Genomic DNA, 57113 nt, shown 5'->3' on the forward strand with positions numbered 1-57113 from the left:
GCCGCGCAGCCGGTGCGGGAACAGCCGGTGGAACTCCAGGGCGATCTGCCCGCCCATGGACAGTCCACTCAGGACGACCTCGGCCACGCCGAGCTGGTCGAGCAGGGCGGCGATGTCCGCGGCGAACGTCGCCAGCGGGGTCGTGCCTGGCACCACCGTGGTCTCGCCGTAGCCGCGCAGGTCCGGGGCGATGACCCGCCAGCCCGCCTGGCTGAAGTGCTCGACCTGGGGGCGCCACATGGTGCGGTCGAACGGGTGGCCGTGGATCAGGACCAGGGCCGGGCCCGCGCCCCGGTCGTCGTAGCCGACGCGGATGTCGTTCAGGGACAGTGTGCTCACGCTGCTCGGTCCTTTCCGTGCTTGACGGCTCGATGCTATGCGGAGCAATATTTCGGTGCAATAAAAACAATGCACTCGGAGCAATCCTCGATGGACGACTACCGGCTGATCGCCGACCGCCTCGCCGCTGACATCGCCGCCGGGCGCCTGCGCGCGGGGGACCGGCTGCCGCCGCAGCGGCGGTTCGCCCGACAGCACGGCATCGCCGCGTCCACCGCCGCGCGCGTGTACGGGGAACTGGTCCGCCGCGGGCTGGCCGTGGGCGAGGTGGGGCGGGGCACGTTCGTGCGCGCGGCCCGGCCACCGGCCGAACCCGCGCTCGCCGAACCCACCACCGCCCGCATCGACCTGGAGCTGAACTTCCCGGTGCTGCCCGACCAGCCGGCGCTGCTGGCCCGGAGCCTGGCCGGGCTGCTCACGCCCGAGGTGCTGGCCGAGGCCCTGCCACCGGTGGGCGTGGCCGGCACGGCCGCGGCCAGGCAGGCGGCCGCCGCACTGCTCGCGCGCGCCGACTGGACCCCGGACGCGGACCGGGTGCTGTTCGCCGGCAACGGGCGGCAGGCCATCGCCGGCACGGTGGCCGCGCTGGTCCCGGTCGGCGAGCGGCTCGGCGTCGAAGCGCTCACCTACCCCGTGGTCAAGGCGGTGGCGGCCCGGCTCGGCGTGGAACTGGTGCCGTTGGCCGTGGACGAGCACGGGCTGGTCCCGGACGCGGTGCGGGCCGCCCACCGCTCCGGCCCGCTGCGCGCGGTCTACCTGCAACCCAGCCTGCACAACCCGCTCGGCACGACCATGCCGGCGCAGCGCCGCGCCGAGGTGGCCGACACCCTGCGGGAGCTGGACCTGCCCGCGGTCGAGGACGGCATCTACGCGTTCCTGCGCGCGGAACTGCCGCCGCTGGCCGCGCTGGCGCCCGAGCACGTCGTGGTGGTGGACAGCCTGTCCAAGCGGCTGGCTCCCGGGCTGACCCTGGGCTTCGCCGTGCCGCCCGCCCACCTGCACGCGCGGGTGGCCGCGGCACTGCGCTCGGGCACGTGGATCGCCGGCCACTTCGCCCTGGCCGCGGCGACGCGGTGGATGAGCGACGGCACCGCCGCCGCCATCCAGCAGGCCAAGCGCGCCGACGCCGCGGCCCGCCAGCACCTCGCCCGCACCCGGCTGGCCGGGTTCACCCTGCGCGCCGACCCGGCCGCCTACCACTGCTGGTGGGAGCTGCCCGAGCCGTGGCGGGCCGAGACCTTCGTGGCGGCCGCGGCCCGCCGGGGCATCGCGGTCACCCCGGCCGCCGCGTTCACCGTGGGGCCGGCCCACGCGCCCAACGCCGTGCGGCTGGCACTGGCCGCGCCGCCGGTCCCGGTGCTCACCGACGCGCTCGACGCGCTGGCCGCGCTGGCCCGCTCCGCGCCCGAGGACACCGGCGTGGAGTGAGCGGCGCTGATCAGAAGCTCGTGCCGCACCAGGGCCGGACCGGCGTGCGGAACAGCTCGTCGGCGCGGGCCAGTGCCGAGGGGTCGGCCGAGGTGATCCGGCCGACGCCGGCCAGCGCGCTCGGGGTCCACTCGCCGAGGTAGAGCATGGCCAGGGTGTCCACGGACAGGCTCAGCTGGGCCGACTCACCCGTGCGGGTCACGCCGTCCGGGCTGATCCGGTAGTGGCCGGTGTTGTTCGGCAACCGGCTGTCGGACACGGCCAGCACCACCGGGTCGGCCCGGCCGTAGCCGCGGCCGGCCAGTGCGGCGGGCACGTCGAGCAGCCGGACGGTGCCGGCCGTCGGCAGGTCCGGGCGCAGGCGGGCCCGGCGGCGGTCGACGCGCAGGCGGACGGCGCGGGTGGCGATGCCGTAGCCGAACCGGCCGTAGCTGGTGGTCTCGGACGCGTGCAGCACGGCGACCGCGTCGCCGCGCCGCGCGCAGTCCCGCAACTGCTCGGTCATCAGGCGGGTCAGCACGCCCCGCCGGGTGTACCCGGGCTGGACGCCCACGGCCTCCACGGCCGCGGCGGGCACGGTGCCGCCGCCCGGCACGGCCAGGGCGCTGGCGAAGGAACTCGTGGTGCCGATCAGCGTGGTCCCGTCGAACGCGCCGAGCTTGCGCTCGGCGGGAAACGTCTCGGCGTCCCGTTCCCACTCCTCGTCGGTGGCCGGGGAGAAGTGCAGGGCGTTGGCCACGACGAGCTGGACGGCCCGTCGCTCGGACTCGGCAACCGGGCGGACCACGAGGTCGCTCATCCGGCCATCCTGCCGAGACCGCCTTGCCGGGCAAGCGAATTTTCCCGCCGCCGCTTACCGTGGAAGCACCGATGGACACGCCACGCACCGCCACGCTTCGAGTGCCCGGCGCCCACCTCCACCACGAGGTGCGCGGCACCGGACCGGTCCTGCTGCTGATTCCCGGCGGCAGTGGTGACGGCGGCCAGTTCTCCGCCGTGGCCGACGCGCTCGCCGACCGGTTCACCGTGGTCACCTACGACCGGCGCGGCTACTCCCGCAGCCCGCTGCACGGGCCGGTCCACGACGACCAGCGGCTGGCCGAGGACCGCGAGGACGTGCACCGCCTGCTCACCCACCTGACCCACCAGCCGGCGCACGTGTTCGGCAGCAGTTCGGGGGCGGTCGTCGCGCTGGACTTCCTGGCCAGGCACCCCACCCAGATCGCGACCGCGGTGGTGCACGAGCCGCCGGTGGTGACGCTGCTGCCCGACGTCACCGACCTGCTGAACCTGCTGGACGAGGTGCACCACACCTACCGCCGCTCCGGCGTCGACCAGGCCCTGCGGCAGTTCACCGGCGCGATCGGCCTGGACGTGCCGTCGGTGGACGAGGCGAGGCTGCCGGCGCCACTGGCCGAGGTGCGCCAGCGGGTGCGCGGCAACCTGCCGTTCTGGCTGGAGCACGAGCTGCGCCAGTACCCGAGGGCCGTGCCCGACGTGGACGCGTTGCACGCCTGGCGGAACCGGCTCGTGCTGGCCGTCGGCCAGGACTCGCGGGAGCAGTTCCCGCACCGGGCCACGACCGCGCTGGCCGACCGGCTGGGCGTGCCCTCGGTGGCTTTCCCCGGCGGGCACCTGGGTTTCGCCACCCGGGCACCCGAGTTCGCCGAACGGCTCGCCACCGTGCTCGGCCGCGGATAGCACCACCGTGCTCGGCCGCGGCCGGTGGCGCGCCCATGCGGTGTCGTCGGCCGGGTGGGTGTTGCCGTGACGATCCGCACCCCCGCGGCGGCGTTGCGCGGCCGGCCACCGGGCCAACCACCGGACGGCCCGCGCGTCCTGTGGGGTGACGACTCGGAGCTGACGGGGCAGTACCGGGTTCGTCGACAACCACTTCCACCCATCAGGGGGACAACCATGTCTCGGAACCTGCTTCGCGCTGTCACGGCCACCGCCGTCGCCGCCACCGCGCTGGTCCTGCTGCCACTGGGCAGCGCGTCCGCCGACCCGGTGCGCACCGCCGCGGCCGACCTCGACGGCGACGGCCGCGCCGACCGGGTGACGCTGTCCCAAGTGGACGATCAGACGCAGTCGCTGACCGTCGTGGTGGGGGACCGGACCGCCACGGCCACCATGCAGTGGTGGGCGCCGGCCACCGGGGTGCAGCCGGTCCGGGTCACCGACCTCGACCGCAACGGCCGCCAGGAACTGATCGTCCTGGAGACCGTGGGCGCCAACACCGACACCTTCAGCATCTGGGAGTACACCACCTCGGGCAGCCTGCGCCGGGTCACCCGGCTCAACGGGGAGCCGGTGCAGCTCTACGAGGGCGGCGGCGTGGCCGCGCACTCCGGCTACGAGTGCGATGACAACCTCGCCCAGCAACGGGTGCTGGTCAAGCTGGACACGCTCCGCGACGACAACGGGGTGACCTACAGCGGCACGCGCACCGGCTACCGGATCACCGGCGGGCTGGCCCGGGTGCTGTGGACCGTGCCGATCAGCCACGTGTCCAGCGACGACCCGGTGACGGCCACCGACCCCGGCACCTGCGCCTGAGCGACACCACCGGCCGTCGGTCCTGGGCGCTACCGGCCGCCGGGCCGCAGGCTGCCGTCCAGCAGACCGGCGAAACCCAGTTCCACCAGGGAATCCACCAGTGCCGCCGTGGTCGACAGGGTGTCGGCGACGGCGGCCAGCTGGCGGAACGCCGCCGCGTAGGCGCGCTGCTCGGCCAGGGACAGCCAGGGCACCGGCAGCCGCGCGGCATCGGTGCCGCCGCCGCGCGCGCCCGGCCGGGGCCGGGGGCCGCCGAACCGGAGCACACCGGCCAGGAAGTCCGGGTCCAGCCGGTCCGGGTCCACCCGGTACCGGGTCAGCCGGGGGCCGAGCGCGGCGGTGTCGGTGACCACCCGGGCCGCACCGGCCTGGGCGGCGACCACGTCACCCGGCCGCACCATCACCAGCTCCGCGCCCGGCCGGGTGCGCGCGGACGCCGGCCTGGCCTCGACCACGTCCCGCGCGGTCAGCACCGGGACCGGCCCGCGCTCGTGCGTGCGCAGCCTGGTCGGCGCCGGGCAGACGCTGACCAGGCCGGCCCTGACCAACTCGGCCACGGTGGTGGTGCCCACCCGGCGCGGCTGGTCCGCCACCACCACATCGGGCAGGGGCAACGCGGTCCGCCGCAGCCGGTCCAGCGCGGTGGTAAAGCCGCGCACCACCTCGTCCCGGCCGGGCGTGGGCCGGTGCTGGGCCGGGCTCAGGTCCACCTGGTCGTCGAGCAGGTCGATGATCCGCACGGAGTGGCCGGGACCGGACAGCGGCGCCTCCGGGTCGCGCTGGAAGCGGCGCCAGATCTCGGCCACGGCCGACAGCGGCGCCAGGTGCCGACCCGCACCGTCCACACCGGACTCGTCCACAGTGGAGCCGTCGGTGGTGGTCTCCACGGTCAGCACGTGCGAGGCCGGCCGTTCCCCCGGCCCGGGGCGGCGCAGCAGCCAGAGGTCGCGGGTGCCGTCGGGCAGGCTGACCACGGCGCGCAGCGCGCCGGCGCGCAGCAGGTTGCCCCGGATGCGCCGGCCGGCCCGGCGGGCGGCGGCGGCCGACGGCATCAGGATCGCCACCAGACCGCCCGGGGCGGTGTGCGCCAGGCAGTGCTGCACCCAGGCCAGTTCCGGTTCGCCCTTGGGCGGCACGCCGTACTCCCAGCGCGCGTCACCGGTCAGCTCGGCGTGCCCCCAGTCGCGGTCGTGGAACGGCGGATCGCACAGCACCGCGTCGGCCAGCTCGTGCGGGAAACCGTCGTGGCGCAGGCTGTCCCCGGCCGCCACCCGCACGCCGGCGGCACCGCCCAGCAGCAGCCGGGCCGAGGCGATCACCGCGCTGGCCGTGTTGATCTCCTGGCCCAGCAGCCGGGCCGAACCGGCCGAGGCCGCCGCGGCGCGCAGCAGCGTCCCGGTGCCGCAGGCCGGGTCCAGCACGGTGCCGCCACCGTCCACCGCGGTCAACTCGGCCAGCTCGGTCAGCTCGGCCATGAGCAGGGCCACCGGATCCGGCGTGGCCGACAGCTGCCGGGACCGGGCCGCCAGGTAGTGCTCGTGCAGCCGCTCGAACGCCGGCCCCGGCCCGTGCTCGCCGGCCAGCTCGGTGAGCAGCCCGGCCAGCTCGTCGTCGACCAGCCGCTCGCCTGCCGCCCCTGGCAGGTGCCCGGCCAGGTCGGCACCGCCGTGCAGGCCGACCAGGAACCGGCCGGCGTCGGCCACCCGCTGGTCCAGCCGCAGGTCGGCGCCGCCGGCGCGCAACCGCTGCCAGACGCGCTCGGTCAGCGACATCGCCCAGGGCTTGCCGTTGCGCCGCGCCCAGTTCTCCACCTCGGCCAACGAGAACCGCGGGCTGGCCGCGGCCCCGGCCACCGGCTGGGGGAAGTCGGCGTGCCGGCGGCGCCAGTTGCTCACGGCGGCGCGCCCCACGTTGGCGAGACGTGCGATGTCGCCGGTGCTCACGGTGGGGTCCTGGCTCACTTCCGCCACAGTAGTTCACGCTGCGTCGCCAATCCACAGCCTGTTTGCTTGTGAACTCAATTCACCAGCTGGTTTACTAGATCAATGACACACTCTGCGTCGATGTGGCTGTCCTACGCGGTCGATTCGGACACCGGTCGGACCCGGCAGCACAACGAGGACTCGGCGTTCGCCAGCCCCCGGCTGATCGCCGTGGCGGACGGCATGGGTGGGCACGCCCACGGCGAGGTGGCCAGCGCGTTCGCCGTGGCCGCCCTGGCCGACCTCGACGACCGCCTCACCGACGCCGACCTGTCAACCCTGGACCTGCCCGAGCTGCTGACCGAAGCCGTGGTGGACGCCTCGCAGCGGATGACCCAGGCCGCCAGGCACCACGCCGACCTGCGCGGGATGGGCAGCACGCTCACCGCCATGCTGTTCGACGGCACCGACTTCACCCTGGCGCACATCGGTGACTCCCGCGGCTACCTGCTGCGCGACGGCGAACTGCGGCAGCTCACCCACGACCACACCCTGGTCCAGGAGATGATCGACGACGGCCGGATGGACCCCGAGCAGGCCGCCGACCACCCGCGCCGCTCCGTGCTCACCCGCGCCCTGCACACCGGCGGCATCACCAAACCCGACCTGTCGACCTACGCGGCCTGTCCCGGGGACCGCTACCTGCTCTGCTCGGACGGGCTGACCGGGGTGGTGGGGCCGGAGCAGCTGCACGAGGTGCTGGCCAACCCGGCCGAGCCCGCCGACCTCGTGCCCTGGCTGATCGACCTGGCCAACGAGGGCGGCGGCCCGGACAACATCACCTGCGCCGTGGTCGACGTGGTCGAGGCCACGGACGCGGCACCGGAGGAACGGACCAGAATCATCGCCGGAGCCGCGGCCACCCAGGAGCTGCCGACCGGCCGGTCCGGCGGGTCCGGGTGGCTGCCGCGCTGGGCGCGGCGGCTGCGGCGTTAGGACCACCGTGGACGGGAGTCGGTATGAAGCTTCGCTGCGCAGTGCTGGACGACTACCAGGACGTGGCGCTGACCAGCGCGGACTGGTCGGGCATCACCGATCGGGTTGAGGTGGTCCCCTTCCGGGAGCACTTCACCGACGAGGACGAGCTGGCCGCGGCGCTCGCCGACTTCCCGATCGTGGTGATCATGCGGGAGCGCACCCCGTTCCGCGCGTCCCTGTTCGCCCGGCTGCCCCAGCTGCGCCTGCTGGTCACCACCGGGATGCGCAACGCCTCGGTGGACCTGGCCGCCGCGACCGCGCACGGGGTGACCGTCTGCGGCACGGCCAGCCGCACCGACGCGCCGACCGAGCTGACCTGGGCGCTGATCCTCGGTCTCGCCCGCCACCTGGTGGCGGAGAGCAACGCGATGCGGGGCAACGGTCCCTGGCAGCACACCGTGGGCGTGGACCTGGCCGGCAAGACCCTCGGCCTGCTCGGCCTCGGCAAGATCGGCGCCCGAATGGCCACCATCGGCCGTGCCTTCGGCATGGAGGTGGCCGCGTGGAGCCAGAACCTGACCGCCGAGCGCACCGAACCACTCGGCGTGCGGCTGGCCAGCTCCAAGGAGGACCTGCTGGCCACCAGCGACGTGGTCTCCATCCACCTGGTGCTCAGCGACCGCACCAGGGGACTCATCGACGCGGACGCGTTGCGGCACATGCGGCGGCACGCCCTGCTGATCAACACCTCGCGCGCGCCCATCGTGGACGAGCGGGCACTGGTCGAGGCGCTGACCCGGGGCACCATCGCCGGCGCCGGTCTGGACGTGTTCGACCAGGAGCCGCTGCCCGCCGACCACCCGCTGCGCCGGCTGGACAACGTGCTGGCCACCCCGCACCTTGGCTACGTCACCGAGCGGAACTACGCGGTGTACTACGGCGAGGCCGTCGCGGACATCGAGGCGTTCCTGGCCGGCTCGCCCGTGCGCGTGCTGAACCAGCGGGACTGAACGAGCCCGGGTGCACGGGCCCGGACTGAACGGGCCGGGGTGAACGGGGCCGGGGTGCACGGCCGAACCGGGTGCGGCGGCCGTGGCCGCTTCCGGTCAGTCCTCCTCGGCCCGGCTCAGCCCGTACAGGATGCGCTGGATGACCTCCGGGTCCACCTCGGCCTTCTCCCCCTCCAGCTGCTCGGCGGCCAGTGACCGCCTGCGTTCCCGGCGGGGCAGCGGCACCGCCGACGCGGTCACGCCGTCGGGCAGCGGCAGCTCGCACCACACCACCCGGCCCCCGTCGGGCAGGGGCGCCACGCCGGTGCGCAGCCCGGCCAGGCTGGGCGCGTCCGCAGCCGGCACGTTGTCCTCGACCTCGATCACCAGGCGGTCACCGCGCAGCAGCGTCCGCACGGTGATCATGCCGGGGGCCTGGGGGTCGGCGTTCTCCACGGTGGAGGTCACCAGCTGCCGCGCGGCCTGCGCCGCCTCGTCCCGCATCGGCCGCAGGGCCCATTCGGTCAGGGCGAACCGCACGAACAGATCGGCGCAGTTCACGGCACTGGGCAGCGCGACAAGTTGAAGGTCGTCGACCTGTGCGGTTTGGGCGTTCACCTGGACCGATCCTTCCTTCGTTCGCGGCCGGCGAGCGAGGCGCAAACGTCACCCGAATAGTCGTATCTTGCCAACCGGCTGAGTGTCGCCTTTGGCAGGGCCGCGCGGTAAAGGTTTCGGGACCGGATCGGTTCGAATCGTCATCCCATCGTGATCTTGACCGTGCTCTTGTCGCCGCTCCCGCCCGGGCCGGGCAGACAGCGCCAACCCGTTGGGGGCGAACAAGGTCAGCTCGACGGTCACTCGTGACCGGCGGCCTGCCGCTGCTGCCGCGTCACCACGCGCAGCGCCGCCTTGAACCTGGCGTAGTCGTCGCGACCAAGTGCCTCGGCGTGCCGGTTCTCCACATCCCGGATGATCCGCCGCGCCGTGTCGATCTCGGCCAGCCCGCGCTCGGTGGGCACCACCAGTTTCGCCCTGCGGTCGGCCGGATCGGGCCGGCGCACCACGTAGCCGAGTGCCTCCAGCTCGTCCACCACGGTCCCGACGATCTGCTTGTGCTGCCCGCACCGCCTGGCCAGTTCGGTGGACCGCACCCCGTCCGGGCTCAGGTAGGCCAACACCGACCCGTGCCTCGGCCCGAGGTCGGCGAACCCCTGCTCGGCCAGCGCGCGCCACAGTTCGTCCTGCACGGCCCGGAACAACTGGGACACCAGAACCCCCAGGTCGGGCGCTGGTGCGGAGTCAGGCCCGGGCCCGGTCTCCGCGGACGTCTCGTGACCACTCATGCCCCCATCTTCGTCTCTCCGCCCAGCGCGACCCGCCGCCCCAGCCGGCGGCCGGTGCACCCCGGCCGCCGGGAGGTCCGAGCCCCGAGGGGCCAGCCGGTCACAGCACGCCGATGAGCGCGGGGTGGCGCTCGGCCAGGATCGTGCTCCGCACCACGGCTTCCTTGTAGCGCGCGGCCAGTCGGCCGGTGAGCACGGCCTCGACCGGGACGTCGTCCGCGCGGACGAACTGGATGAGCCCGTTGCCTCGGCCCAGGCTGACGCACCGCATCAAGTAGCGGAAGCGCAGCGGCCGGGGCTGGCGGCCAGCCAGCCGGTCACTGATCGCCCGGGCCGCCGCGTACGCGCAGGGCAGTCCGGTGGCGCAGGCCATGCGCAGCTCCTGGCCGTCCTGGCGGCGCGCGGCCGCGGCGTCTCCGACGCCGTAGACCTCCGGGTGGGAGACCGAGCGCAGGGTCTCGTCCACGAGCATCCGACCGTGCTCGTCCACGGCCAGGCCGGCGTCGCGGGCCAGGTCTGGCACCCGGAAACCCGTGGCCCACACGACCGTGTCGGCCGCCAGGTGGTCCCCGCCGGCCAGGACCGGCCCGTCCGCCCGCACCTCGGTGACCGTGGCGTGTTCCCGCACGGTGACGCCGAGCCGGTCGAAGGTGCGGCGCAGGTGCTGGCGGCCACGCCGGGACAGGCCGTCGCCCAGGGCGCCGCCGGTCACCAGGGACACCGTCAGCTCCGGGCGCGATTCGGCCAGTTCGGCCGCGGCCTCCAGACCGGTGAGCCCGCCGCCGACCACGGCGACGCTGCCGCTCGTGGCCAGGCGCTCCCGCAGCCGGTCGGCGTCCTCGGCGGTGGTCACGCTGTGGGCGTGCTCGGCCACCCCGGCGACCGAGTGCGGGTCGGCCTGGCTGCCCAGGGCGTAGACCAGGGTGTCGTAGGCCAGCGGAGCCGCGGCCCCGGCCAGGTGAACGGCACGGGCGGCCAGGTCGATCCGGGTCACCCGGTCGACCACCAACCGCACGCCGGTGCCGGCCAGCAGCTGGCTGAGCGGCAGGTCGCGCAGGCGCTGGCCGCTGGCGAGCTGGTGCAGCCGGACCCGCTCGACGAACCGGTCACGCGCGTTGACCAGCGTCACCGCCGCGTTGGTGCGCCTGGCCGCCAGTTTGGCCGCGGCCAGCCCGGTGTAGCCGCCGCCGAGGACCACGATGTGGTGGTGGGGGGTCATCTCGTTCTCCCTTCGACGCCAGGTGGACCGGGCGCCGGGTCGATCCGTGACAACCCCGCTCGGTGATCGTGGTCACCGCGACTGCGCCGAGGCGAAGGCCAGCTTGTCCGGGTTGAGCACGGAGTGCACCGCCACCACGCGCCCGTCGACGATCTCGGGGACGATCACCACGGACAGCGCGCCCGCCTCGTGCACCAGCACCGCCGGCGTCCCGTTGACCTCGGCGAGCGACAGGGCGGCGCGGCCCGTTCGGGGACTGCGGCCCAGGCCGACGAACAGGCGCGCCACCTTGTCCCTGCCGATGACCGGGTGGCGGGCGGCGGTCACCTTGCCGCCACCGTCCGACCAGGCCACCGCGTCCTCGGCGAGCAGCCGCGCCAGCCCGGCCACGTCGCCGCTGACGGCCGCGGCCAGGAAGCGCTCCAGGATCCGCCGCCCCTGCTCGGCGCTGGCCGGGAACCGCTTGCGCGGCTCGCCGACGTGCTGGCGGGCCCGGCGGTACAGCTGGCGCACGTGGGCCTCGTCGAGGTCGAGGATCTCGGCGATCTCGCGGTGGCCGCAGTCGAACGCCTCGCGCAGCACGAACGCGGCGCGCTCCAGCGGGGTGAGCCGTTCCAGCAGCATGAGCACGCCCAGGGACAGGGTGTCGTGCTGTTCCACGGTCTCCAGCGGCCCGGGATCGGTGGAGGTGAGGATCGGCTCGGGCAGCCACGGGCCGACGTAGTGCTCCCGCCTGGCCCTGGCCGAGGTGAGCCGGCCCAGGCACAGGTTGGTGGTCACCTTGGTGAGCCAACTCGCGGGCGTGGCCACGGTGTCGGCGTGCTGGCGCCAGCGCAGGTACGCGTCCTGCACCACGTCCTCGGCCTCGGCCGCCTCCCCGAGCATCCGGTAGGCCAGGCCGAACAGCCGCGACCGGTTGGCCTCGAACACGTCCACCTGCTCCGCGCGCACGCCGCACAGCCTGCCACCCGCCGACCGCCCGCTGACCACCCGCCCGACCAGCGGGTCAGCCGGGTGCCGCGGCGGCGCGGGCGTCCCGGGAGCGCGCCACCGTCGCACAGTTGCGATCCCCTGCGGGGCCGATGAGCCGTGGCCACCGTCGAACTGGTGATGTTCTACGGCGCCCCCACCCCGTTGCGATCGCTTGCAGGCCGATGAGGCGGTGGCTGCACGACGAGCCGTACGCCGAACTGCGCCGGCCATGACGAAGCCCCCACGCCACCAGGACGGTGAGCGTGGGGGCCGTCATCCGTGCAGCACCATGATGCTGTGGACCTCAGACGAGAGCCGATCGCTCCGTACCTCGACCGAGCCGAGCAAGCCCTTGGCGTCCAACTGGACCGGACGAGCCCGCTGGTCAAGCGGCGCACCATCGGCTGCCGCAGTGACCGCGACACCTGGGTTCGTCTCCAACGCTGGGCCGGTGAGCGAACCAACGGGCTCGGCATCACTGGCGTGAGAGAGGCTGCCGCACTCCGTGGTGTCGCCTGCCCAGCTTGGCTGCGAGGCACCGAGTGGGTCGACGAGGACGACCCCGCCGTGACGTGGACGGTGGACGAAACGGAGCCGGTGACGTCTCCGGCCGTGAAGCTTGGTGGTGTACTCCGCGAGGACCCTGGTCTGTCCGACGAGTGGTGGGCCACTCTTGTCCGCTCGTTCACCGCGCTCGCCAGCCAGTGCACGTCCCGGATGGCGGTACGTCAAGAGCAGGTGACGGCGGCAGTCACCCGATTGTGGCCCGACATCGACGCTGCGGTGACCGAATGGACGCCAGCCCACGCCGACATGGCGTGGGCCAACGTCACTGCCCCGGACTGTTGGATCTTGGATTGGGAGGACTGGGGCATGGCGCCCCGTGGCTACGACGCCGCCTGTTTGTGGGTGCACTCGCTGGCCGTGCCCGGGTTGGCGGAGCGGGTTCACGCCGAGTTCCAGCGCGATCTCGACACCCGATCGGGCCGAGTGTCCATGCTGTACGTCGCCGCCCGCATCCTCGCGATCAGCGACCCGGTGTACGTCGACAACCTGCACGCCCCAGCCAAGCGGTGGTGCGAGCCCATCGCTGCCAGCCTCAGGGCGTGACCCAGCCGTCGTAGCCAGCCAGCAGTTCGGGCGTCGCCTCGGCGCAGATGTCCTCCTCGATCAGCACCTCGGCGAGGGCCAGCACGTCGACACCCGTGTCGGCTGACGCCTGCGCGATGTCGACTGGTGCACCGGACAGCAGCAGGTCCAGAGCGGGGCCGGCCTGCTGCTTGAAGGTGATGCGCCGGTTCGCCGCGGCCACCACCAGGTACTCACCGTCGCGCTCCACGACCGGCGGGAACGCCGTGATGCACACGGCCTTGCGCGGTGCGCCGAACAGGCCGTGGGTGTTGATGTGCCGGGTGGACGCCTGCTGGTACTCGCGCTCGGCCAGGAAGCCGGTGACGCTGTAGTCCTTGAGGAGCTGCGTGGCAGCCTCGGTCAGTTCCTGGTTCACGTCCCGTTGGAGGTCCGTGCGGAACACCTCCTGCTTCCGGGATTCGTCCGCCGCCGCCATCAGGTAATCGACGCCGGTACGCCTGGTCATGCCGAAAGTGGCGTGCAGGCTGTAGCCGGCACCGGATTCCTCGCGGGTGGCACGGTGCCACCAGCCGCGAGGGATGTGAATGACGTCTCCGGGGTGCAGGGTTCCCGCGAACACGATTTCGTTGGGAGGCTCCATATTCGGTTCCGCGTCCCGGTGCATGGGGGCTTTGCGGGATGGTCCGCGCACTTCCCACGATTTCGTTCCGGCGAGCTGGACGATGACCACGTCGTGGTCATCCCAGTGCAGGTCGAATCCAGCGGCCGAGGTGGTCGTCAGGTAGGCGTTGACCTGAACCAGTTCGTGCCACAACCACTGCATGGCTCGGCATGCGACTTCAAGAACCGGGTCGTAGATGCCGAGTCCGTCGGCGACCATAGTGGCGCCAGAGGCGAGATGGCGGCCGAGGCGAACCATGTCGGCCAGAGGGGTGGAGTGGCCGCGGCTGGCGACGTTCATGCGCAGGTAGTCCTGCGGATGAAGATCACGCCCACCAACGAGAACTCGCAGCTTGTGGGCCTCCAGGCTACGTCGCATCACGACGTCCAGCAGTTTCTGCGGCGTGAGGAGGCGCGCGCTGAGGTCGGGGTGGATGCTGGCCTTGCGGAACTCGGTGCCAATGGTCTCGGTCGACAGGTTCAGGGCATCGGCGACGGCGGTCGCGAACTCGTGCCGCATTGTGTCTCCAGAGAAAAGGAGGGGGCTCCGCAGTGCTACGGAGCCCCCTTGGGTGGGTTAGGTGTCAGCTACCGTTGCCGTCGCGCGGGTCGCGCGTGTCGCCCTCGTCGGGGTTGCCGGAGCCGCTGTCGGACAGCTGCACTTCGGCGCGCGGCGCCGGGGCGTTGGTCCGCTTGACGTTCACGACCAGGTTCTCGTTTTCCACTTTTTCACCTCCTCTCGGTTGATGGGGAACAATCCACGATTTGAAGATTGACAACCAGCCGCTAAAAGAGTGATAAATTACGCTTCTGTCTCTATTTTTGACATGCCGAAATGGCGACGCCACGAGCTGGGTCTCGACGTCGCCATTTTCGAATCGGCATATTCGCTATTTGGCGGGTGGTTGTTTTGGCTCTGTCGAATTCCAGTCCGCCCGGCACGGCCCGCACCACGGCCACAGCCACCACCGCAGGAGGCGGTTGTCGTCGGGGTGGAGAGCAGCGAGACCGCAGCGAGTTCGGGTGATGCGGCGTCCGTCGCGGGAGGCGCTCCAGGTCGCGGCGCGGAGGACGAGGTGTTGCAGTCGGTCGTAGGCGCCTGGCGCCCGGGTCAAGCCGGGTCGGCTGGTCACCGCGTCAGCGATCCGACCAACGGAATCGGGGTCGGCGTGGGGATGGGCGTGGTCGTGCTGGCCGGCGTGGCCGACTCGTGGTCGCCCGCTCCCACGACGATGCCGGCGAGGAACGCCCCCAGCGCGAGCAGCAGCGCGGCCCGGATGCCCACTGTGGACTTCACGTTGCCCGCTGAACCTGGGGAGCCTGGCGCCGAGTCAACGGCCCCCGCACCAGCAGCAGATCGCCCCACGGCAGCGCCCTCTCCATCCACCACTCGACGGAGTGCCGGGCGAGTCGAGTTCGATCGTCCAGGCTCAGCCTGAGCAAGCCGTCAGCTCGTCCGTGCCAGACCAGGCCACCGACGTCGTAGAGGCCCCACGTCGGCCAGGACTCGGGCGCGGGATCTCCTGGCGCCCATGTGGTCAACAGCGGCCACGCCTCGCGGCGCAACTTGGCGAGCTTGATCCTGGCGGCGCGGATCGCGATGTCCGGCGGGAAGTCGCCGGGCACGCACCGCGCGACCATGTCGGCGAACTCCACGCTGTCGTTGAACACCGCGGCCATCGGCTCTACCGCCATTTCGCGTCACCGACCTTCGGGCCGATCGCGCTGAGGCAGTAGGGGCACTGCCGTCCGGTCGGGCTCGCCAGGGCGGTCGACTGAACCTTGATGAGCACTCGCGTGCACGCGGTGTCGATGTAGCCCTCGCTGTCGCCGGCCGCCTCGGTCTTGAGCACGGCGTGCTCGGCGCCGTTGCGGTCGTCGCGGACCCACACGTAGTCCGCGATGGACTGTGTCATCTCGTCACCTACTGAAGTTGTGGGCGCAGACCGCACACACGGGCGCGCCCAGGGGTGGATCTCCTGCGGGAGGCAGGAAGAGCGTGGCGATGAGGCGTCGGCCGCACGAGGCGCACGCGGTCCCGTCGTCGCGGGTGTCGCCGGTGATGTTGTGGAACTTCCCGTCCTGTGTGGACTGCCGCCAGGTCATGGCCGCCGCCGACCGTCGTAGCCCTCGGTGAGGGCGATGTGTCGGCGGGTGCGGGCCGCCTCCATGCACAGCAGACAGCTGGGCCACAGCCACTCCCGCTTGGACGGCTCGCGGTCCACCATGACCACCGGGTGTCGGCACAGCGTCTCGCCGGTCTCGCCTGCGACGAGTTCACCGGGGATGGCGTGTCGGCCGCCGTCCACCGGCCACCAGCGGAACGTGCGCCGCGCTGCGGCGGTCATCGCTGGTCCTTCGACAGTGGCAGGCGGGTGACCACCAGGTGCCAGGCACCGCAGTGGCACCAGCGGGGCATCCGGGTCCGGCCCACTCGCTCGTTGAAGTGACCCCACCTGGAGTTCAACCACACGAGCCACTCCTTGTAGGCGTCGTCGTAGTGCCGGTAACTGCGCCGCAGGCACATCACGACACCGCCCGGAGAAGCTGCCGGACGTGCCGGCCGGTGTATGCCTGGGTGGCGGGGTCGGGGCTCGGGGCGTCACCCGACCCCGCCGGTCGCCGCACCGATGTGGATACGTGGCGCGCGTGCGGCGACGTGGTGGGCCGCGCCTGACGGGTCGGGGTTCGCCGGTGGCGCGGCTGCTTGTGGGTGGTGCGGTCGATGCCGGCCATGCCGTAGACGACCGCGGCGGCGCCGACGAGCGCCGCGATGGAGCAGACGATGACGATCCAGGTCACGCCACACCTCCATGTGTGAGGTGGGCCGGCAGGACGGGAGTGACTGGGGAGGCGCTCGACCGTCCTGCCGGTCCGGGGGTGGGCGACGGGCCTGACTCCGTCGCCCGGATCGCCCCAGGGGGCTGGGGCGAGTACGGGGCGGGGAGCGGGCTATACCGGGCAGGAAGCCCGCTCCCCCTGAGCGGCAAGCCGCCCAGCCGCCCGGCGGGGCCGGACGAGATTTGGGAAGCGGCGAACCCAACCAGCGAGTTCGCCGCTCCGGGCTGCCATCAGGGGAGTCTCCGGAATCTCACCCTTACTGATCAGCCCGTAGGAACAGTAGCGCAGGAATGTTCCGATGCGCCACCCCCTGTGAACGCAGGCCTACCGGAACGTTCTGACTGGCACACTGGAGTCAGCACTTGCCGAAGGAGGGGACACCGTGACGAGGCCAAACCCAACGTTCCGGCGCAGGCAGCTCGGACGACAGCTGCGTCGGCTCCGGGAGGAGTTGGGATTCAGTCGCGAGGAGATCGCCAGCTACCTGGGCTGCCAGCTCCCCAAGATGAGCAAGATCGAGACTGGAAAGCTTGGCGTGTCACCAGCCGAGCTACGGCTACTACTGATCAAGTACGACGTGCCAGATGAGGAAGCCGAGGAGATGATCGACCTCGGTAAGGAGAGTCGAAAGCAAGGTTGGTGGGTCAGCTTCGGCGACGTCGTCCCGATTTGGCTGAGCGACTACGTTGGCTTCGAATCTGAAGCTGAGACCATCTACAGCTATGAGGCCGAACTGCTGCATGGCCTGCTCCAGACCGAGGGTTACGCTCGTGCCGTCATCCGCGCGTGGCCGGGAGCTGACGCCGACCATGAAGACCGCGGCGTGAGATTGAGGGCAGCGCGACAGGAAGTGCTAACTCGAAATCCGCCTGTCAACTATGTCGCGATCGTCAACGAGGCGGCTTTGTGTCGCTCAGTTGGCGGACCGGCTACGATGCGCCAGCAGCTCGAACGGTTGCTGGACGTGATGAAGCTTCCCAACGTGACCTTGCGGGTACTGCCTCTCTCCGCAGGCGCCCATCCGGGCATGGGTAGCTCGTTCACGATCCTGCATATGCCAGGTCAATCTGATCCCGTGGTTTACCTGGAGGAGCTGACGACGGCTGCGTACTTGGAGAAAGAGCACGAGGTTGCGCCGTATAAGTTGGTGTTTGACCGGCTCCAAGACGTGGCCTTGTCCGAGCGTGACACGCGCAAGCTCGTCGCGGAGAAGATCAAGGAAGTGGTTTGAGCAAGAACGGAAGGGCTTTCGGGATGCAGACTCCGGACATGTCCCGGGCCATCTGGGTCAAGTCGTCGCGCAGCAATGCCAAAGGCAGCTGCGTCGAGCTGGCGCAGCTCGCTGAAGTGGCTGGCGTTCGCGACTCGAAGAACCCCACCGGCCCGGCCCTGACCTTTGGGAAGGCCGAGCTGACGAGGTTCCTTGGCGCCGTGAAGGCCGGGCGCCTCGACGGCTGACCCGACACGCAACTGCGGCCCCCTGCCTAGCTGTAGTAGGCAGGGGGCCGCTCTGCGTTTCATCCTATCCAGTGATCTTGGGTAGCGCCTCAGCGATGGGATGCCGTGGGATTCGCCGTGGGATGAGTTGCTGTTCCTCGGCGCTCCCGGGGACTCCTTCACTGGGGAGGTCTGGGACCCGTGTGACCTGCGGGAATCTTCCTTCCCGCTCCTTCCTGCTCCGCGCGCACGCCGCACAGCCTGCCACCCGCCGACCGCCCGCTGACCACCCGCCCGACCAGCGGGTCAGGCGGTTGCCGCGGCGGCGCGGGCGTTCCGGGAGCGCGCCACCGAGGGGGAGCCGGCCAGCAGGAGCGCTCCACCCAGGGCCACCACGGCCGCGGTGGCCCCGTGGACGCCGAAGGCGGTGGCCGGCGACCCGCCCGTGCCCAACACGATGAGCATGTCGCCGAGCGGGGTGACCGCCTCGGCCAGCATGGCCCAGCCCAGGGTGCGGCGGCTGCCCGCGACCAGCACGGCCAGCATCACCAGCCCGGACACCACGTCCCGCACGCCCTTGACGTACAGGAAGCCCTCGCCCTGGCCCTGCGGCCAGCTCGGCACGCCGAAGGTGCTGGCGGTGCTCACCGGCGCGAGCAGGTACTGCGCGCCGATGAAGAAGGCGAAGACGATGATGGCCACGGCGATCGCGGTGCCGATGCCGGTGCGGGAGAAGAGCTTCTTGGTCATCTCAGTTCCAGTCCTCTGTGGTCGGTCAGTCGAATGGGTCGCACCGCGCTGGTCAGCTCGACCGCCATCCGGGACTCGCGGCGCGGGCCGCGGTGGATGACCGCCAGTTCGTGGGGGTCGACCCGGGGCTCGGTGGAGGTCGTCCTCGGGGTTCTCTTCGCGGTGCTGTCGACCGGTCGGCACAGAGCGTGCGCCGCCGCACTTGGTGGTGACTTGGAACCGGACTTGGAACCAGCGCCGGGACGGCTCGGAACCGGCCACATCGGACTCGGAGCTGACCGAACCGAGGGGGGAGCACCTAGGATGGGCGCGCCATGCTGTGGATACGCGTGCTGGGGCCGATCACCGCCGAGGCGGACGGCGTGCCGATCCCGCTCGGTGGGCCGCGGCAGCGCGCGGTGCTCGCCCTGCTGGTCGCGGCGCGCGGCCAGGTCGTGTCGGTGGACCGGATGATCGAGGACCTGTGGCGCGGTGAACCGCCGGCCAAGGCGGTGGCCTCGCTCCAGGCGTACGTGTCCAACCTGCGCCGGCTGCTCGAACCCGGCCGCCCACCGCGCACCCCGGCCCGGCTGCTGGTCAGCGCCCCACCCGGCTACGCGGTGCGGCTGCCGGCCGACGCGGTGGACGCGTGGCGGTTCGAGCGGCTGTGCCGCGACGCCCGTGAGCGCGTCGGCACCGACCCGGGCGCGGCCAGGGCGCTGCTGGACGAGGCGCTGGCGCTGTGGCGGGGCCCGGCGTTCGCCGAGACCGGCGACGAGGACTGGGCGGCGGCCGAGGCCGGCAGGCTGGCCGAGCTGCGACGGGGCGCCCGTGAGCTGCGGGTGGCCGCGGCACTGCGCACCGGGGACACCGCCGGGGCCGTGGCCGACGCCGACCAGCTCACCCGGGACGAGCCACTGCGCGAGGAGGGCTGGCGGCTGCACGCGCTCGCCCTGTGGGGCGGTGGGCGCCAGGCCGACGCGCTGGCCACGCTGCGCAGGGCCAGGAGCGTGCTGGCCGACGAACTCGGACTGGACCCGGGGCCCGCGCTGGTGGAACTGGAAACCGCGATCCTCACCCAGCGCACCGAACCGCTGGGCCTGCTCGGCCACCCCGCGGTGTCCACCGTGGACGCGCTGGCGGCCGGCCCGATCGCCCCGCCACCATCCACAGTGGACAACAACGCCGACGTGTTCGTGGGCAGGGAGGCCGAGTTGGCGGCGCTCACCGCGCTGGCCGCCGACGCCCGCGCCGGTGGTGGCCGCGTCGCCCTGGTCACCGGCGAGGCCGGGCAGGGCAAGTCCACGCTGCTGGCCCGGCTGGGCGAGCAGCTCACCGCCCAGGGCTGGCTGGTGGTGACCGGCCGGTGCGCCGAGTTGGACGGCGCACCGCCGGCCTGGCCGTGGGCGCTGGCCCTGACCCAGCTCGCCAGGGCGGTGCCGGTGCCGGCCCAGCACGCGGCCGTGCTGGCGCCGCTGCTGGGCGAGACCGGGGCGGCGCCCGCGCCGGTGGCGGACACCACGGCCGGGCGGTTCCGGCTGCGGCACGCGGTGTGGTCCTGGCTGGGCGCGGCGGCCCGGGACCGGCCCGTCGCGGTCGTGCTCGACGACCTGCACTGGGCGGACGCGCAGACCCTGGCCCTGCTGGCCGGCGCCGCCGACGAACTGGCCGGCGACGAACCGGCTGGCGCGCCGCTGCTGCTGGTGGCCGCGTTCCGACCGGACGAGAACGACGGGCGGCTCACCGAGCCGCTGGCCCGGCTGGCCCGCCGCGCTCCGCTGCGGCTGCCGTTGACCGGCCTGCCCGAGGCCGAGGTGGCCCGGCTGGTCACCGCGTTGTGCGCGATCCCGGTGGACCGGCCCACGCTGGCCGCGCTGGCCGAGCGCACCGGCGGAAATCCCTTCTACGTCAGGGAGAGCGCCCGCCTGCTGGACAGCGAGGGCGCGCTGGTGGCCGTGTCCGAGGTGCCCGAGGGCGTGCGCGACGTGCTGCGCCGGCGGCTGGCCCGGCTGCCCGAGCCGGCCGTGGCCGTGCTCCGACTGGCCGCCGTGGCCGCCGTGGCCGGCGGGCACGCCTCGGTCGAGGTGCTGGTGGACGCCGCCGACACCGACGAGGCCGGGGTGCTGGACGCCCTGGAGAGCGGCCTGATCGCCGGGCTGCTCACCGAGCCGGAACCGGGCCGGGTGGGGTTCACCCACGCGCTGGTCCGCGACACCGTGCTGGCCGACCTGAGCCGGCTGCGGGCGGTGCGGATGCACGCGCGGCTGGCCGCGGCCCTGGAACGGCTCCAGCCCGACGAGGTCAGGCTGCTCGCCCACCACCACACCAGGGCCGCGTCCGCCGCGTCCGCGGCCAAGGCCGTCGCCTACTGCGTGCGCGCGGCCGAGCTGGCCGAGCGGCGCTTCGGCCACGACGTGGCCGCCTGCCTGCTCGGCGACGCGCTGACCAGCTTCGAGCGGATCCCGGACGCGACCGGCGACCGGGACGCGCGGCGGGTGGAGCTGCTGGGCCGGCTGCTGCGCGCGCAGTTGCGGGCCGGCGCGGTCACCGCGGCCAGGGCCACCCGGCAGCGGGCCCTGGACCTGGCCGAGGCCGCCGGCCGGGACGACCTGCTGGTGGCCGCGTTCACCGCGTGGAGCGAGCCGACGCCGTGGCAGATCCGCCCGTACGGGTCCGACGACGAACGGGTCATCGCCCTGCTGACCCGGCTGCTGCGACAGTCCGCTGTGGACTGTGCCATTGTGGATCAAGCCCGTTCGGAAGAGTCCGCTGTGGACCTGTCCGTTGTGGACGGACCGGGTCTGGACGCCGAGGCGCGCTGCCGGCTGCTGGACATGTACGCGGCCGAGCAGTCCGGCAACGGCGACCCGAGGGCGCGGGCCGCCGCCGAGCGGGCCGTGGCCCTGGCCGAGCGGCTGGGCCGGCCCGGGCTGCACGCGCAGACCATGGTCACGCTGGCCCGCGAGGTGGACGGGGAGCTGGAGTGGCGGGAGCAGGCCAGGCTGGGCGCGGCGATCGCGCGCCTCGGCGACGCCAACGACCTGCCGGTCTACCGCGGTCAGGGGCGGATCGTCCAGGCCGCGGCCGCCGCCGTGGCGGGCGAGCCGGAGGAGGTGCGCCGGCTGGTCGGCGAGAGCCTGGACCTGGCCCGCGCCTACCGGTTGGCCGAACTGCGTGACGTGGGCGAGTGCGCGCTGGGCATGCTGGCGCACAGCGCCGGCGACTTCACCGAGGCCGAGCGGTACTACGCGGAGGCCGCCGACCGGATGCGCCGACAGGGCTCGCCGCACGGGACCGGCTACGGCCAACTCGCCGCCGCCGCGCTCGCGGTGGACCAGGACCGGCTGGCCGAGTTCACCCCGATCGCCGAGCAGCTGTTCGCGGACTTCGGGCCGGTGATGGCGGACGTGTGCGCGGCCGCGCTGATCGCCTCGGGCCGGATCGAGGACGCGCGGCGGGTCCACGCGCACGCCACGCCCATCCGCCCGGACTTCTTCTTCAGCATGTTCGCCACGTTCCGGTCCCTGGTGGTGTGCGCGCTGGACGACCGCGCCGGCGCGGCCGAGCTGTACGCGGCGCTGCTGCCCTACCGAGGCATCGCCGCCGGCGTGTCCAGCCTGTCCCTGGCCATGCGGCCGGTCGCGCACACCCTGGGTGAGCTGGCCGTGCTGCTGGGCCGGCGGGACGCCGCCGGCGCGCACTTCACCGAGGCGCTGGCCGTGGCGCGGCGCTGGCGGGCGCCGCACTGGACCGCCAGCGCCCGCGCGGCCCTCGACGCGCTGGACACCGCGCCGGTGCCGACCCGGGTCACCTGCCCCAGTTGAGCACCAGCGGGTCGTACCGCTTGGCCAGCTCCACCAGGCCGGCGCGGGTGCGCGGGGACACCGGACCCAGTGGCGCGCGGGTGCGTTCCGAGCCGATGATGCCGCCCTCGGCCATCAGGATCTTCTGCGCGCGCAGCCCGCACTGCCGGTTCTCGAAGTGGATCAGCGGCAGCAGCCGCTCGTAGCCGGCGACCGCCTCGTCCCGGCGGCCGGCCAGGTGGTCGCGCACGATCCGGCCCAGCTCACCGGGCACCATCGAGCTGCACATGGTGCCGACCGCGCCGGCGTCCAGGTCGGGCAGCAGGGTGACCGACTCCTCGCCGTCGAACGGCCCGACCAGCTGGTCGCCGACCGCGTCCACCAGCGTCGCCAGCTTGTCCGCGGCGAACGGCACCTCGATCTTGGCGTAGCGCACCTGGGGCACCTGTCTGACCAGGTCGATCAGCAGGCCGGCCGGCAGCGGCGTGCTGGACATGGGCGCGTCCTGCACCATGATCGGGATGTCGATGGCATCGGCCACGGTGCGGAAGTAGTCGATCACGCCCTGGGCGGACACGGACAGCGTGGCACCGAAGAACGGCGGCATCAGCATGACCATGGCCGCGCCCATGTCCTGGGCGGCGCGGCTGCGCTGCGCGGCGATCCGGGCGCTGTAGTGGCTGGTGGTCACGACCACCGGCACCCGGCCGGCGGTGTGCTCCAGCACGGTGGCGGCGACCTGGTCGCGCTCGGCCTCGGTCAGCGAGAACTGCTCCGAGTAGTTGGCCAGCGCGCACACGCCGTCGACCCGGGCGTCGACCAGGTAGTCGAGCACCCGCCGCAGTCCGGGCAGGTCCAGGTCCTCGTTGTCGTGGAAGATCGTGGGCACGACCGGGACGACGCCGGTCAGCGGGGATGACGGGGTCAGGGTGCGCTCGTCGTCCGGCCGCGGTCCGCTGTCGGGCGTGGCGTGCTCACTGCTGGTGGTGGACATGGGCGCTGACGTCCTCCCGCCGGATCAAGGCGATCGTCTGATATATCGGATGCAATCTGAGAGGTCGGACAAAGGGTAGAGGGCTGGAATCGGCCGGCGCAATGCCAGCCGCCTGGCCAGCCCCTTCGTCAGCGGTACTCGCCCGAGGGTCGGCGCGTTGACACCCTGATGGCCCCGACCTAGTCTGCCTGCGAGATCCCACGTTTTGACCGGTATTTCGGACGTTGGCGCGAGGTGGTCATGGCGGAGTCCAGCACGGCTCGGGTGATCCGGCTGCGGCCGGTGGACGACGTGGCCATCGCCGCGGTCGACGTCGCCGCCGGGACCGGGGTGGACGCGGGCGGGGGCGTGGTCGTGGCCCGCGACGACGTCCCGCGCGGCCACAAGATCGCCCTGCGCGCGCTGCGGGCCGGCGCGCCCGTGCTGCGCTACGGCCAGGTCATCGGTTTCGCCGGCCGGGACATCGCCGAGGGCGAGCACGTGCACCTGCACAACCTGGAGTACCGGGAGTTCCGGCGCGACTACGAGTTCGGGGTGGACGCGCGGATCACCGAGGTGCTGGCCGAGGCCGACCGGGACACCTTCGCCGGCTACGTGCGCTCCGACGGTCGCGTCGGCACCCGCAACTACCTGGGCGTGCTCACCACGGTGAACTGCTCGGCGACCGCGGCCAAGCAGATCGCCGCGCGGCTGCGCCACTCCGGTGTGCTCGACGAGTTCGAGAACGTCGACGGGGTGGTGGCGCTGACCCACGGCACGGGCTGCGGCATGGCGCCCGACGGCGAGGGCGCCGCGGTGCTGCGCCGGGTGATGCGCGGCTACCTCACCCACCCCAACTTCGCCGGGTTCGTGGTGCTCGGCCTCGGCTGCGAGGACAACCAGATCGCCGCGCTCACCCGGGATGTCCACATGCGACCCGAGGTGCCGGTGTTCACCAGCACCATCCAGGAGTTGGGCGGCACGCGCAAGACCGTGGCCGCCGGGGTGGCGCGGCTGACCGAGATGCTGCCCATCGCCAACGCCGCGCGGCGCAGCCGGGTGCCGGCCAGCGCGCTGGTGCTGGGCACCAACTGCGGTGGCTCGGACTCCTACTCCGGCCTGACCGCCAACCCCGCGCTGGGCAACGCCGTGGACCGGCTGGTGCGCCAGGGCGGCACCGGGATCGTCGGCGAGACACCGGAGATCTACGGCACCGAGCACATGCTGGTGCGCCGCGCCGTGTCCGAGCGGGTGGGCCGCAAGCTGCTGGAGCGGATCGACTGGTGGCGGGAGTACACCGCGAAGAACGGCGGCTCGATGGACAACAACCCCTCGCCGGGCAACAAGGCGGGCGGGCTGACCACGATCCTGGAGAAGTCGCTCGGCGCGGTGGCCAAGGGCGGCACCACCGCGCTCACCGACGTGGTCGAGTACGCCGAGCCGGTCACCACGCCGGGGTTCGTGTTCATGGACACACCCGGCTACGACCCGGTGTCGGTGACCGGGATCGTGGCGGGCGGCGCGACCGTGGTCTGCTTCACCACCGGGCGCGGTTCGGCGTTCGGCTGCGCGCCGGTGCCCAGCATCAAGATCGCCACCAACACCCCGCTCTACCAGCACATGACCGACGACATGGACATCAACGCCGGCGGGATCGTGGACGGCGACACCACCGTGGAGCAGGTGGGGGAGCGGATCTACCGGCGGGTGCTCGCGGTGGCCTCGGGCGAGCCGACCAGGAGCGAGTCCTTGGACTACGGCGAGGAGGAGTTCGTGCCCTGGCACCTCGGCACGGTGATGTAGTCGGGGCGGGCGCGGCATCCGCAGGCACGCCGGTTCGGGCGAACGGGTACCGCCGGACTGCTCCCCTCGGTGGTCGAACCGGTGGAGAAAGGCGGTACCGGAAATTGCGCACCCGGTCCTCGGCCCGTCGAATCCGACATTCGACACCAGCATCCGACGAACTCGGCCCGGTCGGTCCCGCTGCCAGCGGAAACCTGTTCACCGGTGGGTAACAAATGATGTGACCTGGGTGGCTGCCGTCAGGTGTTGACAAGCATTGGTCGCTTCACAAATATGGTTTATAGGTACTAGCCAGCAACATCTGGGGGCTCTGGTTGCAGACGTGTGATGGCGGTGGCAACCGCGCGGGCGGCGCGTGGCCGGATGATTCCCGGTCGCGCCTCGAACGTCCGGTGCATTCCGCTGGTCCCCACCGGGACGACAACAACGCCACGTTTCAATGACGCACGTGGTGGTCTGCGCCCGACCGCACGACGGTCCCTAGGCTCCTGACCCGTCCCCAACCCCGTCCACACCGCTGGCCTTGGTGTGCCCGGTACTGGAACGATCCAGTACCGGGTTGCTCCCTGGCCCGCCCTGTCCTGCGTTCACACAGTCGTGACGTGTGATCTGGTGATCACGCGTTCTTTGGCGTGCCCGCCCGCTCGTTCCAGCCATTGTCGAAAGAGGGAGCACGACTGCAATGCGAATGAAGTTCGTGACGGCTTTCGCGGTTATGGTGGCTTTCCTTCTGTCCGCGTGTGGCGCCCCGCAAGAACCACGACAACCCGCTGGTGGACCCGTTCTCTGGGCCCATCCGGGGAGTCTGGAAAAGCTCTACGACCTGTCGGTCTCCTGGTACAACGAGGATCACCAGGACCGGCCCATGGGTATTCAGAAATACGAGAACGACCCGTACAAGGGCAAGCTCAGCGAAGCACTGCTGCAGGACAGGTTGGACCCGGGCGTGCAGCCGCCGGACATCTTCTTCAACTGGGGCGGCGGCAGCCTCAAGTCCTTTGTGGACGCCGGTGAGGTGCGGGACCTGTCCGGGCTGCTGACCGAGCACCCCGAGGTGCGGCAGCGGTTCTTCCCCAACGCGCTGGAGTCGGCCAGCTACGGCGACAAGGTCTACGGGCTGCCCATGAACGGCGTGCAGCCGGTGGTGTTCTTCTACCACAAGGAACTGTTCGCCAGGGCCGGCGCCGAGGTGCCCACCACGTTCGACGAACTGCTCACCGCGGTCGGCAAACTCCGCGCCGCCGGCATCACCCCGATCACCCTGGGCGGGGCCAGCAAGTGGACCGACCTGATGTACATCGAGTACCTGCTGGACCGGATCGCCGGGCCGGAGCTGTTCGTGTCCATCCAGAACGGCGACCGCGCCGCCTGGAACAGCCCGGAGATGCTGCGCGCCGCCACCATGGTGCGCCAGCTGGTCGACGCCGGCGCGTTCCAGCAGGGCTTCGAGACCATGTCCTACGACGACGGGTCCACCTCCAAGCAGCTGGCCGAGGGCCAGGCGGCGATGGAGCTGATGATCACCGTGCAGTACCCCAACCTGATCGACCGCGCCCCGGAGCTGATCGAGAAGGACCAGCTGGGCTGGTTCCCGTTCCCCACGGTCAGCGGCGGCAAGGGCGATCCGCGCAACGTGGTGGGCAGCCCGACCAACTACTACTCGGTGCGGGCCGACTCGCCGGCCGCCGACGGCGCCGACGACTACCTGACCGACGTGCTGATGAGCGACGAGTACGTGAACTGGCTGATCGACAAGGGCGAGGTGCCGCCGGTCAACGGCATCGAGCCGAAACTCAGCGCCTCGCCGCACGCCGACTGGCTCGGCTACGTCTACTCGATCACCCGGGACGCCCCGCACTTCCAGCTGTCCTGGGACCAGGCACTGTCCCCTGAGGACGCCGAGGTGCTGCTGACCGAACTGGACCTGTTGTTCCGCAAGCAGATCACCCCCGAGCAGTTCTGCGCGGACATGCAGAGCAAGACCAGCGCGGCGCGGTAGCACACCGCGCCGCGGAACCGGCGCTGGTGAGAACCCGGCGCTGAGAACCACCGCAGCGAAAACAAGGAGCGAATCGGCGTGGAGTACCGCGGTTTCGGACGGACCGGGATGCGGGTGAGCCCGTGGTGCCTCGGCACCATGAACTTCGGCGCGGCCACCAGTGAGGAGGACGCGCACCGCATCGTCCGACTGGCGCTGGACCACGGGATCAACTTCGTGGACACCGCCAACTGCTACCAGAACGGGGCCAGCGAGGAGATCCTCGGCCGCGCGCTGGCCAGCACCGGAGCCCGGGACCGGGTGGTGCTGGCCACCAAGGTCAACGTGCGGATGGGCGAGGACCCCAACGCGGCCGGCAACCACCGCAGGCACATCATCGAGCAGTGCCACGCCTCGCTGCGCCGGTTGGGCACCGACTACCTGGACGTCTACTACATCCACCGGCCCAGCAGCGAGGTGCCGATCGACGAGACCCTGCGCGCGCTGGACGACCTGGTGCGCGCCGGCCTGGTCCGCTACATCGGGACCAGCAGCTTCGCCGCCTGGCAGGTGCTGGAGTCGCTGTGGGTGGCCAAGGAGTACGGGCTCAACCGGTTCGTCTGCGAACAGTCGCCCTACCACCCGCTGGACCGGCGCATCGAGCGGGAACTGCTGCCCATGGCCCAGACCTACGGCATCGCGGTCACCTCGTGGTCGCCGCTGGCCGGTGGCTTCCTCACCGGCAAGTACCGCAGGGGCGCCGACCGCACCGAGGGCCGGTTCCGCGCCACGGGCACGCCCAGCGACTGGGACGACCGGCACTTCGTGCCCGCCGCGTTCGACGTGGTGGAGCTGCTGGGTGAGATCGCCGCCGAGAAGGGGTGCACCACGGCCCAGCTCACCCTGGCCTGGTGCGCCGCGCAGCCCGGCATGGTCGGCCCGGTCCTCGGGCCGCGCACGGTCGAGCAGTTCACCGAACAGCTCGGCGCGATCGACGTGGTCGTCACCGACGAGGACCGGGCCCGCATCGACCAGGTGGCCCGGCCCGGCGGCTGCATCGTGCCCTACTACCTCGACGACGGGGCCGCGGACCTGCGGCCCCACCAGTTCCGCTGGTAGCCGGACGGTCCGGCGGCCAGCAGCCGAAGGAGGACCAGATGCACATCGTGGTCACCGGGGCGTCCGGGATGCTGGGCACCGCCCTGCTCACCCAGCCCTGGACCGACGTCACCTGGACCGGGGTGGACGTGCGCCCGCTGGCCGAGCGGGCGCGCGACCGCGCCAGGTTCGTGCGCGCCGACGTGCGCGACACGGCCGCGGTGACGCGGGCGCTGCGCGGCGCCGACGTGGTGGTGCACGCGGCGGCGGCCCTGCCCAGCCACCGGTCCGCGGACATCCGGTCGATCGACGTGGACGGCACCGCGTCGGTGCTGCGGGCCGCCCGCGCCGCCGGCGTGGACCGGTTCGTGCACATCTCCTCGACCGCGGTCTACGGGCTGCCCGAGCACTGCCCCACCCCGGAGGACTACCCGTGCCGGCCGGTCGACCCCTACAGCGCGGCCAAGCTCGCGGCCGAGCAGCTGGTGGCGGCCGAGCGGCGGGCCGGGCTGTGCGCGCCGGTGCTGCGGCCCAAGACCTTCCTCGGCGAGGAGCGCCTCGGCCTGTTCGCCATGCTGTTCGAGTGGGCCGAGGAGGGCCACAACTTCCCGCTGCTCGGCGGCGGCAGGTGCACCGCGCAGATGCTGGACGTCACCGACCTGTGCGAGGTCGTCCGGCAGGTGTGCCTGCGGCCCGACCAGGTCGTCAACGACACGTTCAACGTGGGCGCCCGGGAGTTCGGCTCGCTGCGCGAGGACTTCCAGGCCGTGCTGGACGCCGCCGGCCACGGCAAGCGGGTGGTCGGCGTGCCCGTGGCGCCCGCCGTGGTGGTGCTGCGGGCACTGGCCGCGCTGCGGCTGTCCCCGGTCTACAAGCGACTGGTGCACAAGCTGACCCGCGACTCCCACGTGTCCACCGACAAGGCCGTGGCCAGCCTGGGCTTCGCCCCCCGGTACAGCAACGCGCAGACGCTGCTGCGCACCTACCACTGGTGGCGGGCGAACGCGGCCAGCACCAGGACCACCGGCCGCACCCACCGCGACCCGTGGAAGCAGGGCGTGCTGCGGCTGGCCAAGGCGCTCTGCTGACCCCCGCCCCACCCACACCGTCCACATCGGACCTGTCCGTTCCGGTCCCCGATTTCCCTGCCCCCGCCTGGCAATGGCGCTGTGCGGCACTACCGGCCGATCCCCACACGCTCGCACGTCCACTGAGGAGAGGTGCGCAGTGGAACACGCCCTTGATGTCGACAAGCCGCTGAACCCCAACCCGTTGGACACCCGAAGAGTCGGTGCCGGAGGCACCCTGGGTGGCCTCGTCCTGCTGTTGCGTCCCAGGCAGTGGGTCAAGAGCGGGCTGGTCCTGCTCGGCCCGCTGCTCACCGCCCCCGCCGCCGTGCTCAGCCACACCGGGCCGCTGGCGCTCACCCTGGTCGCGTTCATCCTCGCGCCCGCCAGCGTGTACGTGTTCAACGACCTGCGCGACCGCGACCGCGACCGGCTGCACCCGGTCAAGCGGCTGCGGCCACTGGCCAGCGGCCGGGTCAGCCCCACCGCCGCGGTGGGACTGCTGGGCGCGACCGGGGTGGCGCTGCTCGGCCTGATGCTGGTGCTGCCCGTGCCGGTGGACCTGGTGCTGGCCAGCTACCTGGTGCTCAACCTCTGGTACTGCCTCGCCCTCAAGCACCAGTCCCTCGTGGACGTGTGCGTGGTGGCCGTCGGGTTCGTGCTGCGCACGATGGCCGGCGTGTTCGCGGTCGGCGCCGCGCTCAGCCCGTCCCTGCTGATCTGCGTCTACTGCGCGTGCCTGGCCCTGTCGCTCGGCAAGCGCCGGCACGAGCTGGCCCGGCTCGCCGACGACCTGGACGCGCTGCGCCACCGGCCGGCGCTGACCGCGTACTCCACCGCGTTCCTCGACCAGATCGTGGTGCTCACCCTGGTGGCCACGCTGGCCAGCTACGTCAGCTTCGTCTGGCTGGACGTGCGGCACGGCGCGCTCACCGCCGCGCTGACCTTCCCGTTCGCCACCTTCGCCATCTGCCGCTACCTGCAGATGCTGACCGTGCAGCGGGCCGGCGGCGACCCGGTCGAGGACCTGACCCGCGACCGGGTGCTGCTGGTCAACGGCGTGCTGTGGGTGGCGGCGCTGATCGGGGGAGTGACCCTGTGAGCGAACGCCCCCTGGTCTCGGTGATCATCCCGAACTACAACTACGCCAAGACGCTCGGCGCGTGCCTGCGTGCCGTGTTCGCCCAGACCCACCAGCCGCTGGAGGTCATCGTGGTGGACGACGGCAGCACGGACGCGTCCGCGGAGATCGCCGCGGGCTTCCCGTGCCGGCTGGTGCGCACCGCCAACGCCGGCGTGTCCGCCGCGCGCAACCTGGGCGCCCGGCTGGCCAGCGGCGAGATCCTGTTCTTCCTGGACTCCGACGTCGAGCTGCGGCCGGACGCGGTGGCCACCGCCGTCGACCTGCTGGAGCAGGACCCGAACCTGGGGTCGGTGTGCGGGATCTACGACTGGGTGCCGCTGGTCGACGACGGGCCGGTCGAGCGGTACAAGGTGATGCAGGGCCACTACTGGCGCCTGCGCTGCGCCGGCGAGGTCAGAGCGGCCTTCTTCTCCCTGGGGGCGCTGCGCCGGTCGGTGTACGAGCGGGTCGGGCCGCTGGACGAGCACCTGCGCTACACCGAGGACGTCGAGTACGGCGCCCGACTGTCCACTATGTCCAGGATCCTGCTGTCGCCGAGGGTGGTCGGCCGCCACGACGACGACGACCGGCTGTCGGTGCTGCTGCGCAAGCAGTTCGTCCGGTCGGTGCCGCTGGTGGCGTTGTTCGCCGACCGGGGGCCGCGCCGCCCGCAGCTGGGCGACACCGCCTACCGGCCGGCCGCGGTCGCCGCCACCGGGCTGGCCCTGGCCGGCCTGCCGCTGGCACTGCTCACCCCGTGGGCGCTGGTGCTGCTGCCGCTCGGCCTGGCCGGTGTCGCCGGCGCCGAACGGGCCATGCTGCGCTTTGTCCGGCGCACCGCGGGCAGCCGCCGGTTCACCCTGGTGTTCTTCGCCCTGCACGTGCTGATGAACGCCACCACCGGGTTCGCCGCCGGCGTGGGCGCGCTGCGCTGGCTGACCTCCCGGCGGTTCCGGCGCTTCTACCACCAGGGCACCGCGGCTCAGGCGGAGGCGGCCAATGCCTGACCAGGCAGCCCCACCCCGGGCCGAGGCCCGGCAGCGGCCGGTCCGGCGGCCGGCCCGGCGGTGGCCGGCCCGCGCCGCCACCGCGCTCGTGCTCGCGTGGACCGTGTTCGTCCTGCTCAACCTGGTGGTCTCCGGCCACTGGTCGCTGTGGCTGGTGTTCTCCCTGGTGCCGCCGCTGGCGTTGCCGGTCGGCGCGCTGGCCGCACTGGCGCTGGCCGTGCTCGTGCCGGCCGCACCCGGCCGCACCGCGCACCGCCGGGTCGCGATCGCGCTGGCCGTGGCCGCGCTGCTGGCCAGCCTGCCCCAGTCCGGCCTGCACCCCGGCACGCTCGCCCCGTGGACCCGGGACGGCACGCCCCCGGACGGGCCGGTGGTGCGGGTGGTGTCGTGGAACACCGAGTACTGGGACCAGACCGACGACCCGGCCGCGTTCTTCGGCTACCTGCGCGACCAGCACGCCGACGTCTACCTGCTCCAGGAGTACCTGCACTTGGTGGCCGGCCAGGTCGTGGCCATCGACGACCTGGCGCGGCTGCGCGCGGAGTTCCCCGACTACCGGGTGGTCGTCAAGGGCGAGCTGGTCACGCTGTCCCGGCTGCCCGTGCTCGGCCAGCCCGAGGTGGCCGACGACAACGTGCTGCGGGTGGACGTGCGCACCCCCGGGGGCCGCGCGCTGTCCACCTACAACACCCACATCCCCGCCCAACTCGACCCGACCCGCAGCCCGCTGTCGCTGGAGTTCTACCGGGTGCTCACCCAGCGGCACACCCAGCGCGCGCACGCCTACGCCGCGCTGGCCTCGGCCGCCGGCCAGGACCCCCAGCCCGGGGTGATCGCCGGCGACTTCAACACCACCCCGGCGATGGGCGAGATCAACCGGGTCGGCGCGCTCGGCCGGGACGCGGCCGAGACCGCCGGCCACGCCCTCTACCCGGTGTCCTGGAACCAGCACGGCGTGCTCGGGCTGTGGCGGCTGGACTGGGGTTTCCTCCGCAACGGCGTGCGCGCGCAGGACTACCGGCTGCTGGACGCCGCCGGCATGTCCGACCACCGCGCGCAGGTCATCGACCTCACCGTGGAGGGCCCGTGAGCGGACGTCCGCAGTGGATGCGCTGGCTGCGGATCGCGGCCACCGTGCTGATCCTGGCCTTCGCCACCGTCTACATCGGACGCGAGCTGGCCGGTGGGTGGGAGCAGACCCGGCAGGCGCTGCTGGCGCTGCGGCCGCTGCCGCTGGCCCTGGCGCTGCTCACGGTGTGCGCCGGCGTGGTGATCACCGCGCTGTCCTGGCGGGAGCCGCTGTGCGCGGTGTCCGTGCCGATCGGCGCGGGCGACGCGGTGCGGCTGTTCGCCGCCGGCCAGCTCGGCAAGTACGTGCCGGGCGTGATGTGGTCGGTGCTGCTGCAGGCCCAGCTCGCCGCCCGCTCCGGCATCACCACCACCCAGATCGCCGTGACCTTCGGCGTGTACGGGGTGGTGTCCCTCGCCACCGGCGCGGCCATCGGCCTGCCCGCCAGCATCGACCGGCTCGCCCCCGGCTCGCCCGGCCTGACCGCGGCCGTGGTCGCGCTCGCCGTGCTCGGCCTGCTGGTGCTGCCCTGGCTGCTGCACCGCGCGCTGCGGCTGGCCAGGCGGGTGCGCGGCCTGCGCGGCCGGCTGGCCGAGGTGCAGGCCGGGCCACTGCGCCGGTCGGTGCTGCTGTGCGTGGTGTCCTGGCTGGTCAGCGGGCTGCACCTGTGGGTGCTGGCGATCGCGCTCGGCGCGCCGCCGCTGGCCGCGCTGCTGCCCTGCGTGGGCGGCTTCGCCCTGGCCACCGCCGCCGGCACGCTCGCGTTCCTGGTGCCCGACGGACTGGGCGTGCGGGAAGGCGTGCTCACCGTGGTGCTCAGCGGCTGCCTGCCGGTGCCGGCCGCGCTCGTGGTGGCCACGGCCAGCCGGCTGCTGCTGGTCGCCTCCGACGTACTGATGTTCCTGTACGGCTCGTGGTCGGCGCGCGGCACCCGGGCCAAGCCCACGCTCGAACCCTCGGGAGGACTGTCGTGACCGAACCCGACTACGACCTGTGCGTGGCCGTCAACTACTACGCCCCCTACGTCAGCGGACTCACCGAGGTCGCCAGGGTGGTGGCCGAGGGGCTGGCCGCGCGCGGCTGGCGGGTCGCGGTGGTCGCCGCCCGGCACGACCGCGCCCTGCCGCTGCGCGAGACGCGCAACGGCGTGCACGTGTACCGCTGCCCGGTGCTGGCCACCATCGGCCGGGGCATGGTCAGCCCGTCGTTCACCGGCACGGTGCGGCGCGTGGCCCGCCGGTCCCGGCTGCTGCACCTGCACCTGCCCATGCTGGAGGCCGGCGCGATCACCGCGCTGCCCCTGCCGGTGCCGGTGGTGTCGACCTACCACATCGACCTGTGGCTGCCGCCCAGCCTGGTCAACCGGGCGGCCACGGCCGCGGTGAAGGTGTCCTCCGCGCTGACCCTGGCCCGCTCGGCCTCGGTCGTGGTGAACAGCGAGGACCAGGCCCGCCACTCCGAGCTGTGGCCGAAGCTGGCGGCCCGGCCCGTGGTGCCGATCGCCGCGCCCTGCCTGGACCGCGACGGCGGCGCGCCGACCCGGCGGGAAACCCCCGGCCTGCACGTGGGTTTCCTCGGCCGGATGGTGCCGGACAAGGGACTGGAGTACCTGATCGAGGCGTTCGCCGGCATCCCGGACCCCGACGCGCGGCTGCTGCTCGGCGGCGACTACGCGACCGTGGCCGGCGGCAGCGTCATCGACATGGTGCGCGCCGCCGCCGCCCGCGATCCCCGGATCAGGATCCTGGGGTTGTTGCGGGGGAAGGAGATCAACGACTTCTACGCGTCCATCGACGTGTTCGCGCTGCCGTCGGTGGCCGAGTCGTTCGGCATCGCCCAGGCCGAGGCGATGATGTGCGGGATCCCGTCGGTCACCACCGACCTGCCCGGCGGCCGCTACCCGGTGCTGGCCACCGAACTCGGCCGGATCGTGCCGCCCCGCGACCCGGACGCGCTGCGCGCGGCCCTGCTGGAGGTGGCGGGCTGGGACGCGGACGTGCGGGCCGGCGGCGCCAAGCGGGCCAGGGACGAGTTCGGCGTGGCCGGCTGCCTGGACCGCTACGCCGCCCTGTTCACCACCCTCGCGCCAGGTCTCGCCCACTAGGGTGGGCGGGCCAGCGCGCACGACAGGAATGTGAGGCACAGTGCCGGAAACGAACACCTGGCAGCGGCTGTCCGAGGCCAGGGTCTGCCTGGGCACCATGTACTTCGGCACCACCGTGGCCGAGCCGCGGGCCAGGCAGGTGCTGGACCGCTACCTCGACCGAGGCGGCCGGCTGGTGGACACCGCCAACTGCTACTCGTTCTGGGTGGACGGCGGCACCGGCGAGGAGTCCGAGCGGGTCGTCGGCAGGTGGCTGGCCGACCGGGGCGCCCGGGACGACGTGCTGCTGGCCACCAAGGTCGGCTCCCGTCCCAGGACCCTGGGCGCGCCCTGGCCGGAGCAGGCCGAGGGGCTGACCGCGCGGGTGATCCACGACCAGTTCGCGCGCAGCGCCGAGCGCCTGGGCACCGACCGGGTCGACCTGTACTACGCGCACATCGACGACCCGCGGACCGACCTGGCCGAGACCCTGGGCGCGTTCGCCCGGCTGGTGGAGCGCGGCGCGGTCGGCGTGGTCGGCGCCAGCAACCTGAGCGCGGCCCGGCTGCGCGCCGCCCGCGACCTGGCCACCAGCCACGGCTGGCCCGGCTACCAGGTGGTCCAGCAGCGCCACAGCTACCTGGCGGTCGACCCGGGGGTGGACATCGCCCCGCAGGTGGCACTGGACCAGGACCTGCTGGCCTACGCCGCCACCCAGCCCGACCTGCTGCTGCACGGCTACTCGCCGCTGCTCGGCGGCGCCTACACCCGCCCGGACAAGCCGCTGGCCGCCGAGTACCAGGGGCCGACCACCCAGCGCCGGCTGGCCGCGCTGCGCGAGGTGGCCGCGCGCCTGAACGCCACCCCGAACCAGGTGGTGCTGGCCTGGATGCTGGCCAGCACCCCGCGCGTGGTGCCGGTGCTGGGCGTCAGCAGCGTCGCCCAACTGGACGAGGCCATGGACGCCCTCACCCTCGACCTGGACCAGGACGCCCTCACCCGACTCACCCACCCCTGACCCCACCCCGCGCGAGTCGACCGTGCAAACCCCCCGAGTTGACAGTTCACGCAGGCCCGTTCGGGTGAACGCAGGCCCGTTCGGGTGAGTGGGCAGGCGGACCGGGCGCCGGCGGGTTCGCACCCGCCGGCCCCGGCACCACGCGGCGGCGGACCGGCCGGGGCCGGCGGCTACCTGCCCGCGCCGACCCGCAGCGGTGGCCGGCGCAGCCACGTGGCCCACCGCCACAGCCACTCCAGCGGGCCGTACCGGTGGTGGCGCAGCCACAGCGCGGACCACAGCCACTGCACCGCGAGGATGCTGCCGGCGATCGCCACCACCCTGGTCATCGACCAGGTGTGCGCCGGGCCGCCGAGCACGCCCGCCACCACCAGCACCAGCACCGTGGCGGTCAGGTAGTTGGTCAGCGCCATCCGGCCCAGCGGGGCGAACACGGCCAGCAGCACCGGCCGCAGCCGGGTCCGCAGCAGCGCCAGCAGCCCGCACACGTACAGCCCCGCCACCAGCAACCCGCCCAGCGCCATGGCGAACCGGCCGGACCAGCTCGGCCCGTCGGCCTGGGTGCTCACCTGCCAGGCCAGCACCGGCACCGCGGCCACCGCGAACAGCAGCGCCAGCAGCGCCGGCCCCCGGGTGGACCGCTCCATCCGGTCCACCACCCCGTACCGGACCAGCGCCGAGCCCAGCAGGAACAGCCCGGCCACCACGGTGAACCGGCTCTCCCCGGTGACCAGCGAGGTCGCCAGGAACACCGCGGCCAGGCCGGCCACCGCCCAGCGCGGCAGCCAGCTCGACGGCAGCAGCACCACCAGGCCGATCACCGCGTAGCTGGACAGGATGTCGCCCAGCCACAGCCCCAGCAGGTGCACCAGGCCGATGCCGAGCAGCACCGCGAGCCGCCGCGCCAGCAGCGCGCGGGGTCGGGCGGTGCGGCCCGCCGCGGAGGTCAGCAGCAGCGAGAAGCCGATCCCGAACAACAGCGAGAAGATCGGGAAGAACCGCTGCTCGGCCAGCAGTCCCAACCAGGTGTGCCCGTCGGTGAGGTCGGCCGGTCCGCCCGACACGACGACCCCGCCGACATTGGCGATCGGCTGGACGTTGACCAGCAGGATGCCGCACAGCGCGAACCCGCGCACCACGTCCAGTGCGGCGATGCGCGGTCGGCCGGGGGGAATCCGGGAATCCTCAGGTGACATGCGGCCATGCTGCAAACCCGCCCGCGGCGCCGGCATCGGCCGCCAGCACGGTCGTGCCGCGTCCGGATCGTACTTTCGGCTGGTTCGTGGCGCCGCCCCGATCTCCTAGTCTCCCCACTGTGGACATTCGGGTGCGGCCGGCCGGCATCGCGGCCGAGATCGGGCTCGCCGTGCTGTTCGCGGTGGCGCTCGCCGGCACCGCGGTCGCGATCGCGACCAGCTGGGGCGGCGGCTACTGGCAGTTCGACTGCGCGGTCGGCGCGGTGGTGTGCGGGCTCGCCCTGCTGCGCCGCCGCAACCGGGTGTGGGCGGCCGGCGCGGGCCTGGCCGTGGCGGCACTGGCCATCCTGGCCGCCGACCTCGCCGACCTGCCCCGCGAGCCCGGTCCGGCCGCGGCCACCGCGCTGGCCGTGCTGGTCGGGTCGGCGGTCAGGGCGCTGCCCGCCCGGCCGGCGGTCGCGATCGCGGCCGGCGGGCTCGCCGTGGTCGCCGGCAGTCTGCTCACCGCGCCGCGCGCCGGCTCGGCCGGCGCGGTCCCCGTGGTGGCGGCGTTCAGCGGGGCGGTCTGGTTCACCGCGCTCGTGGCCGGGCTGGGGCTGCGGCTGCGGGACGCCCGCCGCCGGGCCACGACCGAGCAGGTGCGCCGGCACGAGCGCCTGGAACTGGCCAGGGAACTGCACGACGTGGTCACCCACCACATCACCGGCATCGTGGTCCAGGCCCACGCCACCCGGATCGCCGCCCGCAAACACCCCGAGTCCGTGCCCACCGCGCTGGAGGGCATCACCACGGCCGGCTCCGCCGCGTTGGCCGCGCTGCGCCGCGTCGTCGGCGTGCTGCGCGACGGCGACGACGCCGCCCCGGTCACGCCCGGCCCGGAACGGCTGCGCGACCTGGTCGACCGGTTCGGCGCGCACGGTCCGGGCGTGCGCCTGCGCCTGCCAGCCGGGGAGGACGAGTCGGCGTGGCCGCCCGAGGTGACCAGCACGGTCTACCGCGTCGTCCAGGAGTCGCTGACCAACATCGCCCGCCACGCCCCGCACGCCCGCTCGGTGGACGTCACCGTCACCCGCGACCGGGACGTCCTCACCGTCGAGGTCAGCGACGACGGCCCGGCCACCCCGGCCAGACCGCACCACCGCGGCTACGGCCTGGTCGGCATGGGGGAGCGGGTCGCCGCGCTCGGCGGCACCCTCCAGGCCGGCCCGCGCCCCGAGGCGGGCTGGACCGTGCGGGCCACCCTGTCCGCCGCCGCACCGGAGCGCCGATGACCATCAGCGTGCTGCTGGCCGACGACCAGGCGATGATCCGCGGTGGCCTGCGGCTGATCCTGGAGGACCAGCCCGACATCACCGTGGTCGCCGAGGCCGAGGACGGTGTCGAAGCGGTCGAGTTGGCCCGCCGGCTGCGCCCGGACGTGTGCCTGGTGGACATCCGGATGCCCCGGCTGGACGGCATCGAGGTCACCAGGGCCCTGGCCGGCCCCGGCGTGGCCGACCCGCTGCGGGTGGTCGTGGTCACCACCTTCGACCTGGACGAGTACGTGCACGGCGCGCTGCGCGGCGGCGCGGTCGGGTTCGTGCTCAAGGACGCCGTGCCCACCCTGCTGGTCGAGGCGGTCCGCGCGGCCGCCACGGGGGACGCGCTGATCTCCCCGTCGGTCACGGTGCGGCTGCTGCGCCACCTCACCGCGGCCGCCGCCCCGGCCAGGCGCCGTCCCGGCCGGCCGCTGTCCGAACGGGAGACCGAGGTGGTCCGCGCCATCGCCAGGGGCCGCACCAACCAGGAGATCGCCGCGGAGCTGTTCATCTCGCTGAGCACGGTCAAGAGCCACGTGTCCGGCATCCAGACCAAGCTCGGCCTGCGCAACCGCGTCGAGATCGCCGCGTGGGCGTGGGAACACCGCGTGGTGACCGCCGGCCAGCCCTGACCGCCGGCCAGCCCTGATCGCCGGCCGGCCCTGAGCACCGTCGGCGCCGGTGTTCGCCGCGGACCCGAGCGCGCGCTAGGCGCGCCTGGGGCGGGCGACGACCGTGGCCCGGCCGACCATGTTGGCGATCTCCGCGCGGGAGGAGACGGCGAGCTTGGTGAAGATCCGGCCGAGGTGGGTCTCGACGGTCTTGTGGCTCACCGCCAGCTCGCGCGCGATCTGGCGGTTGGTGCGGCCCTGGCTGACCAGGGTGGCGATCTCGTACTCGCGCTGGCTCAGCACGTGCTGTTCGGTCGGCGGGCACTGGGCCGGGGTCGCGGTGGGCAGCGGGGTGGTGCCGTGGCGGGCGGCCAGGGCCCGGGCCGCGGCGTGGTGGTCGGCTGCGCGGGCGTGTTCGTTGAGGTTGGTCAGGGCCTGGGCGGCCAGGGTGTGGGCGGTGGCCGTCAGCAGCGGGTTCGAGGCGGTCAGGGCCGCGGTCGCGTGGACAAGGGCCTCGCCGGGGCCCTGGGCCACCCTGGCCGCCGTCAGGTTCGCCTGGGCCGTCAGCGCCGGCAGGCCCAGGGCGCGGGCCGACTCGGTCACGCGCTTGGACCACAGGGCGGCCTCGCTGGTGTTGCCCAGCAGGAGTTCCGCGTGCGCCAGCTGGCTGCCCGCCGGCACGTGGTCCCAGGCCGGCAGCTCGGGCAGGGTGTCGCCGCCCGCCGCGTCCAGGGTCAGGGTGACCGCCGTGGCCGGGTCACCGTCGTGCAGGTGGGCCGCGGCCGCGGTCAGGCGGGCCCGGCGCCACCACGGGCTGTCCGGCGGGACCAGGGTGGCGGCCTGGTGGCTGTCCGCGAGTGCGGCCAGGACCTCACCCCGGGCCAGGCTCACCTGGGCCCGGGCGGTCAGGGCCATCGCCCGCAGGTCTTCCGCGCCAGGGGACTCCGACAGGCTCACCGCCTGGTTGGCCGCGCCGGCCGCCGCGCGCAGCTCGCCTTCGCGGAGGTGGACCGTGGCCAGGCCGGTCAGGGCTGGGATCATCGCGGGCCAGCGGCCCGAGGCCCGGCTCAGCGCCAGCCCCTGGGTGAAGTGGCGCAGGGCCGCCGAGTGCTGTTCCAGGTGGGTCTCCAGCCAGCCCAGGCTGGTCAGGATGGCCGGGGTGCGCGCCAGGTCCGCGCCCGCCTGGCGGTCGGCCACCCTGGCCGCCTCCCTGGCGCTGCGCTGGGCCGGGCCCGCCGAGCCGTTGGCCAGGCGGGTGATCCCGTGCACCGCCAGCGCCAGGGCTTGCAGGGCCGGGTCGCCGCTGCCCGTCGCGGTCAGCAACGCGTCGTCGGAGAAGTGCCAGCCGGTGTCCCACAACGAGGTCTGGGCCAGGGGCAGGCGCAGCTGCGGGGAGTCCACTGTGGACAGGGCCTTGCGCAGCAGGGAGCGCGCCTGGGTGTAGCGGCCCGCGTACTGGGCCAGCAGGGCACGGGTCTCCGCGCCCGCGCCCGGCACCGCCGAGGGCAGGTCGTCGTGCCGGGACAGGGCCTCGGCGCCGCCGCGCAGGTCGCCCGTTGCCACCGCACAGCGCGCCAGCGCCAGCAGCGGGGCCGGTGCCTCGGCGTCCGGCAGCTCGCGCAGGGCCGCGCGGTAGAACCCGGCCGCGGTGCCAGGGGCCCGGTCGGCCAGTTCGTCGGCCGCCGCCAGCAGCGTCGCGGTACCGGCCGGGCCGGCCTGGCCCGCGCGTTCCACGTGCCGGGCGTAACCGGCGGCGGGGGTGCCGCGCTCGCGCAGGTACTCCGCCGCCCTGGCGTGCGCGCCCAGGCGCCAGCCCGCCGGGGCACCGGCGTAGGTCACCGCGCGCAGCGCCGGGTGGCGGAAGGCGAAGCGGCCCGGGATGTTCGTCGGGCGCAGCACGTCCGCGGCCACCAGGGTGTCCACTTCGGACAGCAGATCGGCGTGGTCCAGCCCGGCGAGCACCGCGGCCAGGTAGGTGTCCTGGCCCGCCACCGCGGCCGCCCTGGCCACCAGCAGGGCCCGCGCGGGCAGGGCCTCCAGCTCCAGCAGCAGCTCGGCCGCGCCCTGCTCGGGCAGTGCGGTGGCCTCCTCGAACAGCTCGCCGCCGCCGCAGCCCTGGCCCGCGCACCAGGACCGCAGCAGGCGCAGGTAACGCGGGTTTCCGCCGCTGTCGGCGTGCGCGGTGGTGCGGTGCCGTCCGCACAGCGTGTCCGGCAGCAGCGTCTCGGTGTCAGCTGCGGTCAGCGGCGGCAGCTCCAGCCGCGTGGTCCGCCACGTGGTGGCGGCCGTGCCCAGCGCGGCCAGCAGGTGGGTCGGGGACTGGCGCGGGCGGTGCGAGAGGACCAGCATCAGGTCCGGTGGCGGGGTGCGCAGCAGCTCGTGCAGCGCGGTCACCACCTCCGGGCTCGCCTGGTGCACGTCGTCGACCACCAGCACCTCGGGCAGCGTGCCGCGCAGCCGCTCGGCCGTCAGCCGGGGGTGGGCGCCACCGGTGCCCCCGGCGGCGGCGAGCACCTCGTGCCCGGCCGCCGCCGGCAGGAACTCGGCCAGCAGCGCGCTGCGGCCCATCCCGGGCTCGGCGACGAGGTCGACCAGCCGTGCCCCGTGCCCGCCCAGCACCTCCTTGAGCGCGGTGAGTTCCCGCCGCCTCCCGACGAACCGGGTTGCCGTGCCGTCCATCCTCGCCCTCCCTCCCGAACCGCCGTTACCGGTTAACCGGCCTGCTCGGACATGGCGCGCCGCAGGCTCAGCGGGCGCATGTCGGTCCACACCTCGTCGATGTGCGCGAGGCATTCCTCCTTGCTGCCGGTCACGCCGACCGCGCGCCACCCGGCGGGCACCTCGCGGGTCTGCGGCCAGATCGAGTACTGCTCCTCGTCGTTGACCACAACGGCGTAGGTCCTCTTGTCCTCGGTGTCCTGCATCGATTGCCTCACAAGGGTTTCAGCGGTTGTAATCAGGGGCGGGCGAGGGTGCGAGCCGCGGCGCGCACACCGGCCAGCACCGTGCCGTCCACGGCCAGCACGCCCCGGTCCTCGGTGCGCACGGCGCGCAACGCCTGGTCCACCAGCGCGGCGACCTGGCGGATCTCCGCGGCACCGAACCCGCGCTGGGCGAGCACGGTGCTGGACAGGGCGATGCCGCCGCAGTCGGCGTCGTGGGGGTCGTCGGCGGGCACGCGGCAGCGGGTGACGACCACCCCGGCCTCGGCGAGCACGCGCTCGGCGAGCGCACCGGTCAGGCCGGTGCCGGTCAGGTCGAGCACGCACAGCTGGGTGTCGGTGCCGCCGGCGACCAGGGTGTGGCCCAGCAGCGCCAGTTCCTCGGCCAGCACGGTCGCGGCCATGAGGATCCGCTCGGCCAGCACGCGGAACTCGGGTCCGCCGGCGTGCCCGAGCACCCGGGCCTTGGCCGCGGTGACCGGGCGGCCCGCCGCGGCGGCGCACCCGCCCGCCCGGCGCAGCCGCTCGGCCAGGGTGCGCACGTCGCCGTCCAGCACCAGGTCCGCGTCGCGGCCGCACAGCACCAGGCCGCCGTGCGGGCCGCCCAGCTGCTGGTGCGTGCTGGCCACGGTGACGTGCGCGTGGTCGACCGGGCTCGGTGCGAGCCCGGTCGCGACCAGGCCCGTACCGGCCGCGATGTCGGCCACCAGCAGTGCCCCGACCTCGTCGGCCAGGGCGCGCAGGCGGGCGAAGTCCACGTGCCTCGGGTAGCTGCCCGCACCGCACAGGATCACCGCCGGGCGGTGCTCCCTGGCCAGCGCGGCGGCCGCCGCGTAGTCGAGGCGGCCGTCCGCGCCCACCCCGTGCCCGACCCAGCGGTGCGTGCTCAGCCGCCGCGGCGCCGGCTGCGAGCCGTGCGCCAGGCGCAGGTCCACCACCGCGTCCTCGGGTTCCAGCAGCGCGTCCAGCACCACGCTGGTCGCCGCCGCCGGGGAGTCCGGCCGCACGTCGGCGTAGCGGGCGCCGAACAGCTGCGCCGCGCGAGTGGTGGCCAGGGCTGCCAGCTGCGCGTGCGCCGGCTGGTGCGGCAGGTCCTCGCTGGCCGTGTGCAGCGCCGGGTCGGCGAGGCAGGCCAGCGCGGTGGGGTCGAGCAGGCCGGCCGAGCTGGCCAGGACGAGCAGCGGGTCCCGCTGTCCCGACGCGGCGCGCCGGGCGGTGGCCAGCTCGGGGTCGGTCTCCGTGACGGCGGCGGGCCGCGACACGGACGAGGTATTGGCCAGAAGCATTCCAACTCCTCTGTTCGGCCGTGTCGGCACGGCCACGCCTCAGGCATGCGTCAACCCACGCCGCCTGTCGTTAGTGCTTTTTCCAGTTTTGTGGTGCGTCCTTTGTCGAGGAGTTCGACCAAGGCTCGGCCGGAGTCACGACCAGTCGGTGCCGCCACCGCCCGGGTGAATCCCGCCGTGCGCGCTCTGCTGCATGTTCTGCGCGGTGACCTGCGTGGATGCGGAGGCCGTCGGCCCGGCGACGACGAAGATGGCGAGCGAGAGGACGATGACGCTAATAACCCGGTTGCTGGACATGGTGGTGTTCCTTCCTCTCGCAGTCGGTGAATTCCCGAGCGGACCGGTTCGAAGCTTTTGCTCCGCATCCGCCGTTCGGTCCGGCAGGAACTAGATTCGTCCATTCCGCCTGTCGAGGCCAGAGGTTGCCACGTTCATGAAGTGGCCTGGCAGCAAGTTCCCACCGGGGCCGTCCGCGCAGGTGGCAGGGTTGCGGCGGGGTCTTTCGCGCTGGTTGGGGCCGGAGTCCGGCAGCGCGTGCGCGCCTGGCCGTGCTCCGCTGTCAGGCGGGTGGGACCTGGCGCCGGGGGAGCACCGTGCCCTGCTCGCGGGTGGGGACGGTGGTGCGGACAGGCCGGGGCGGCACACGCCACCCGGGCGTGCGCCGGAAGGGCAGCGGGGCTCGGCTCAGTCGAGCAGGCCGCGCTGCTGGGCGAGCACCCCGGCCTGGAAGCGGCTGTACGCGCCGAGGTCGGCGATGATGGCGGCGATGTGGCGGCGGCAGGTCCGCACCGAGATCCCCAGGCGGCGCGCGATCATCTCGTCCTTGGCGCCGGAGGACATCTGCTCCAGGATCGCCCGCATCATCTCGTCGCGGGCCTTGCCGGCGTCGTCGACGACCTCGGCGTCCTTGGCACCGACCTCGGTGATCGGGAACGGCCTGCCGTTGTGCCACATCAGGTCGAAGCTCGACAGCAGGTGCTCCACCACGCCCGGTTCCTGCACCAGCACCGCGCCCTTCGCGGGATCACCGGTCTCCAGCGGGATGAACGCGACCTCGCGGTCGAAGGCGATGAGGCGGCGCGGCACGATCGGCACCGTGCGCACCTGGGCGCCGTGCCGCAGCACCTCGCCGACGTAGCGCTGGGTGGCGGCGTGGTAGCGGGTGGAGTGCTGGAGCACCGAGCGCATGACCACGCCGCGCTCCAGCATCATCAGGTCCAGGGCGAGGCTGCGGGCCAGGCCGTCCTCGCTCATGCCGCTGCCGGGGTGGGCGATGCACAGCTCGTGCTTGACCCGCCGGGCCCGGTCACCGAGCAGGTGCCGCACCATGTCGACGTCCTCGATGACGTCGACCGCCTCGGCCGTCCGCCGGGACTGCCGTGCCTCGAAGTAGGTGGGCAGCAGGGACAGCATCTCGGCGCGCACCCTGGCCATCTCGTTCTGGCGCTGGCGGATCTGCTTCTCCTCCTCGGCCAGCAGCTCGACCACCGCGGTCTCCGGGCCGACCGCGTCGTACTCGCGCTCGGGGTCCAGCGAGCGCCGGAACAACATGCGCTCCCGCAGCGCGGTGACCAGCTCGTCCAGCCGCTCGCTCGAAATGCTCAACTCCGCTCGCGCGTCTTCCCTGCTCCAGGTCGGGTTCGCCACCGCCATCTTGTACAGCTGCACCGACTCAGGCCCCAGTTCCTGGTGCACCCGGTACCCCCGCGCCCACTAACTCGATGTTCGCCCGTAGTTAGTGTAGGAGTCAAATATTGGGGAATCGAACGATCTGGGCAAGACCGGAAACAGATCTTGCCACTTTGCCCGCACCGCTGCGGGACACCAGGTGTGGCCGAGGGTTTTGCGGGTGGGACCAGCGGTCCCCGTGCCCGTGTCCACCCGGTCCGGCAAGCAGGCCACGCGCTCGTCGGCACGGCGCGGTTGACCGGCTGGCCGGCGGCCGCGCCCCCGTCACCGCCGGTCGGCGCGGGCGCGGTGGTCGGCGAGCAGCCCGCCGAGGGTCGCGCCGAGGGTGGCGGCGTGCGGTGCGCGCACCATCGCGTAGTGGTCGCCGGGCACCCGGTGGACGATGAGCGGGCCGCGCACGTGGCGCTGCCAGCCCGAGGTCACCGACTCCTCGGTCACGCTCGATTCGGCCACCAGCAGGTCCAGGCGGCCCTCGTAGGTGCCGGGCCGCCAGCGCACCCCGGCCATGGTGGCCGCGACCGCCACCCGCGCGCGGGCCAGCACGCCCCGGCGCTCGCGCGGCCGGACCTGGCCGGATGTGGTCAGCGCGGTCACCGCGTGCGCGTAGCGCTCCTCCTCGGCCAGGGCGCGCAGCTCCGCCGGGTCGAGGGTGACCGGGGGCAGACCGGTGGACAGGCCGTAACCCGCGACGAACTCGGCGAGCGCGTCCGCCTCGTCCAACCCAGCGGGCAGCCCGCCGGGCGGCCGGGAGTCCAGCAGCGCCACCACGCCGACCCGCTCACCCCGTGCGGCCAGTTCGGTGGCCAGGGCGAACACCAGCCAGCCGGCGGATGACCAGCCCGCCAGGTGGTAGGGACCAGTCGGGGCGATCTCCCGCATGGTCGCGAGGTGCCGGTCCACCAGCGCGGACATCTCGTCCAGCACCGGGCCGCCGGCCAGCCCGGGGGCCTGCAGCCCGTACGCGGGCACGTGCTCCGGCAGGTGCCCGCTCAGCGGCAGGTAGGGCAGGGCGGTGCCGCCGACCGGGTGCACGAGGAAGAGCGGCGCGCCGGTACCGGACTCCTTCAGCGTGACCACCGGCGCGGTGGCGTCGGCCGCGGCCGGGACCTCGCCCAGCACGGCGACCCGGGCCAGCTCGGCCAGTGTCGGCTGGCGGAAGAACTGCTGTGTGGTCACCGCGATCCCGGACCGGGCGGCGATCTCCACCGCGCGGATCACGCTGAGCGAGCTGCCCCCGAGGTCGAAGAAGTTGTCCCCTGTGGACACCCGGTCGAGATCGAGAACCTCGGCCCACACGTCCGCGAGCGCCCGCTCGGCCGGGGTGGCCGGTTCGACGTGGACCCGCTCGGGCCCGGTCGAGTCCGGGGCGGGCAGCGCGGCGCGGTCGACCTTGCCGTTGGGGTTGAGCGGTAGTCGCGCCAGCCACAGCACCCGCGCGGGCACGAGGTGCTCGGGCAGCCGTTCCCGCAGCGCGGCTTTGGCCGCCGCCTCGTCGATCGGGGTGGGGCCGGCGACGTAGCCGACGAGCCGGGTCTCCCCGGCGGCGCGGCGGGCCACCACCGCGGCGGCGGCCACCCCGGGCAGGGCGCGCAGCGCCGCCTCGACCTCCCCCGGTTCGATCCGGAAGCCCCGCACCTTCACCTGCTCGTCGACCCGCCCGCCGTAGGCCAGGTTCTCCCCGGTCCAGCGCACCTGGTCCCCGGTGCGGTACATGCGGGAGCCGGGCGGGCCGAACGGGTCGGGCAGGAACCGCTCGGCGGTCAGGCCGGGCCGGTCGAAGTACCCCCGGGCCAGGCCCGCGCCCGCCACGTACAGCTCACCCCACACGCCGTCCGGCACCGGCCGCAGGTGCTCGTCCAGCACGTGCACCCGGGTGTTGCCGATGGGGCGGCCGATGGCGACCGGGCCGGTGACCGCCGGAGCACCGGGCGCCAGCTCGAACACCACGCAGCCCACGGTGGCCTCGGTGGGCCCGTACTCGTTGACGACCCGCGCGCCCGGGTGCCGGTCACGCCAGCGCTGCAGCACCGCGCCGTCCAGCGCCTCGCCGCCGATGACCAGGTCGCGAGCGTCGGACGCGGGGTGCGGCAGGGTCTCCAGCAGCCGCAGGTGGCTCGGGGTGATCTTGAGCAGGTCCGGGCGCGCGGTGTGCTCGCCCAGGTCCCCGAAACGCACCCGGCCGCCCGTGATCAGCGGGGTGAACAGGTTGGTGACGGGCATGTCGAAGGCCACCGAGGAATGCACCAGCGTCTCCCCCGAGGCCGCCGGGTACAGCTCCGCCGCCGCACCGAGGTAGGCCGTCAGGGACGCGTGCTCGATCACCACGGCCTTGGGCCGCCCGGTGGAACCGGAGGTGTAGATCAGGTAGGCGGCCTCGCGCGGGTGCGGCACCAGGCCCAGGTTGTCGTCGGGGCCGTCGGACACCGGAAGCTCGGTGAGCACCACCCGGGCCCGGGAGTCGTTGACCAGCAGGCTGATCCGCTCGGCCGGGTAGCTGGACTCGACGGGCAGGTAGGCCGCTCCGGCCTTGAGCACCCCGAGCAGCGCGACCATCAGGTCGACCGAGCGGGGCAGCACCACGGCCACCACCGACCCCGCGCCGACGCCGCGCGCCCGCAGCCACCTGGCAAGCTGGTTGGCCCGCCGGTTCAGCTCGGCGTAGGTCAGGGCACCCGCGTCGTCCAGCACCGCCACCGCGTCCGGCGTGCGGTCCACCTGAGCCTCGAACCGCTGCGGCAGCAGGACTTCCGGCCGCTCGACCGCGGTCGCGTTGCGCTCGGCCAGCAGCCGGTGCTCGGCAGGGGAGAGCAGGTCCAGTTCGGACAGTCGCGCACCCGGGTTGGCCACGGCGGCGGTGAGCAGGCGTTCCAGGTGGTCCAGCAGGCGCACCATGCGGTCCTGGTCGAACAGCTCGGTGGAGTACTCCAGGTCCAGCTCGATCCCGCCCGCGTTCGCCCGTTCCCCGAACCCGAGGCCGGCGTCGAACCGGGCGGTGCGGCCGGGTGTGGCGACCGGGGACATGCTCAGCGAGCCGAACCGGGCCTGCTCGGCATCGCCCGCGCCGGACTGGAACAGCGCGACCTGGAACAGCGGGTTGCGGCCGGGGTCGCGGTCCGGGCGGAGCGCGCGCACCACCTCGTCGAAGGGCACGTCCTGGTGGTTGTGCGCGCCGAGCACGGTCTCGTGCGCCCTGGCCAGCAGTTCCCAGAACGTGGGGTCGCCCTCGGTGGACACGCGCAGCACCACCGAGTTGGTGAAGAACCCGATGAGGCCCTCCAGTTCGGGGCGGGTGCGGCCGCCGAAGACCGAGCCCAGCGCGATGTCGCGCTGCCCGGAGTACACCGACAGCACCGCGGCCAGGCCCGCGGTGAGCACCGGCAGCATCCGGGTGCCCGCCCGGGCGGCCAGGTCCAGCAGGTCGCGGTGCAGCGCGGCGGGCAGCAGGTGGTGGAGGTCGCGCCCGGCGAAGGTGGGCTCGGCGGGGCGGGGGCGGTCGGTCGGCATGGCCAGGGTGGGCAGGTCCGCCAGGCGCTCGGTCCAGTACCGCAGTCCGTCCACTGTGGACCGGCTGCGCTGCCAGGCGGCGTAGTCGGCGTACTGCACGGGCAGTTCCGGCAGCTCCGGCTCGCGGCCGGCCTCGTGCGCCAGGTAGGCCTGCGTCAGCTCGCCGAGCAGGACCGGCACGGACTCGCTGTCGACCGAGATGTGGTGCGTGCACAGCACCAGGAGGTGGTCGTCCTCGGCGGCCCTGGCCAGGCCGGCGCGCAGCATGGGGTCGCTGGCCAGGTCGATCGGCCGGGTGCCCTCGGCCACCGCGAAGTCCACCAGCGCGGTCAGCCGGTCGCCGGTCACCCCGGTCAGGTCGGTCACCGGCAGCGGCACCAGGTCCGGGGCGGGCCCGGCGAGCTGGCGCGGCCCGTCCGGGGTGCTGAGGTAGCGGGTGCGCAGGATCTCGTGCCTGCCCACGACCGTGGTCAGCGCGCGCTGGAGGGCGGTCACGTCCAGCGCGCCGCGCAGCCGCAGGGTGAGCGGGGTGTTGTACACGGGCAGCCCGGGGGCGGCGCGGTCCAGGAACCACAGGCGTTCCTGGGCGAAGGACAGCGGCAGCGGCCCCGTGCGCGGTACCCGGCGGACGCGGTCGTCCGCCACCCGGCCCCTGCGGGCGTCCCGCACCTCGGCGAGCAGCTTCGCCCGCTGCTCCGGCGAGAGCGCCGCCAGCCGTCGCTTCAGGTCCTGTTGGGTCGCCACCATCGCCTCGCTGCCCCTCCTGCAGTGCCGTACTCGGCCAGGTCGGAGCCTGGTCCCCGGACGGCGCGCCGGGGAGTCGGGGTAATGACCGACAGGCCCGGACCCGGCTCGGCGTGCGATGGTCGGCAGGCCCGGGAAGCGGGCGAGTGATTCCCCCGGGGCCGCGCCGACCAGTCACCGGCGCGGCGGACCCCAGTTCTCCTACCAAGTTCGAGTGCAGCGGAGGGGTGTATGAGTGCCTTCGGCGTAGCCATGGGCGGCCTCACCAAGAAGGAACGGGACCGGTTCGCCAACCTCACGGTCCGCGACGGGTACACCGTGATGCGCCGGGAGGACCTGCGCCCGTTGATGACCGAGGAGGACTTCCACTCCTTGCGGCGGGCCTGGGACGACCTGTACCTGGACACCGAGCTGGCCGACGGCGGCAAGTACCGCTACCGCCGGTACGGGCGGCTCGCGGTGGAGGTGACCGAGCAGGGGGTGCGCTTCGCGCCGCTGCCGCACGCCACCTTCCGCCAGGACGTCATCCCGCTGTGGCAGGGCAAGGACCGCGCCTTCGCCCCGATCAGCGAGGAGGTGCTGCTCAGCACGGGCATGCGCGCCCTGGTCGGCTTCGACGCGCAGCTGGCCAGCGCGGTCTCCGGCCGCACCTCGTGGACGGTGGGCATCCACCTGGTCCGCGTGATCGCCCCCCTCGGCGCGGTCGGCAAGCCCACCCCGGAGGGTCGCCACCGCGACGGGCACCTGTTCGTCGGCATGCACCTGCTGCGCCGCGACAACTGCGAGGGCGGCGTGTCCACCGTCTACCCCGAGCAGCGCGAGCCGGTCAGCCTCACCCTGACCGACCCCCTGGACTCCATGTTCGTCGACGACAACCGCGTCATGCACGAGGTCTCCCCGACCCGCGCGGTCGAGGGGGACGGCATCCGGGACATGCTGCTCGTCGACCTCAACGCACCCGGGGCGGAGTAGCGAAGTGATCACCGACGAGGTGGAGCTGCTCCGCTCCGCGGTCGCGATCCCGTCGGTTTCCGGCGGGGAGCGGGCCCTGTCCGCCTTCCTCGCGGATCGGATGCGGGTCGCGGGCTTCGACACGCACGTCGACGCCGTGGGCAACGTGCACGGCGTCGTCGGCGGTGACGGTCCCGAGATCGTGCTGCTCGGGCACATCGACACCGTGCCCGGCGACCTGCCCGTCCACATCGACGGCGATGTGCTGCACGGCCGCGGCTCGGTCGACGCGAAGGGACCGTTCGCGGCGTTCGTGTGCGCCGCCGCGCGGGTGGCCGGGACCATCGCCGCGCGGGTGCACGTGATCGGTGCGGTGGACGAGGAGCGCACCTCGGTCGGTGCCCGCCACCTGCTCTCCCGCACCCCGCCGGACGCGCTGGTCATCGGCGAGCCGAGCGGGGTGCACCGCGTGGGTATCGGCTACAAGGGCGTCTTCCGGTTCCGGGTGGAGGTCGTGCGGCCCAGCGCGCACACCTCCTCGGCCGCCGAGACCGCCGCCGAGGTGGTCATGCGGCTGTGGCAGACCGTGCGCGAGCGGCTGACCCGGCGCCACGCCGGTGAGCTGCCCCTGTTCGAGCAGGCGCTGCCGGCCGCGGTCGACGTGCGCGGCGACCTGGAGAACGCCGCGCTGGAGGTCTCCTGCCGGGTCCCGGTCGGCTTCGACCCGGACGCCTGCACCGCCGAGCTGCACGAGCTGGCCCGGGCGGCGGGCGCGCACCGGGTGCAGGTGATCGAGAGCGTGCCCGCCGTGCGCGCACCCCGCACCGACCCCGTGGTGCGGGCGCTGACCGCGGCGATCCGCGCCACCGGCGGCAACCCGGTGCCCACGCTCAAGCTCGGCACGGCCGACTGGAACGTGGTCGGACCGAGCTGGCGGTGCCCGGTCGCGGCCTACGGGCCCGGCGACTCCCGGCTCTGCCACACCCCGGACGAGCACATCCGGATCCCCGAATACCTCGCCGCCATCGAGGTGCTCGCCGACGCGCTCCCGCGTCTGGCGGCCTCGGTGCGGCCCCCGCTCGCCACCGCCGGTGGCGGACCCAGCCGAAGTGGAGGCAGCACCTCGTGACGATGGACCGACGGCCCCTGGCCGTGCTCACCTCTCGGGTGCGACTGGAGGAACGGCTGCTGCTGGCCGAACTGCGGCGCCGTGACATCGACTTCGTCCAGGTCGACACCCGCACCCTGGCCCTGCGGCTGGAGACGGGCCAGCGCCTGGCGCTGCCCTACCGGGGCGCGCTGAGCCGGGAGATCTCGCACACCCGCAACGCCTACGTCAGCAGGCTCTTCGAGCACGCGGGCGTGCCCGTGGTGAACAGCTCGCGGATCATCACCCTGTGCGGGGACAAGCTGCTCACCACGCTGGCACTGCGCGAGGGCGGCCTGCCCACCATCCGCGCCATGGCCACCCTGGTGCCCGAGGCGGCCCTGGCCGGCATGGACGACTTCGGCTACCCGGCCGTGGTCAAGCCGCTCACCGGCTCCTGGGGCAAGCTCATGGCCCGCCTGCGCGACCACGAGGGCGCCGAGGCCGTGCTCGAACACCGCGGCGCCCTCCCCGGCCCGCAGCACCAGATCACCTTCGTGCAGGAGTACGTCGACAAGCCCGGCCGCGACATCAAGGCCTACGTCTTCGGCGGCGAGGTCGTCGGCGCGATCTACAAGGTGCACGACCACTGGCGCACCAACACCGCCCGCGGCGGCCGGGCCGAGGTCTGCCCGCTCACCGACGAGCTGGTGAAGCTGTTGCAGGACACCGCCAGCGCGGTCGGCGAGGGCGTGCTCGGCATCGACGTCATCCAGCACCGCGACGGCACCATGTACGTCAACGAGGTCAACCACACCCCCGAGTTCCACGGCGCGATCGAGGTGCTGGGCGTGGACCTGGTCGGCGCCTACGTGGACTACGCGCTCGGCCAGCTCGACCTGTGGAGCCAGCGGTGAGCCCGCGGATCGCGCCGCTCGCGCTGACCGGGCCGGTGGTGTGCCGGGGCCAGGTGCTCGATCTGCCCGAAGGCCTCTACGACTGGGTGCACGTCGAGGTCGACGCGCCGGTGGCGGGCGAGCACACCGTGTGGCTGTACTACACCGGCGGCCTGGACCCCGAGGTCCTCGTGGTGCCCGGCGGCACCGCCGGCTGGACCAGGGTCGGGGTGGCGCGCCGGGACACCCTGGTCGGCGTCCGCCTGCCGGACGCGCCGGAGCTGGTCATCCGCTCGGTGTCCCTGGTCGCCCCGGCGCACGCGGAAGCGGGGGCCGCCCATGTCTGACCAGCTCGCCATGTTCGGCGGCAGGCGCGAGGTGGCCAGGGCCGAGAACACCAGGGAGCGCACCGGCTGGCCGGTGGTCACCGAGGCCGAGCGCGAGGCCGTGCTCGGGGTCTTCGACGCCGGGCTGTACACCTCCAACGACGGCGGCCGCGGCGCGGTGTCCGGGCTGCAGCGCGACTGGGCCGCCTACACCGGCGTCCGGTTCTGCGCGGCGGTGGCCAACGGCACCGCCGCCCTGGAGCTGTCCCTGGCCGCGCTCGGCCTGGAACCCGGCGCCGAGGTCCTGGTACCCGCGCTGACGTTCATCGGCTCGGCCATCCCGGTGGTGCGGCGGCTGCTCGTGCCGGTCTTCGTCGACGTCGACCCGGTCACCTACACCATTGATCCGGCCGCGGCCGAGGCCGCGATCACCCCGCGCACCCGCGCGATCATCGCGGTCCACCTGCACGGGCTGCCCGCTGACCTCACGGCACTGCGCGCGCTCGCCGACAAGCACGGGCTGCACCTCGTGGAGGACGCCGCCCAGGCGCAGGGCGCGCGGTACCGGGGCCGCGCGGTCGCCTCCTTCGGCGACATCAACGCGGTCAGCCTCAACGTGGTCAAGAACCTGCCCACCTGCGGTGAGGGCGGCCTGGTCACCACCGACGACGAGGAACTCCACGAGCGCGTCGTGCTGCACCGGCAGTTCGGCGAGGACCTGCGCGCGGGCAGGGACCGCGACTACATCTCGCGCGTGCTCGCGGGCAACGAGAAGCTCTCCGCGGTGCAGGCCGCGTTCACCCGGGCGCAACTGTCCCGGTTGGACGCCAACCAGGCCGCGCGCGACCGGGGCGTCCGGGCGTTCCTGGCGCGGCTCGCGGAGCTGCCCGGCGTCATCACCCCGCACTGCCCCCCGGACCGCACCCACGCCTGGCACATCCTGCGGCTGCGCTTCGACCCGGCCGCCGCGGGCCTGCCCGACGTGCGCCCAGGCGCGTTCCGGGCCGTGCTCGCGCGGGCGCTGAAGGCCGAGGGCGTGCCGGTGCAGCCGTACCAGGTGGTGCCACTGCCGGGGCAGCCGGCGTTCCAGCGGCTCGCCGGGTTCGGCGGCTACCCGTGGCGGCTGCCCGGGGTCGCGCCGGTCAGCTACCGGATCGAGGACCACCCGGTCAGCCTGGCCGTCATCGAGGACTCGCTGACCGTGCAGCGCGTGCACCTCAACCCGGCGGCCGCGCCGCTGCTGCTGCGCTTCGCCGACGCCTTCGCCAAGGTCTGGGCCAACCTGGACGTGCTGGCACCGGTCGCGCGCGCCGTGGACTACCGGCCGCCGTGGCAGGCGGCGACGACGACGGCGGTGAGCGCATGAGCACCGAGGCGGCCGCCTACCGGGTGCGCGAACGCGTGCTCAAGATGGGCACGGGCGCGCACGGCACGCACATCGGCGGCAGCCTGTCCTGCGCCGACGTGCTCACGCTGCTGTTCACCGAGGTGCTGCGGCTGCGGCCGGAGGACCCCCGGTGGGACGGGCGGGACCGGTTCATCCTCAGCAAGGGCCACGCCAGCGCCGCGCTGTACGGCGTGCTCGTCGAGCGCGGTTACCTGGCCGAGACCGAGCTGGCCACCTACACGCGCAAGGGCAGCCGGCTGGCCGGGCACCCGTTGCGCCGCCTGCCCGGGGTGGAGTTCCCCAGCGGTTCGCTCGGGCACGGCCTCTCCCTCGGCGCCGGGGTCGCGCTCGGGCTGCGCCGCACCGGCCGGGACAGCCGGGTGTTCGTGCTGCTCGGTGACGGCGAGCTGCAGGAGGGGTCGGTGTGGGAGGCCGCGATGTTCGCCGGCACCCAGCGGCTGGACAACCTCGTCGCGATCGTGGACCGCAACGGCTTGCAGATCACCGGTCCCACCACCGGCCTGGAGCCGCTGGCCGAACGCTGGCGCACCTTCGGCTGGCACGCCGTCGAGGTGGACGGGCACGACCTGGCCGCGCTGCGCTCGGTGTTCGGCGACCTGCCCACCGGCAAACCGGTGGTGGTCATCGCGAACACGGTCAAGGGCAAGGGCGTGCCGCTGTTCGAGGGCAAGAAGAAGAGCCACTCCGTCCAGCTGACGCCGCGCCTGTACCAGCGCGCCGTGGCTGGCCTGAAGTCGACGAGGCCGTCATGACCACTGCCGAACTCGAAACCGCCGCGCCCACCTGGGCGCAGCGCTACTCGGTCTCCTCCCGCGAGGTCTACCGGCGGGTGCTGGCCGAGCTGGCCGCCACCGACCCCCGGCTGTTCTGCGTGGACTCCGACATGGGCGGGTTGGAGGACATCTTCGGCGCGCCGCTGCCGCAGCAGTACGTCAACGTCGGCATCGCCGAGGCCAACCTGATGAGCGTCTCGGCGGGCCTGGCCGACACCGGGTTCCTGCCGTACGCCAACACGATCGCCGGGTTCGCCTCGGCCCGGGCGTGCGAGCAGGTGAAGGTGGACATCGCCGGCAACAACCTGCCGGTGCGCATCGTGGTCACCCACTCGGGCGTGTCCGCCGGCCCGTACGGGCCGACGCACCACTGCCTGGACGACATCGCGATCATGCGCACGATGCCGAACATGACGGTGGTGGTGCCCAGCGACGCGGCCGAGACCGAGTACGTGATCCGGTCCACAGTGGACCTCCCCGGCCCGCTGTACGTGCGGCTGGGGCGCGGGGCCACACCGCTGGTCAACACCGGGCCGTACGAGTTCGTGCTGGGCCGGGCGCGCTGGCTGCGCGCCGGCGACGACGTGACGATCGTGGCCACCGGCGCCCACCCGGTGCACATGGCGCTGCGGGCGGCGGAGATCCTGGCGCGGCGGGGGATCGGGGCGCGGGTGCTGAACATGCACACCGTCAAGCCGATCGACCGGGCGGCCCTGGTCCGCGCGGCCGACGAGACCGCGGGCATCGTCACCGTCGAGGACCACGTCCTCGTCGGCGGGCTCGGGGCGGCGGTGTGCGAGGTGGTGGCGGAGGAGCGCCCGTGCCCGGTGCGCCGCATCGGGCTGCCGGACGCCTACTTCGACTACGTCGCCGACGAGCGCGACCTGCTGGTGCACGCCGGGGTCAGCCCGGAGCGCATCGCCGAGGCCGCGCTGGCGGTCGGCGGCTGGTGAGGTTGGCCGTTCAGGCCTGGCTGCGCACACCGGGCAGGCGCCACCAGGCCAGCAGCTCCGGGTGCGCCGCGCGGGGCATCACGAACGCGGGGATCTCGCGGGCCGGGCGGTCGAAGCGCAGGTCGGGTGAACCGGCGTGGGCGGCCAGGGTCTCCCGCACCGCCGCCAGCTCCGCCGGCCCGGCACCGGGCCACAGGTCGGCGCCCAGCAGATCCGCGCGGTGTGCGGGCACGCCCAGGGCCACGCTCGCCGCCGTGCCCGAGCCGGTGTCCCACCACGTCACCGCCACGCCCTCGGCGACGTCCCGGGCCTGCGGGTACGGCAGCGAGTCCGCCAGGTCCCGCCGCATGTGCACCTCGGACAGCGGCTTGTCCCCGGCGGCGAAGTGCCGCACCGTCCGGTAGCCGACGCGGGTGTAGAACGCCGGGTTGCCGCGCTCGACCACCGCGTCCAGCACCACGCCGCGCGCGCCCTCCGCGCGGGCCGCGCGCTCCAGGGTCCGCAGCAGGGCCCGGCCGGTGCCGGCGCGGCGCACCCAGGGCGCGACGGCCAGGCGGCGGACCTCCCAGGTCTCGCCGACGGCCGCGCGGACCGTACCCGCGACCTCGCCATCCGAGGTGGCCACCCACAGGCGCAGCCCGGCCGCCAGGTCCGCGTGGACCTGCTCCGGGGTGCTGAACACCCCGTCGGCGGTCGGCAGGCCCGGGACCAGGTCGCCCACGGTGTAGGCCGCCGACGTGATCCGCGAAATGGTCTCGGCCAGCTCGTCGGAAAGCGAGTCGATCGCTGTGATTTCGAGCTGGCCGGTGCTGGCTCCCAACAAAGGCATAATCGACAACATACGCGAGTGTGATGATTTGAAGAACACCGTCGTCGACATTTCCGCGCTCTGCGACAACCGCGGAATCCAACCGCCAGGAACCGAGGGGGACTACGGATTCAACATCTGGTCGAACACCTTCCCGGCCGAGGAGCTGCCCGAGCCGGGCAGCCTCGTACCGGTCGCCGGCGTCCCCTTCGAGTTTCCCGCCCGGCCCGCGCCGGGTGGGGACAACATCCGGTGCCGGGGCCAGCTCGTGCCGGTGCCGCCCGGGGACTACGACTGGCTGTACCTGCTCGGCGCGGCCGAGCGGCGGACCGAGGACCAGGTGCTGCTGCACTACCGGGACGGCACCGTGCGCGCCGAGTGGCTGCGCATGTCCGACTTCTGGCCGCAGACCGAGGCCCGGTTCGGCGAGCCGCTGGCCTTCCGCACCTCAGCGATGCGCTACCCGAGGCACACCCACCCCGCGCACGCCCCCTCGATCTGGCAGCAGCGCGTCCCGGTCACCGTGCCGGGGGAGATCACCGCGGTGCGGCTGCCGGACAACCCCGCGATGCACGTCTTCGCCCTGACCCTCGGCACCGACCTGGAGGCCCGTCGTGCGAGTTGAGCTGGCCCCCGTCCGCTACTGGCGGCACGACCTCGGGCACTGCCTGCACACCACCGCGGGTGTGCTGCTGGACCACCACGGCCTGGACCCGATCGAGGTGCTCGGCGCCTGGTGGGGCTTTCACTACCCCGGTGACCTGCGGCGGGAAGAGTACTACCTGCCCGGCGCGGCCGAGTCGCTGTTCACCGGCCTGGCCCCGCACCACCGGATCAGCTCCCGCTGGCACACCCCCGCCGACGCCGAGACCGGCTGGCGTGAGGTGCGCGCGCAGCTGCTCGCCGGGCGGCCGGTCGCGGTGGCCGCGGACAACTTCCACCTGCCGTTCCGCCCCGCCTACCGGGACGTGCACACCAACCACCTGCTCACCGTCTACGGCTTCGACGACGAGGCGGGGCAGGTGCTGGTCGCCGACCCGGTGCCGCCCGCGTTCCAGGGCGCCGTCCCGCTCGCCGAGTTCACCGCGGCCCGCGACTCCGGCAACCC

General features: G+C 73.4%; 54 protein-coding genes (2 of these 54 only partly in view). 30 read left to right on the forward strand and 24 right to left on the reverse strand.

Features of this window, described 5'->3' with window-relative positions; translation table 11 throughout:
• On the reverse strand, window positions 1–339 hold the 5' portion of the coding sequence (locus LX83_RS18740) for an alpha/beta fold hydrolase (RefSeq protein WP_253773121.1). The gene continues 474 nt to the left of window position 1, outside the view; only the first 339 of its 813 coding nucleotides appear in the window; its start codon is at window positions 337–339; its stop codon lies off the left edge, out of view.
• 90 nt (window positions 340–429) lie between these two features.
• On the opposite strand from LX83_RS18740, the gene LX83_RS18745 reads away from it, so the two are divergent.
• Complete coding sequence (locus tag LX83_RS18745; RefSeq protein ID WP_253773534.1) at window positions 430–1767, forward strand: aminotransferase-like domain-containing protein; 1338 nt, start codon at window positions 430–432, stop codon at window positions 1765–1767.
• A gap of 10 nt (window positions 1768–1777) precedes the next feature.
• Here LX83_RS18745 and LX83_RS18750 read toward each other — a convergent pair whose 3' ends face one another.
• The gene (locus LX83_RS18750) at window positions 1778–2566 is read right to left on the reverse strand and encodes a GNAT family N-acetyltransferase (RefSeq protein ID WP_253773123.1); all 789 of its coding nucleotides are present in this window, start codon (window positions 2564–2566) and stop codon (window positions 1778–1780) included.
• A gap of 71 nt (window positions 2567–2637) precedes the next feature.
• Here LX83_RS18750 and LX83_RS18755 point away from each other — a divergent pair, with 71 nt between their 5' ends.
• Both LX83_RS18755 and LX83_RS18760 read left to right on the forward strand, forming a co-directional pair.
• Window positions 2638–3468 carry an alpha/beta fold hydrolase gene (locus LX83_RS18755; protein ID WP_253773125.1) on the forward strand — a complete coding sequence of 277 codons (831 nt, stop codon included), beginning with the start codon at window positions 2638–2640 and terminating at the stop codon, window positions 3466–3468.
• A 216-nt stretch (window positions 3469–3684) separates the two neighbouring features.
• Window positions 3685–4326, forward strand: a complete 642-nt coding sequence (locus LX83_RS18760) for a hypothetical protein (RefSeq protein ID WP_253773127.1) — start codon at window positions 3685–3687, stop codon at window positions 4324–4326.
• 29 nt (window positions 4327–4355) lie between these two features.
• On the opposite strand, the gene LX83_RS18765 is transcribed toward LX83_RS18760, so the two are convergent.
• Window positions 4356–6287 carry an N-6 DNA methylase gene (locus tag LX83_RS18765; protein WP_253773129.1) on the reverse strand — a complete coding sequence of 644 codons (1932 nt, stop codon included), beginning with the start codon at window positions 6285–6287 and terminating at the stop codon, window positions 4356–4358.
• An 84-nt stretch (window positions 6288–6371) separates the two neighbouring features.
• Between LX83_RS18765 and LX83_RS18770 the strand changes: the two genes are divergently transcribed.
• Together LX83_RS18770 and LX83_RS18775 are read left to right on the forward strand one after the other, a co-directional pair.
• A complete protein-coding gene (locus LX83_RS18770) occupies window positions 6372–7244 on the forward strand; it encodes a PP2C family protein-serine/threonine phosphatase (RefSeq protein ID WP_253773131.1) in 873 nt (290 codons plus the stop codon).
• 23 nt (window positions 7245–7267) lie between these two features.
• A complete protein-coding gene (locus LX83_RS18775; protein ID WP_253773132.1) occupies window positions 7268–8236 on the forward strand; it encodes a D-2-hydroxyacid dehydrogenase family protein in 969 nt (322 codons plus the stop codon).
• A 96-nt stretch (window positions 8237–8332) separates the two neighbouring features.
• Here LX83_RS18775 and LX83_RS18780 read toward each other — a convergent pair whose 3' ends face one another.
• From LX83_RS18780 to LX83_RS18795, 4 genes are all read right to left on the reverse strand, one after another.
• On the reverse strand, window positions 8333–8833 hold the full coding sequence (locus tag LX83_RS18780; RefSeq protein WP_253773134.1) for an ATP-binding protein: 501 nt from the start codon (window positions 8831–8833) through the stop codon (window positions 8333–8335).
• A gap of 239 nt (window positions 8834–9072) precedes the next feature.
• Complete coding sequence (locus tag LX83_RS18785; protein WP_253773136.1) at window positions 9073–9561, reverse strand: MarR family winged helix-turn-helix transcriptional regulator; 489 nt, start codon at window positions 9559–9561, stop codon at window positions 9073–9075.
• Between the two features lie 100 nt (window positions 9562–9661).
• Complete coding sequence (locus LX83_RS18790) at window positions 9662–10780, reverse strand: NAD(P)/FAD-dependent oxidoreductase (RefSeq protein ID WP_253773138.1); 1119 nt, start codon at window positions 10778–10780, stop codon at window positions 9662–9664.
• Window positions 10781–10852: 72 nt separating this feature from the next.
• Complete coding sequence (locus LX83_RS18795) at window positions 10853–11731, reverse strand: RNA polymerase sigma-70 factor (protein ID WP_253773140.1); 879 nt, start codon at window positions 11729–11731, stop codon at window positions 10853–10855.
• Between the two features lie 318 nt (window positions 11732–12049).
• On the opposite strand from LX83_RS18795, the gene LX83_RS18800 reads away from it, so the two are divergent.
• Entirely contained in the window at window positions 12050–12862 is an 813-nt protein-coding gene (locus tag LX83_RS18800; protein WP_253773142.1) for a phosphotransferase, read from the forward strand.
• On the opposite strand, the gene LX83_RS18805 is transcribed toward LX83_RS18800, so the two are convergent.
• The 7 genes from LX83_RS18805 to LX83_RS18835 all read right to left on the reverse strand — a co-directional run bounded on the left by LX83_RS18805 (window position 12852) and on the right by LX83_RS18835 (window position 16306).
• Entirely contained in the window at window positions 12852–14024 is a 1173-nt protein-coding gene (locus LX83_RS18805) for a cupin domain-containing protein (RefSeq protein WP_253773144.1), read from the reverse strand. The genes LX83_RS18800 and LX83_RS18805 overlap by 11 nt on opposite strands.
• 64 nt (window positions 14025–14088) lie before the next feature.
• Window positions 14089–14229: a hypothetical protein gene (locus LX83_RS18810; RefSeq protein ID WP_253773146.1), complete on the reverse strand. Its 141-nt coding sequence runs from the start codon at window positions 14227–14229 to the stop codon at window positions 14089–14091.
• Window positions 14230–14633: 404 nt separating this feature from the next.
• Window positions 14634–14801: a hypothetical protein gene (locus LX83_RS18815; protein WP_253773148.1), complete on the reverse strand. Its 168-nt coding sequence runs from the start codon at window positions 14799–14801 to the stop codon at window positions 14634–14636.
• Entirely contained in the window at window positions 14798–15199 is a 402-nt protein-coding gene (locus LX83_RS18820; RefSeq protein WP_253773150.1) for a hypothetical protein, read from the reverse strand. The genes LX83_RS18815 and LX83_RS18820 overlap by 4 nt, the downstream gene beginning before the upstream one ends.
• A complete protein-coding gene (locus LX83_RS18825) occupies window positions 15190–15420 on the reverse strand; it encodes a hypothetical protein (protein ID WP_253773152.1) in 231 nt (76 codons plus the stop codon). Before LX83_RS18825 ends, LX83_RS18820 begins: the two co-directional genes overlap by 10 nt.
• 186 nt (window positions 15421–15606) lie before the next feature.
• A complete protein-coding gene (locus LX83_RS18830; RefSeq protein ID WP_253773154.1) occupies window positions 15607–15852 on the reverse strand; it encodes a zinc finger protein in 246 nt (81 codons plus the stop codon).
• A gap of 178 nt (window positions 15853–16030) precedes the next feature.
• On the reverse strand, window positions 16031–16306 hold the full coding sequence (locus tag LX83_RS18835; RefSeq protein WP_253773156.1) for a hypothetical protein: 276 nt from the start codon (window positions 16304–16306) through the stop codon (window positions 16031–16033).
• A gap of 421 nt (window positions 16307–16727) precedes the next feature.
• On the opposite strand from LX83_RS18835, the gene LX83_RS18840 reads away from it, so the two are divergent.
• Both LX83_RS18840 and LX83_RS18845 read left to right on the forward strand, forming a co-directional pair.
• On the forward strand, window positions 16728–17576 hold the full coding sequence (locus tag LX83_RS18840) for a helix-turn-helix domain-containing protein (protein WP_253773158.1): 849 nt from the start codon (window positions 16728–16730) through the stop codon (window positions 17574–17576).
• Entirely contained in the window at window positions 17573–17803 is a 231-nt protein-coding gene (locus tag LX83_RS18845; protein WP_308204004.1) for a DUF397 domain-containing protein, read from the forward strand. Before LX83_RS18840 ends, LX83_RS18845 begins: the two co-directional genes overlap by 4 nt.
• A 285-nt stretch (window positions 17804–18088) precedes the next feature.
• Here the strand turns inward: LX83_RS18845 and LX83_RS18850 are convergent, their stop codons facing one another.
• Window positions 18089–18532 (reverse strand): DUF4267 domain-containing protein, encoded by a 444-nt coding sequence (locus LX83_RS18850; RefSeq protein ID WP_253773160.1) that lies wholly within the window; start codon window positions 18530–18532, stop codon window positions 18089–18091.
• 314 nt (window positions 18533–18846) lie between these two features.
• On the opposite strand from LX83_RS18850, the gene LX83_RS18855 reads away from it, so the two are divergent.
• Complete coding sequence (locus LX83_RS18855; RefSeq protein WP_253773162.1) at window positions 18847–22335, forward strand: BTAD domain-containing putative transcriptional regulator; 3489 nt, start codon at window positions 18847–18849, stop codon at window positions 22333–22335.
• Here the strand turns inward: LX83_RS18855 and LX83_RS18860 are convergent.
• The gene (locus LX83_RS18860; RefSeq protein WP_253773164.1) at window positions 22319–23308 is read right to left on the reverse strand and encodes a dihydrodipicolinate synthase family protein; all 990 of its coding nucleotides are present in this window, start codon (window positions 23306–23308) and stop codon (window positions 22319–22321) included. The two genes, LX83_RS18855 and LX83_RS18860, sit on opposite strands and share 17 nt — an antisense overlap.
• A gap of 240 nt (window positions 23309–23548) precedes the next feature.
• Here LX83_RS18860 and LX83_RS18865 point away from each other — a divergent pair, with 240 nt between their 5' ends.
• The 10 genes from LX83_RS18865 (at window position 23549) to LX83_RS18910 (ending at window position 35533) form a co-directional block, all read left to right on the forward strand.
• Entirely contained in the window at window positions 23549–25090 is a 1542-nt protein-coding gene (locus LX83_RS18865) for a UxaA family hydrolase (protein WP_253773166.1), read from the forward strand.
• 865 nt (window positions 25091–25955) lie between these two features.
• The gene (locus tag LX83_RS18870) at window positions 25956–27089 is read left to right on the forward strand and encodes an extracellular solute-binding protein (protein ID WP_253773168.1); all 1134 of its coding nucleotides are present in this window, start codon (window positions 25956–25958) and stop codon (window positions 27087–27089) included.
• A gap of 78 nt (window positions 27090–27167) precedes the next feature.
• Window positions 27168–28187 carry an aldo/keto reductase gene (locus LX83_RS18875; RefSeq protein ID WP_253773170.1) on the forward strand — a complete coding sequence of 340 codons (1020 nt, stop codon included), beginning with the start codon at window positions 27168–27170 and terminating at the stop codon, window positions 28185–28187.
• 38 nt (window positions 28188–28225) lie between these two features.
• Window positions 28226–29254, forward strand: coding sequence for an NAD-dependent epimerase/dehydratase family protein (locus LX83_RS18880; protein WP_253773172.1), 1029 nt, complete (start codon window positions 28226–28228; stop codon window positions 29252–29254).
• A 139-nt stretch (window positions 29255–29393) separates the two neighbouring features.
• Complete coding sequence (locus tag LX83_RS18885; protein WP_253773174.1) at window positions 29394–30335, forward strand: UbiA prenyltransferase family protein; 942 nt, start codon at window positions 29394–29396, stop codon at window positions 30333–30335.
• Window positions 30332–31363, forward strand: a complete 1032-nt coding sequence (locus LX83_RS18890) for a glycosyltransferase family 2 protein (RefSeq protein ID WP_253773176.1) — start codon at window positions 30332–30334, stop codon at window positions 31361–31363. Before LX83_RS18885 ends, LX83_RS18890 begins: the two co-directional genes overlap by 4 nt.
• The gene (locus tag LX83_RS18895) at window positions 31356–32453 is read left to right on the forward strand and encodes an endonuclease/exonuclease/phosphatase family protein (RefSeq protein ID WP_253773178.1); all 1098 of its coding nucleotides are present in this window, start codon (window positions 31356–31358) and stop codon (window positions 32451–32453) included. The genes LX83_RS18890 and LX83_RS18895 overlap by 8 nt, the downstream gene beginning before the upstream one ends.
• Window positions 32450–33406, forward strand: coding sequence for a lysylphosphatidylglycerol synthase domain-containing protein (locus LX83_RS18900; RefSeq protein WP_253773181.1), 957 nt, complete (start codon window positions 32450–32452; stop codon window positions 33404–33406). Before LX83_RS18895 ends, LX83_RS18900 begins: the two co-directional genes overlap by 4 nt.
• On the forward strand, window positions 33403–34536 hold the full coding sequence (locus LX83_RS18905) for a glycosyltransferase family 4 protein (protein ID WP_253773183.1): 1134 nt from the start codon (window positions 33403–33405) through the stop codon (window positions 34534–34536). Before LX83_RS18900 ends, LX83_RS18905 begins: the two co-directional genes overlap by 4 nt.
• Before the next feature lie 40 nt (window positions 34537–34576).
• On the forward strand, window positions 34577–35533 hold the full coding sequence (locus LX83_RS18910) for an aldo/keto reductase (RefSeq protein WP_253773185.1): 957 nt from the start codon (window positions 34577–34579) through the stop codon (window positions 35531–35533).
• A gap of 170 nt (window positions 35534–35703) precedes the next feature.
• On the opposite strand, the gene LX83_RS18915 is transcribed toward LX83_RS18910, so the two are convergent.
• A complete protein-coding gene (locus LX83_RS18915; RefSeq protein ID WP_253773186.1) occupies window positions 35704–36729 on the reverse strand; it encodes a DUF418 domain-containing protein in 1026 nt (341 codons plus the stop codon).
• A 119-nt stretch (window positions 36730–36848) separates the two neighbouring features.
• Between LX83_RS18915 and LX83_RS18920 the strand changes: the two genes are divergently transcribed.
• Together LX83_RS18920 and LX83_RS18925 are read left to right on the forward strand one after the other, a co-directional pair.
• Complete coding sequence (locus LX83_RS18920) at window positions 36849–38000, forward strand: sensor histidine kinase (RefSeq protein ID WP_253773188.1); 1152 nt, start codon at window positions 36849–36851, stop codon at window positions 37998–38000.
• Window positions 37997–38659 carry a response regulator gene (locus LX83_RS18925; RefSeq protein ID WP_253773190.1) on the forward strand — a complete coding sequence of 221 codons (663 nt, stop codon included), beginning with the start codon at window positions 37997–37999 and terminating at the stop codon, window positions 38657–38659. Before LX83_RS18920 ends, LX83_RS18925 begins: the two co-directional genes overlap by 4 nt.
• A 75-nt stretch (window positions 38660–38734) precedes the next feature.
• Here LX83_RS18925 and LX83_RS18930 read toward each other — a convergent pair whose 3' ends face one another.
• From LX83_RS18930 to LX83_RS18955, 6 genes are all read right to left on the reverse strand, one after another.
• Complete coding sequence (locus LX83_RS18930; protein ID WP_253773192.1) at window positions 38735–41317, reverse strand: helix-turn-helix transcriptional regulator; 2583 nt, start codon at window positions 41315–41317, stop codon at window positions 38735–38737.
• Between the two features lie 32 nt (window positions 41318–41349).
• Window positions 41350–41562, reverse strand: coding sequence for an MbtH family protein (locus LX83_RS18935; protein WP_253773194.1), 213 nt, complete (start codon window positions 41560–41562; stop codon window positions 41350–41352).
• 32 nt (window positions 41563–41594) lie between these two features.
• Window positions 41595–42866, reverse strand: coding sequence for a PLP-dependent aminotransferase family protein (locus LX83_RS18940; protein WP_253773196.1), 1272 nt, complete (start codon window positions 42864–42866; stop codon window positions 41595–41597).
• Between the two features lie 135 nt (window positions 42867–43001).
• Window positions 43002–43163: a hypothetical protein gene (locus tag LX83_RS18945; RefSeq protein WP_253773198.1), complete on the reverse strand. Its 162-nt coding sequence runs from the start codon at window positions 43161–43163 to the stop codon at window positions 43002–43004.
• Window positions 43164–43550: 387 nt separating this feature from the next.
• The gene (locus LX83_RS18950) at window positions 43551–44471 is read right to left on the reverse strand and encodes a helix-turn-helix transcriptional regulator (protein ID WP_253773200.1); all 921 of its coding nucleotides are present in this window, start codon (window positions 44469–44471) and stop codon (window positions 43551–43553) included.
• A gap of 348 nt (window positions 44472–44819) precedes the next feature.
• Complete coding sequence (locus LX83_RS18955; protein WP_253773201.1) at window positions 44820–48803, reverse strand: amino acid adenylation domain-containing protein; 3984 nt, start codon at window positions 48801–48803, stop codon at window positions 44820–44822.
• A gap of 231 nt (window positions 48804–49034) precedes the next feature.
• On the opposite strand from LX83_RS18955, the gene LX83_RS18960 reads away from it, so the two are divergent.
• Genes LX83_RS18960 through LX83_RS18990 form a run of 7 tightly spaced genes read left to right on the forward strand, consistent with a single transcriptional unit; the run spans window position 49035 to window position 55197 of the window.
• Window positions 49035–49775, forward strand: a complete 741-nt coding sequence (locus LX83_RS18960; RefSeq protein ID WP_253773203.1) for a 2OG-Fe dioxygenase family protein — start codon at window positions 49035–49037, stop codon at window positions 49773–49775.
• Between the two features lie 4 nt (window positions 49776–49779).
• Window positions 49780–50883, forward strand: a complete 1104-nt coding sequence (locus LX83_RS18965; protein ID WP_253773205.1) for a M20/M25/M40 family metallo-hydrolase — start codon at window positions 49780–49782, stop codon at window positions 50881–50883.
• Between the two features lie 2 nt (window positions 50884–50885).
• Window positions 50886–51758: a lysine biosynthesis protein LysX gene (gene lysX / locus LX83_RS18970; RefSeq protein ID WP_253773538.1), complete on the forward strand. Its 873-nt coding sequence runs from the start codon at window positions 50886–50888 to the stop codon at window positions 51756–51758.
• Window positions 51755–52084 carry a hypothetical protein gene (locus LX83_RS18975; protein ID WP_253773207.1) on the forward strand — a complete coding sequence of 110 codons (330 nt, stop codon included), beginning with the start codon at window positions 51755–51757 and terminating at the stop codon, window positions 52082–52084. Before lysX ends, LX83_RS18975 begins: the two co-directional genes overlap by 4 nt.
• A complete protein-coding gene (locus LX83_RS18980) occupies window positions 52077–53429 on the forward strand; it encodes a DegT/DnrJ/EryC1/StrS family aminotransferase (protein ID WP_253773209.1) in 1353 nt (450 codons plus the stop codon). Before LX83_RS18975 ends, LX83_RS18980 begins: the two co-directional genes overlap by 8 nt.
• Window positions 53426–54223, forward strand: coding sequence for a transketolase (locus tag LX83_RS18985; RefSeq protein WP_253773211.1), 798 nt, complete (start codon window positions 53426–53428; stop codon window positions 54221–54223). Before LX83_RS18980 ends, LX83_RS18985 begins: the two co-directional genes overlap by 4 nt.
• Window positions 54220–55197: a transketolase family protein gene (locus LX83_RS18990; protein WP_253773213.1), complete on the forward strand. Its 978-nt coding sequence runs from the start codon at window positions 54220–54222 to the stop codon at window positions 55195–55197. The genes LX83_RS18985 and LX83_RS18990 overlap by 4 nt, the downstream gene beginning before the upstream one ends.
• Before the next feature lie 10 nt (window positions 55198–55207).
• Here LX83_RS18990 and LX83_RS18995 read toward each other — a convergent pair whose 3' ends face one another.
• Window positions 55208–56026: a GNAT family N-acetyltransferase gene (locus tag LX83_RS18995; protein WP_253773215.1), complete on the reverse strand. Its 819-nt coding sequence runs from the start codon at window positions 56024–56026 to the stop codon at window positions 55208–55210.
• Window positions 56027–56054: 28 nt separating this feature from the next.
• On the opposite strand from LX83_RS18995, the gene LX83_RS19000 reads away from it, so the two are divergent.
• The gene (locus tag LX83_RS19000; protein WP_253773217.1) at window positions 56055–56630 is read left to right on the forward strand and encodes a hypothetical protein; all 576 of its coding nucleotides are present in this window, start codon (window positions 56055–56057) and stop codon (window positions 56628–56630) included.
• Window positions 56620–57113, forward strand: the 5' end (the start) of a protein-coding gene (locus tag LX83_RS19005; RefSeq protein ID WP_253773219.1) for a BtrH N-terminal domain-containing protein. It continues 511 nt past the right edge of the window; the window shows 494 of its 1005 coding nt (coding positions 1–494); the start codon lies at window positions 56620–56622; its stop codon lies off the right edge, out of view. The genes LX83_RS19000 and LX83_RS19005 overlap by 11 nt, the downstream gene beginning before the upstream one ends.

It is taken from the genome of Goodfellowiella coeruleoviolacea, assembly GCF_024171785.1.
GTDB lineage: Bacteria > Actinomycetota > Actinomycetes > Mycobacteriales > Pseudonocardiaceae > Goodfellowiella > Goodfellowiella coeruleoviolacea.

Coding starts and splice junctions, on each gene's coding strand:
- LX83_RS18750 (WP_253773123.1), bottom strand. CDS start 2,566: ATGAGCGACCTCGTGGTCCGCCCGGTTGCCGAGTCCGAGCGACGGGCC.
- LX83_RS18945 (WP_253773198.1), bottom strand. CDS start 43,163: ATGTCCAGCAACCGGGTTATTAGCGTCATCGTCCTCTCGCTCGCCATC.
- LX83_RS18755 (WP_253773125.1), top strand. CDS start 2,638: ATGGACACGCCACGCACCGCCACGCTTCGAGTGCCCGGCGCCCACCTC.
- LX83_RS18850 (WP_253773160.1), bottom strand. CDS start 18,532: ATGACCAAGAAGCTCTTCTCCCGCACCGGCATCGGCACCGCGATCGCC.
- LX83_RS18990 (WP_253773213.1), top strand. CDS start 54,220: ATGACCACTGCCGAACTCGAAACCGCCGCGCCCACCTGGGCGCAGCGC.
- LX83_RS18995 (WP_253773215.1), bottom strand. CDS start 56,026: ATGCCTTTGTTGGGAGCCAGCACCGGCCAGCTCGAAATCACAGCGATC.
- LX83_RS18960 (WP_253773203.1), top strand. CDS start 49,035: ATGAGTGCCTTCGGCGTAGCCATGGGCGGCCTCACCAAGAAGGAACGG.
- LX83_RS18790 (WP_253773138.1), bottom strand. CDS start 10,780: ATGACCCCCCACCACCACATCGTGGTCCTCGGCGGCGGCTACACCGGG.
- LX83_RS18760 (WP_253773127.1), top strand. CDS start 3,685: ATGTCTCGGAACCTGCTTCGCGCTGTCACGGCCACCGCCGTCGCCGCC.
- LX83_RS18865 (WP_253773166.1), top strand. CDS start 23,549: ATGGCGGAGTCCAGCACGGCTCGGGTGATCCGGCTGCGGCCGGTGGAC.
- LX83_RS18915 (WP_253773186.1), bottom strand. CDS start 36,729: ATGTCACCTGAGGATTCCCGGATTCCCCCCGGCCGACCGCGCATCGCC.
- LX83_RS18775 (WP_253773132.1), top strand. CDS start 7,268: ATGAAGCTTCGCTGCGCAGTGCTGGACGACTACCAGGACGTGGCGCTG.
- LX83_RS18985 (WP_253773211.1), top strand. CDS start 53,426: ATGAGCACCGAGGCGGCCGCCTACCGGGTGCGCGAACGCGTGCTCAAG.
- LX83_RS18825 (WP_253773152.1), bottom strand. CDS start 15,420: ATGACACAGTCCATCGCGGACTACGTGTGGGTCCGCGACGACCGCAAC.
- LX83_RS18830 (WP_253773154.1), bottom strand. CDS start 15,852: ATGACCGCCGCAGCGCGGCGCACGTTCCGCTGGTGGCCGGTGGACGGC.
- LX83_RS18820 (WP_253773150.1), bottom strand. CDS start 15,199: ATGGCGGTAGAGCCGATGGCCGCGGTGTTCAACGACAGCGTGGAGTTC.
- LX83_RS18745 (WP_253773534.1), top strand. CDS start 430: ATGGACGACTACCGGCTGATCGCCGACCGCCTCGCCGCTGACATCGCC.
- LX83_RS18980 (WP_253773209.1), top strand. CDS start 52,077: ATGTCTGACCAGCTCGCCATGTTCGGCGGCAGGCGCGAGGTGGCCAGG.
- LX83_RS18870 (WP_253773168.1), top strand. CDS start 25,956: ATGGGTATTCAGAAATACGAGAACGACCCGTACAAGGGCAAGCTCAGC.
- LX83_RS18880 (WP_253773172.1), top strand. CDS start 28,226: ATGCACATCGTGGTCACCGGGGCGTCCGGGATGCTGGGCACCGCCCTG.
- LX83_RS18785 (WP_253773136.1), bottom strand. CDS start 9,561: ATGAGTGGTCACGAGACGTCCGCGGAGACCGGGCCCGGGCCTGACTCC.
- LX83_RS18895 (WP_253773178.1), top strand. CDS start 31,356: ATGCCTGACCAGGCAGCCCCACCCCGGGCCGAGGCCCGGCAGCGGCCG.
- LX83_RS18935 (WP_253773194.1), bottom strand. CDS start 41,562: ATGCAGGACACCGAGGACAAGAGGACCTACGCCGTTGTGGTCAACGAC.
- LX83_RS18930 (WP_253773192.1), bottom strand. CDS start 41,317: ATGGACGGCACGGCAACCCGGTTCGTCGGGAGGCGGCGGGAACTCACC.
- LX83_RS18770 (WP_253773131.1), top strand. CDS start 6,372: ATGACACACTCTGCGTCGATGTGGCTGTCCTACGCGGTCGATTCGGAC.
- LX83_RS18940 (WP_253773196.1), bottom strand. CDS start 42,866: ATGCTTCTGGCCAATACCTCGTCCGTGTCGCGGCCCGCCGCCGTCACG.
- LX83_RS18860 (WP_253773164.1), bottom strand. CDS start 23,308: ATGTCCACCACCAGCAGTGAGCACGCCACGCCCGACAGCGGACCGCGG.
- lysX (WP_253773538.1), top strand. CDS start 50,886: ATGGACCGACGGCCCCTGGCCGTGCTCACCTCTCGGGTGCGACTGGAG.
- LX83_RS18855 (WP_253773162.1), top strand. CDS start 18,847: ATGCTGTGGATACGCGTGCTGGGGCCGATCACCGCCGAGGCGGACGGC.
- LX83_RS18925 (WP_253773190.1), top strand. CDS start 37,997: ATGACCATCAGCGTGCTGCTGGCCGACGACCAGGCGATGATCCGCGGT.
- LX83_RS18805 (WP_253773144.1), bottom strand. CDS start 14,024: ATGCGGCACGAGTTCGCGACCGCCGTCGCCGATGCCCTGAACCTGTCG.